Raw genomic sequence first — 57,671 nt, forward strand, 5'->3', positions numbered from 1 at the left:
CAGAACGGATCTTCTGGGTGAACGCCCACGAGGTGAACTGGACTCCATGATCAGCGTGGACGATGCCCCCTGCGGCAGGTTTTCGCGCGCGAAGCGCCATGTCGAGGGCATTCACCACAAGGGTTGAGTCTTGTTTGGAATCGATCGCCCATCCCACGATCTTCCGGCTACACGCGTCAAGCACCGCCGCGCAGAAAACCTTTCCTTCCCGCGTCGGATGCTCCGTGATATCCGTCACCCAGAGCTCGTCCGGCGACAGCCGGTGGAACTTGCGATGCACGAGATCATCAGCAGTAGCCACGCCTTTCAGCCGTTTCACCCGAGTCGGGCCCGGAAGCCCGCACATCGCGCTCTTTGTCATCAGTACTGAGATCAGCCGACTCGAACACGGTATCTCCATCCCGATGGTGAGCTCAGCGTGGATACGCCGGTAGCCATAGGTACCACGCGAAGCCGTGTGAATTTCACGAATCAGACCTGTGAGCCACTGCCTCCGCAATTGCGTGGCGCTCGTGGGACGCTTCCGGTATCTGTAATAGCCCTGCCGAGAGACCCCCATAAGTCGGCAGCAGGTCTCTACGGGTGCCCCGGCATCGACGAGACGGTCGATCACCGGGTGCGCCCTTTTGGGTCAACGCGCTCCTCCTCGGCGAGCCATTTCGACGCCAGTTTCACGATCTTAAGCTCTTGCTCGAGCTGCCTGATCCGGCCTCGTGCTGCTCGCAGCTGCGCGTCTTCGCTGGTAGATCTACCGGGCCTGCGACCATTATCGATATCGTCTTGACGGAGCCAGGAATGAAGAGTGACCTCGTGGATGCCGAGATCCGCAGCGGTTTGCTTGGCCTGTCGGCCCTCGCGGACGAGCGCGATCGCACGTTCACGGAACTCTGGTGGGTAGGGGCGTGGCATGTTGTGAGCCTTTCATGAAGGCCATCGGCTAGCTACCCCGAGTGGAAACCAAACTGTAGGTCAGGTCAGCAACTGGTACAACCGCGTCTGGGTGAAGATGCGTAGCAAGACCGGGCTAGCTACCGGCTACTCCGTGCACGACCTCCGGCACGTCGCCGCGACGTTCGCGATCAGCGCCGGTGCCGACGTGAAGCTCGTGCAGCGCATGCTCGGCCACAAAGATGCGACCGAGACGCTGAACACTTACGCTGCGCTCTGGCCTGACAAGGTGCAGGAAGTTGCGGAGATCGTCGAACGTCGCCCCGCAGTGGCTTTGAACGAGCAACAAGACGGGTCGGGCGCAGCGGCGTAAAAACAGGGGGCGTGCGTCGCCATCTGTACCCAATCTGTACCCAACGCCCTAAAACGAAAATCGGCCTGATCAGAATTAGCTTCTGATCAGGCCTTTTCGTCGGGATGACAGGATTTGAACCTGCGACCCCGTCGTCCCGAACGACGTACGCTACCAAACTGCGCCACATCCCGATCGCGCTTTCACGCAAGCTCTACTTTAGCGAAGTCACCCACCAAAACCGAAATCGACACTTCGCAAAGCGTGTCTCGCTATGCGCTTAGAGTCGCGAGCAGGGCCCCTACGCGGTCTCCACCCCACGCGCCGCGGAGGCTCCACGCCCGGTCAGCCTCAGCAGAACCATCAAGCGTGGGCACGATGATGCGATGTACCTCGAGGGATGCGAACTCGGTGTGGGCCACGCTCGTGGTGCCACGCAGTTCGACCTGCGCCGCCCACAGCTCGGGGACGGCCAGGCCGGGCGATCCGGTGCCCGCCACCCGCATACTCGGTTCGTACTCCAGTTCAGTTCCCTCGTCATTGACCAGGTACTCTCGGCTTCCCGTGCCGCCCTGCACCATCACGGAGGCGAGCACCGCCCGAAAGACCGGGTCTCCGATTGCGTCGCTCGCCCAGCGCGTGCCGAGCACCCCGTGTTCCATCGTGCCGACCAGAAACTCCTCGCCTTGTTCGAGCGGTGCCCCGCGATAGCTGAGCGGAACGTGATAGATCACCTCATCGCCAGCGGTGAAGAGGTGTCCCTCGAACCCGACCTCACCCTCGGGGTCGTCGAACCGGTACGCCCCCACGGGCTCCAGCTGCGACGCATCACCGCTGAACCAGCCCTGGCCAGACAGCCAGGCAGCCAGCAGATCGTACTTGTCCGGCGACAGCGTGGTATCAAAAATGATCGACATGACCCGATCCTACGCAGGCACCCTGAAACGCGAAACCCCCACCGGCCAAAGCCGAGCGGGGGTCGCGATGCTACACACTGCGTAGCGAAAAGGGGTGAACCTTACTTAGCGTTCTTGATGCGCGAGGTGGCGCGTGCACGCGAGTTTGCGTCGAGCTCTACCTTACGAATACGCACGACCTCGGGGGTGACCTCAACGCACTCGTCCTCGCGAGCGAACTCGAGGCACTCCTCAAGCGTGAGCTTGCGGGGCGGCGTCATCGACTCGAAGTTGTCGGCGTTTGCCGAGCGCATGTTCGTGAGCTTCTTTTCCTTGGTGATGTTCACATCCATGTCCTCGGAACGCGAGTTCTCACCGATGACCATGCCCTCGTACACCTCCTCGGTGGGCTGCACGAAGAACGACATGCGCTCCTGCAGGTTGATGATCGAGAACGGCGTGGCAACGCCCGAACGGTCGGCCACGATCGAGCCGTTGTTGCGGGTGTTGATGACGCCGGCCCACTCGCCGTAGCCCTGAGCGATCGCGTTAGCGATGCCGGTGCCGCGGGTTTCGGTCATGAACTCCGAGCGGAAGCCGATGAGACCACGCGACGGAATGGTGAACTCCATGCGTACCCAGCCGGTGCCGTTGTTCACCATGTTCTCCATGCGTCCCTTACGGGCAGCGAGGAGCTGGGTGATCGCACCGAGGTGCTCTTCGGGGGTATCGATGGTGAGGTGCTCGAACGGCTCCTGCTTCTTGCCGTCGACCATCTTCACCACTACCTGGGGCTTGCCCACGGTGAGCTCGAAGCCTTCGCGGCGCATGTTCTCGACGAGGATCGCGAGAGCAAGTTCGCCTCGGCCCTGCACCTCCCACGCGTCGGGACGACCGGTGTCGACAACCTTGAGCGAGACGTTACCGACCAGCTCGCGGTCCAGGCGCTCCTTGATCATGCGAGCGGTCAGCTTGTGACCCTTCACCTTGCCGACGAGCGGCGAGGTGTTCGCACCGATCGTCATCGAGATGGCGGGATCATCGATGTGGATCATCGGCAGCGGGCGAACATCGTTCGCGTCACAGATGGTCTCACCAATGGTGATGTCTTCGATACCGGCGATGGCAACAATGTCACCGGGGCCAGCCTTCTCGGCGGGGTAGCGCGTGAGTGCCTTCGTGAGCATGAGCTCCGAGATACGCACGTTGGCCACGGTGCCGTCTGCCTTGACCCAGGCAACGGTCTCGCCCTTCTTGATCCAGCCGTTGTGAATACGCAGCAGCGCGATACGACCCAGGAAGGGTGACGAGTCCAGGTTGGTGACGTGAGCCTGCAGCGGCGCCTCGTCGTCGAACGTGGGTGCGGGCACGCGCTCCAGAATGGTCTGGAACAGCGGCTCGAGCGTCAGGTTGTCGGGCAGCTCGCCGTCGGCGGGACGGTTGTGCGATGCAGCACCGTCACGACCCGAGAGGTACACGACGGGCACGTTGAGCACGGCGTCGACGTCGAGGTCGGGCACCTCTTCGGACAGGTCCGAAGCGAGACCCAGCAGCAGGTCCTGTGCATCGCTCTCGACGGCTTCGATGCGCGCATCGGGGCGGTCGGTCTTGTTGACCGCGAGGATCACGGGGTGCTTGGCTTCAAGAGCCTTACGCAGCACGAAACGGGTCTGGGGCATGGGGCCCTCAGACGAATCAACGAGCAGTACGACGCCGTCAACCATCGACAGCGCACGCTCGACCTCGCCACCGAAGTCAGCGTGACCCGGGGTATCGATCACGTTGATGGTGATCGGGCCGTTCTTGGCGTGCTCACCCTCGTAGCTGATGGCGGTGTTCTTGGCGAGAATGGTGATTCCCTTTTCGCGCTCAAGATCGTTCGAGTCCATGACGCGATCGCCAACTTCTTCGTGCGCGTCGAACGAGTTGGTCTGAGTCAGCATCGCGTTGACGAGCGTGGTCTTGCCATGATCAACGTGTGCGACAATAGCGACATTGCGGAGGTCTTCGCGAGTGGCGAGAGCCATAGAGGTAGTGTCCTAACGAGACGAACGGAACGTCGACACGGCGGGATGCCATGTGCGTCGCGGGAACCACACCAAAGTGGCTCGCGCAGGCACGAGTAGATGCCGACGAGCAATTCTAACGGATGTCGGGCGTGCCCGGCTGGAAGCGAGCACAGAACCGCATGAAATCAGCCTCTCGAGGTCTGACCACTGGCCTCCTGACGGTACTCGGATTCCTTTCCGCTGTTGGCCCGTTCGCTACCGATCTGTATCTGCCCGCGTTCACCGATATCGCGCGCGACCTGGGAGCCAGCCCCACGGGGGTGCAATTCACCCTCACCGCCTTCATGCTGGGCCTCGGCATCGGCCAGCTCTATCTGGGCCCGCTCTCGGACCGAATGGGCCGTCGCGGCGTGTTGCTCGTGGCACTTGGCGCGTTTACCGCCGCGAGCTGCACGATGGTGTTCTCACCGACGGTCGAAGTTTTCACGGTGCTGCGCCTTATTCAGGGGGTCGCGGGCGCCTCGGGAATCGTGCTGTCGCGAGCGATCATTGCCGACCTCGCGAAGGGCGCCAACGCGATTCGCGCCTTCAGCCTGCTCGCGATGATTGTCGCGATGGCGCCGCTTGTGGCTCCCCTCAGCGGCGGTCTCCTTGCCGAACACTTTGGCTGGCGCGGGGTGCTCGCGACGCTTGCGGGCCTATCGGTGGCCATGTTTGTGCTCGCGCTGCTGTTTGTGCCAGAGTCGCTGGCTCCCGAGCACCGGCAGCTCGGCGGCGCGCGGCGCGCCCTGGCGAACTTCGCCAAGCTCGGGCGCGACAGGCTGTTCGTGCTACTCGCGCTCGCGGTTGCCTGCAATTTCGCCGGTCTGATGGCTTACATCGGCGGCGCCCCCTTTGTCGGGCAGGTGATGCTCGGCATGTCGCCGACAGAATTCTCGCTCGCCTTTGCCTCGGGCGCGGTTGCGATGGTGCTCATGAACTTCCTCAATGCGCGCCTCGCTGGCCGAGTGCCAGCAACGCTGATGCTCTTCATCGGCAGCTGCTCGGCCGCCCTCGCCGGCCTCGCATTCGCAACGCTGGCGGTCACCGGCACGCTCACCGTGCCCGCTTACATCGCGAGCGCGTTTCTGTTGAGCGGCGGCGTCGCACTCACGAGTGCGAACGGCACCGCGCTCGCCCTGGGGCGAGCCGACCACGCCCGCGGCTCCGGATCCGCCCTTCTCGGGGCCTTCCAGTTCTTCTGCGGCGCCATCGCGCCCCCCATTGTGGGGGCGTGGGGCGATCAGACCGCGCTTCCGATGGGGCTCTTGATCATCGTCGGCTCCGTCGCCTCGGGTGCCAGCGCGCTCACGGTGGCCATGCTGCTGCGGCGTCGCGCAAACGACTAGGCGTACGAGCTGCGGGCTGGCACGTTAGAGCCGTTCGAAGATCGTAGCGTTCGCCATGCCGCCGCCCTCGCACATGGTCTGAAGCCCGTAGCGGGCCCCCGTGTCGCGCAGGTGGTGCACGAGCGTGGTCGCGAGCCGGGCGCCCGAAGCACCGAGCGGGTGGCCCAGCGCGATTGCGCCGCCACGGGGATTGACCAGTCCAGGGTCAGCCCCGGTTTCGAGGAGCCATGCGCCGACAACGGAGGCGAACGCCTCGTTCACTTCGAAGGCACCGATATCGTCGAGGCTGAGCCCCGCGCGCTGCAGCACGCGCGCGGTCGCCGCGATGGGGCCGGTGAGCATCAGGATCGGGTCCGAGCCAACCGCGGTCGCGGTGTGCACGCGTGCCACCGGGGTGAGACCGAGGGCCTTCGCCCGCTCCCCCGTCATCATGACGAGCGCCGCCGCGCCGTCTGAGATCTGCGAGGCGTTGCCCGCGGTCACCACGCCATGCTCACGAAATGGCGTCCTTAAGCCCGCGAGGGTCTCGACGCTGCTGCCGGGGCGGATCCCCTGATCCGCCACCACCTCACCGTCATTTGTGGGCACCGACACGATCTCGCGGTCGAACCAGCCAGCCGTCGCTGCAGCAGCCGCGCGGTCATGCGAGGTGGCGGCGATCTCGTCGAGCATCATGCGGCTCAATTTCCACCTGTCGGCGATCAACTCGGCGCTTTCACCCTGCGGCACCAGGTGCGGGTACCGTGCGCGTATGGCGGGGCCGTACGGCCCGTCCCCGCCCGTGGTGTTCGAGAACATGGGCGTGCGGCTCATAACCTCGACGCCGCCCGCGATGACAACGTCGGCCTGCCCCGCGATCAGCATGGCCGCGGCGGAGTGAATCGCCTGTTGCGAGGAGCCGCACTGCCGATCGATCGTGGCGGCCGGCACGTGTTCGGGGAGCCCCGCGGCCAGTACGGCGTTGCGGCCGATGTTGGTCGACTGCTCCCCGACCTGCGTGACGCAGCCCCACATTACGTCGTCGATCAGCGCGGGGTCGATGCCCGCGCGCGCGATCGCGGCGTTCAGTGCGATGGCCGAGAGGTCAACGGGGTGCACTCCGGACAGGGCACCCTTGTCCGGTTTGCCCACCCCGACCGGGGTGCGCACTGCCGACACGATGACGGCGCCGCCGCGCCCCGTTGAGCTCTCGACCATGTGAATCACATACCCTTTCGCACCTTTTGCCACAACGCTCGGCGCTCGGCCTGCTCGACTGGATCCGGAACAGGAAGCGCCGTCAGCAGTTCACGAGTGTACGCGTTCGAGGGCGACCCCAAGACCTGGGCGGTTGTGCCCTGCTCCTGGATGCGCCCCTGTTGCAGCACGATAATGCGGTCAGAAACCGCGTCGATGACCGCAAGGTCATGACTAATGAACAGCGACGCGAAGCCGAGTTCGGCCTGCAGCTCGACAAACAGGGCAAGCACGGTCGCCTGCACCGAAACATCGAGCGCACTCGTCGGCTCGTCAGCAATCAGCAACTTCGGATCGAGCGCGAGCGCCCGCGCGAGCGAGGCGCGCTGACGCTGTCCGCCCGAGAGCTCGTGCGGGTATCGATCTCCGAAACTCGTTGGCAGCTGCACTGCATCGAGCAGTTCGTTGACCCGCGTGCGCGCATCCAGCTGCGACGAGGCACGGCCGTGCACAATCAGCGGCTCAGCGATGCACTCGGCAATCGAGAGCAGCGGGTTGAAGCTTGTCGCGGGGTCTTGAAAGACGAAGCCGATATCGGGGCGCAGGGGCGCAAGATCGCGATTCTTCGCACCGCGCATCTCGTGCCCGAGCACCGTAAAGGAGCCTTCGACGACCTTGGTGAGGCCGACGGCCGCACGTCCGATCGTCGTCTTGCCCGATCCGGATTCCCCCACGAGGCCAACGACCTCGCCCGGGGCAACCGAGAAATCAACGCCGTGCACCACCACTGTGGCGCCCTTGCCGAAGCGCCCGGGGTATCCGATCTGCGCGTTCTCAGCGACGATCAGGTGGCCCGTGGTGTCCCGAGCAGTGTTCGCAGGTACCCCCGCGAGGTCGCGGGCTTGGGTGCGCGATTTGCCACGTCCCACGTGCGGCACAGCCGCGAGCAGGTCCCGGGTGTACTGCTGGCTGGGATGCGCAAACAGCTCGCGCACGGGCGCCTGCTCAACGATGCCGCCGCGATACATCACCACGACGCGATCTGCGAGGTCGGCCACCACCCCCATGTTGTGAGTAATGAGCACGATCGTCGCACCGAACTCGTCACGACATACGCGCAGCAAATCGAGGATCTCGGCCTGCACAGTGACGTCGAGCGCGGTGGTCGGTTCGTCGGCAATGATGAGGCCCGCGTCCATCACGAGCGCCATGGCGATCACGATGCGCTGCTTCTGCCCGCCAGAGAACTGATGCGGGAAGTCGTCGATGCGGGTCTCGGGATCGGGAATGCCCACCTTGCGCATCATGTCGATCGCCTGTGCGCGGGCCTGCTTCTTGTCGATCTTGCCGTGGGCTCGCAGCCCCTCAATGATCTGCCAACCGACGGTGTACACCGGGTTGAGCGCAGTCGAGGGCTCCTGGAACACCATTGCGGCGTCGCGGCCACGCATCGCGCGCAGCTTTGGGCCGCTCGCATGCACCACATCGGTCTCGTCGCCCGTACGCGAACGAATGACGATCGCCCCCGACATCGTGGCGGTTTCGGGGAGCAGCCCCAGCAGCGCATTCGCCGTGACCGACTTACCCGATCCGGATTCGCCGACGATCGCGAGCACCTCGCCCGCGGCCACCTCGATCGAGATGCCCTTCACGGCCTCGACCGGGGCAGCATCCGTCGCGAAGGTGACGCGCAGATCTGAAATATTGGCGACGTGAGTCATTTCTTCACCTTCAATCGCTTGCGCGTGCGCAGACGCGGGTCAGATAGGTCGTTGAGGCTCTCGCCGACGAGGGTGACGCCGAGCACGACGAGCACGATCGCGAGGCCCGGGAACACGCTGGTCCACCAGATCCCGCTGGTCACGTCTGCCACCGCGCGGTTGAGGTCGTACCCCCATTCGGCAGCAGCCGTCGCCTCGATACCGAAGCCCAGAAAGCCCAGGCCAGCGAGGGTGAGCAGCGCCTCAGAGGCGTTGAGCGTGACGATAACTGGCAGCGAGCGCGTCGAGTTGCGCAGCACGTGCTTGACCAGGATGCGCGGGGTCGGCACGCCGATGACGCGGGCCGCCTCCACGAACGGTTCAGCACGCACGCGCACAACTTCAGAACGAATCACGCGGAAGTACTGCGGTACGAACACGACCGTGATCGACAGTGACGTCGCGAGAATGCCACCCATGAGGGTTGACTGGCCCTTGCTGATCACAATCGACATCACGATCGCGAGCAGCAACGACGGGAACGCGTAGATCGCGTCGCACAGCACAACCAGAACGCGGTCAAGCAGCCCACCGAAGTAGCCCGAGATGAGCCCCAGCGCGATGCCGAGGAAGATCGAGAAAGCGATGGCGGCGACGATCACAAACAGCGCCGTTTGCGCGCCCCAAATGACGCGAGATAACACGTCGAAGCCCGAGACGGTCGTGCCGAGCAGGTTGACGGAGTTCGGCGGCTGCTGTGCGCCAAAGCTCACTCCGTCGACGGCCTGTTGTGCCCAGCTGTATGGCGCAATCCACGGCGCCAGGATGGCGAGAAGCACGAATCCGATCGTGATCACGAGGCCCGTGATCAACATGCCCCGCTGCAGCCCCACGCTCTGGCGCAGGTGAGAAATCACCGGCACGGTGTCGCGCCAGTCCTTCTTTCGCGGCACCGAAAGCGCGAGGGTCTGGGTCGAAGGAGTCGGTAGATCTTGATGACTCATGATCAGTACCTCACTCTCGGGTCGATCGCGGCAGCGACAAGGTCAACAATGAAGTTTGTGACCGCGACAACCACGGCGATCATCACGACGATGCCCTGCACCGCCACGAAGTCACGCGCCTTCAGGTACTCGGCCAGCATGAAGCCGAGCCCCTTCCATTCAAAGGTGGTCTCGGTCAGCACCGCGCCCGCCAATAGCAGCGCGATCTGCATTCCCATGACCGTGATGATCGGGATCAGCGCGGGCCGGAATGCGTGCTTCGTGATGAGTCGATACTCGCTCACTCCACGTGACCGGCCGCTTGTCACGAACTGCTGGCCGAGTGTGCCGATCACATTCGTACGAATCAATCGCAGGAAGACGCCCGCGGTGAGCAGCCCCAGCGCGACCGCGGGGAGAATGGCATGCCACAACACGTCGGTTATGGCGGCACTATCGCCCAGTCGGATCGCGTCGAGCAAGTAGATGCCTGTGGGGGTATCAAGCCCGCTCATGGTGAGTTCGGTTTGAGTACTGCCGCGCCCCGAGACCGGAAGCCAGCCCAGCCACACTGAAAATACGAGTTTCAACAGCAGCCCGACAAAGAAGATGGGGGTGGCATAGGCGAGAATCGCCATGATGCGCAGCACCGCGTCCTGCCACTTGTCGCGGCGGTAGGCAGCGATCAGGCCGAGCGGGATACTGACGACGAATGCAACGATGAGTGCATAGAACGCCAGTTCAAGCGTGGCGGAGCCGTACTGCAGCAGAATTTCGGTGACCGGGCGACGATCAGTAATCGTTGTGCCGAAGTCCCCTCGCAGAATTCCGGCGAGATAGTCGAAGTATTGGACGAAGAGCGGGCGGTCAAACCCGGCCTCGTGAACGCGCTCAGCCAGCTGTTCCGGTGGGAGTCGGCCGCCGAGCGCGGCAGTGATGGGGTCACCCGTGAGCCGCATCAAGAAGAATACGACGGTGACCAGAATGAAGACGGTCGGGATGATGAGCACGAGGCGAATGAGAATGTATCGCCAGAGCCCTCCCCCACTCGCCTTTGGCCGCGCAATCGCGACAGGTGCTGGTGCTTCTGCAACCATGAAGAATAACCTCTATCGATACGACGTCGGGCCGGGGCAGGAGCTGCCCCGGCCCGACGCCAGTTCGTGCTACTTGGTGAGTGGCGCGTAACGGAACTTGAACGAGGCGTCGAGCGTGGTGCCGTCGACGTTTGCACCTACAACGGCAACCTGCTTGCCCTGCAGCAGCGGCAGGGTCGAGATGTCCTCGGACTCGATCTGCTGAATCTGCTCGATGATGCCGGTGCGCTTTGCGGCGTCGGTCTCGGTCTGCTCAGCCGTGATCAGTTCGGTCACCTTGGGGTTGTCGTAGTGGTTTACCAGGAAGTTGTCCTTCGCGAAGAAGGGCGACAGGTAGTTGTCTGCGTCAGAGTAGTCGGGGAACCAGCCCAGCTGGTACGCCGGGTAGACGTCCTCAACGCGGTCCTTGTTGTACTGCACCCACTCGGTCTGCTGCAGGTCAACCTTGAACAGGCCGTCGGTCTCGAGCTGCGTCTTGATCATGGCGTACTCGTCACCCGACGACGGGCCGTAGTGGTCGCCGTTGTACTGCAGCTTCAGGTCGATCGGGGTGGCGACCCCGGCAGCCTTCAGCGTTTCCGCAGCCTTGGCGGCGTCGGGGCCACCGTTGCCATCACCGTAGAGATCCTTGAACGGCGAGATCGCACCGGTCATACCATCGGCCACGGGCGAGAACAGGGGCGAGAAGGTGTCCTTGTAAACGTCCTTCGCAAGTGCCGTGCGGTCGATCAGGTTCGCTGCGGCCTGGCGCACAGCCAGTGCCTTAGCGGGGTCAGCGTCGGCGGTGGTGGAGCCATAGGGCATCGTGTCGAAGTTGAAGACGATGTAGCGAATCTCGCCGCCAGGGCCGTCAACGATCTTGACCTTGTCGTTCTTCGACAGGTCCTCCGTGTCGGTGGCCGACAGGCTACGGAAGGCCACGTCGATATCTCCGTTCCCGATTGCAAGCTTGAGGTTCGACGCATCGGCGTAGTACTTAGCGCTCACGCCAGCGTTCTCGGCGGCTCCGAGGTTGCCGTTGTAGCCGGCGAACGGCTTGTACGAAATCAGCTCGTTGAGCTTGTATGTGTCGATCGTGTACTGGCCAGCAAAGGCTTCGCCTGCAACGATATCGTCGTCGCTCGTGATCGCGTCTGCCGCGAATACGTCCTCATCGATGATGGGGCCTGCGGGGCTCGACAGGATCTGAGGCCAAATCTGGTCGTCACCGTTCTTCAGCTTGAACACGACGGTCAGGTCGTCAGGGGCCTCGACGCTGTCAAGGTTGCCCAGCAGTGAAGCGGGACCGTTGGGGTCATTGATCGCGACCATGCGGTCAAACGAGAACTTGACGTCACTCGAGGTGAGTTCGTTGCCGTTGGCAAACGTGAGCCCTTCCTTGAGCTTCACCGTGTACTCGGTGGGCGAGGTAAACTCGGCCGACTCTGCAATGTCAGGCGTCACGTCTGCGGTGCCGTACTTGCTGTTGAGCAAGAACGGGTAAACCTGGTTCATTACGACGAATGAGCCGTTGTCGTACGATCCCGCCGGGTCAAGCGCGGTGATCTTGTCGGTCGTGCCCACAACCAGATTCGAACCGGCATCGCCGCCCGCGTCCCCGCCACTCGTGCTGCTAGTCGCGCAGCCAGTGAACAACAGTGCACCCGCGGCGATAACCGCGGTCGTCATCAGAGTTTTCTTCATTCTCGACTCTTCCTTCATTGCAAGATGCTTGAGCCAGGAAGCTCACATAAGTACTTCGAAACAACTCGAGCCTACTGATCGCGCAGGGTGGTTCTGGACGATTCGCAGCGCCGTGACATTCTTGTGACAAAGACCTGTGCCACTTCCTCCGAAAATGGGAAGAAATGGCACAGGTCTTTGTGGGGTTTCAGCAATCACTTGAGGGGTCTATGGCGTGTCTGCAGCCCCTCGACCGTGCTAACCGATGCCGAGTTCGATCCGCCCGCCCGGGATCGCTTCGAGGAGCTTGCGCGTGTATTCTTCGCTGGGCCGCTCGAACACATCCTCGGTACTCGCCTGCTCCACAATGCGCCCTTGCTGCATCACACACACTCGATCTGCGATGAGTCGAACAACCGCGAGATCATGTGTAATAAACAAGTAGGTGAGCCCAAGCTCGCGCTGCAGCTCGGCGAGCAGATCGAGGATCTGTGCCTGAACAAGCACGTCGAGGGCCGATACTGCCTCGTCGAGGACCAGCACATCAGGTTTCAGGGCCAGTCCGCGCGCAACAGCCACGCGCTGCCGCTGACCGCCTGAGAGCTCATTGGGGTAGCGTGTTGCAAGCTCTCGTGGCAGCGCGACTTGATCGAGCAGCTCAAGCATCCTTGCACGCCGGCTTGCCGCGTCTCCCACGCCGTGGATCTTGAGCGGCTCCATGATCGTGTTGCCAATGTTGTGCAAGGGATCGAGCGATCCATACGGATCTTGGAACACCGGCTGCAGAGTGCGACGCAGGTCAAAGAGCCTGCGGCCCGAGAACGTCCCAATGTCTTCTCCCGCGATCCGGATCGTACCCGCGCTCGGCTTTTCAAGCTGCAGAATCATCTTCGCGATCGTAGACTTGCCCGAACCGGATTCGCCCACGAGCGCAAGCGTCTCGCCCCGGTTCACGGTAAACGTTGCGTCCTGAACAGCGTGGAAGTCCTCCGTGCCAAAGTTGCCCTTGCGCAGCTTGTAGGTCTTGCCCAGCCCTTCCACCTCGATCATGGGTTCGCCGTGTGCAACCTGCTTGCCGGGCTCCTGCGCCAACGCTGCAATATCGAATGTGGACGTCGGTGCTGTCGGCATGCTGGCGTCGTCGCCGATACGGCGAGATGCCAGGCTGGGCGCCGCCGAGACCAGTCGCTTGGTGTACGGGTGCTGCGGCCGCTCGAGAATCTCGCGGCTGGGCCCCGACTCCACAATGTTGCCCTGGTACATCACGATGAGCTTCTCGGCTCGCTCTGCGGCAAGCCCCAAGTCGTGGGTAATGAACACAACCGCGGTGCCAAGCTTGTTCGTGAGTTCTTCCAAGTGATCGAGCACGACGCGTTGTACGGTGACGTCAAGCGCGCTCGTTGGCTCGTCGGCAATGAGCAATTGCGGTTCGGCCGCCAGCCCAATGCCGATCAACGCGCGCTGCTTCATTCCCCCAGAAAACTGGTGCGGGTACTGCTTCATGCGCTGCTCAGCGTTTTGTAGCCCGGCCTGCTCGAGCACCTCGACTGCGCGCTCGCGCACGGCTTTGCGTCCCTTGGCGACGCCGTTGGCTCGCACGGCCTCCTCGACCTGAAACCCGACCGACCATACGGGGTTAAGGTTCGACATCGGGTCCTGCGGGACGAACCCGATCTCCCGGCCTCGAATCGACTCCATCTTGCGCCGTCCGATGCCAACCAGTTCCTGGCCGTTCCACTGCACGGAGCCCTCGGTCGTGCGCCCCGTGCCGGGGAGTAGGTTAATGACCGCGTGCATGGTCGTTGATTTGCCCGATCCGGACTCACCCACGATCGCGACGGTCTCGCCCGGATACACGTCGAAAGAGATTCCGTGCAGAACTTCTTTGGGCTCTTTCTTTGAGCCGAATGCGACGTGCAGGTCACGCACACTCAAAATAGGCTGCATAAATTCACCGTTCTCTGTCGTGCTCATCGACGTGCCCTCGCCTTCGGATCTAGAGCGTCGCGTACAACCTCGCCGAGCAGGATGAATCCCAGCACGGTGACCGTTAGCGCGAGCGACGGGTAAATTAGTGGCATGGGATCTGTGCGCAGCGACAGCTGCGCGGCACTGATGTCGTTACCCCAACTGATGAAGCTGCCCGGGGGCAATCCGACGCCCAGGAACGAGAGCGTGGCCTCTGCCACGATCGCAGATGACAGCGACAGCGTCGTTACCACGATGGCTGGCGCCAGCGCGTTTGGCAGCACGTGGCGTACGAGCGTCGATACCCGTGATAGACCCAGCGACTCGGCCGCCATCACGAAGTCGGCGTTTCTCACTCGCAATATCTCACTGCGCACAATGCGCGCGGTGATCGGCCACGAGAACCCACCGATCGCGAACGCGATCACGAGCGGATTGCGGTAGTCGCTCATCACGCTCATTACGACAACGGCAGCGAGAATGTAGGGAATGGAGAAGAAGATGTCGCCCACGCGCGACAGCACCGTGTCGACCATACCGCCGAAGAAACCCGAAATGGCTCCCACTACTGTGCCGAACACAAACGTGATCGCGACCACGATGAGCCCGACGGTAACCGAGGTTGGTGCACCATAGATGATGCGTGAGTACACGTCGCAGCCCTGCTTGTTAAAGCCCAGCGGGTGATCAGCGCTTGACGCGCCGTTCGAGTTTGTGAGTGCGCATGCGCGCGGGTCGATTTGGGTGAAGAGCGTTGGGAACAGTGAAACAAGCGCCACGAGCAAAATGATGATCGCGGAGACCCAGAACATGGGCCGTACACGCATATCGCGCCATGCGTCGAGCCACAGGTTCGACTTCTTCGCCTTGATCTGTACCGCGTCGACGGCTTTGACCGGTGTCTCATCGATCGGAGCAACAATGTGCGGAATCGGCGGGCGCTTGGCGCCCTGAACGGGGTACTTTGACTCAGACATAGCGGATCCTCGGATCAAGAAGGGCATACAGCATGTCAACCACCAGGTTGACTGCGAGGTAGATGAGCACCATCACCGTAACGAACGACACCACAGTGGAGTTCTCACCCTTCAGGATGGCTTGAAAGAGCACGTTACCCACGCCGGGTACGTTAAAGATGCCCTCGGTGACTGTCGCACCGACCATAAGCGTGCCGAAGTTCGTGGCCGTGTTCGTAATCGTGGGTATCAACGAGTTACGCAGCACGTGCACGGGTACCACACGCCCCCGGCTCAAGCCCTTGGCATAAGCGGTGCGCACAAAGTCCTGATTCAACGTGTCGATCACCGAGCTGCGGGTGAGACGCATGCTCGTCGCATACAAGCTGACACCCAGCACGATGGCCGGCAAGAGCAGATCTTGAATCGGCGCGCCGGCCCCGACGGTCGGGCTAAACCACCCGAGTTTTAGGCCGAGACCATACTGTGCAATAAACGCGACTACGAAGATCGGCACGCTCATGAACAGCAGACCGATGATCAGGTTGACGTTGTCGAACAGTTTGCCCTTGCGCAGGCCCGAGAAGAGGCCGATCACAATGGCGAGTACCAACTCGATTACGATCGCCATTGCCGCGAGTTTGATCGTGACGGGGAACGTACGAGCAAGAATTTCGCTGACCGGCTCCCCCGAGAAGCTCACGCCAAAGTCGCCAACAAAGATGCCCTTCAGATAGAGCAAATACTGGATGAAGAACGGCTGATCAAGATGATACTGCGCGCGCACGCGCTCGAGCACCGCGTCGCTCGGAACCTTGTCACCAAACATGGCGGCGACCGGGTCACCCGGCATGGCAAACACCATGAAATAGATGAGGAAGGTGGTCCCCAGGAGGACTGGGATGACCTGAAGGATGCGGAAGAGGATGTATCTCAGCATTTGCTGTACCTCCACCTATGAATTGCTTGTTGCATTGAAAGCTTCTCTCGCATGAGTTACGCGAATCGCCACCAGCGACGACGGTGTCGCGGGGCAAAAGTTTGTTGGCTCGCCGCTCACATCGATGGCGTGAGGGCGAGGCAAAGGCCCCGAGGCGAGCTCGGGGCCCCTGCGAAGTAACGCTACTTCTTGGTGATCTCGTTGAAGATCGGCACGGAGTTCCAGCCAAAGGCAACGTTGTCGATGCCCTCGCTGAAGCCACCCGTGGTGCCCTGGTACCAGAGCGGGATCGACGGGAGATCGGCGAGCAGGATCTCCTGCGCCTGATCAAGCTTCGCGTTGCGAGCCTCGCGGTCGCTCTCTGCTACTGCCTCATCGAGCAGCTGATCGAACTTGGGGTTCGCGTAGAAGCCGTGGTTCGAGCTTGCACCCGAGTAGTAGAGCGGCTGCATGTAGTTGTACGCACCGGGGTAATCGCCCTGCCAACCCGAGCGGAACGGGCCGCCGACAACATCGTTCTCGCGGTCATCGAGGAACGCGGCGAAGGTCGGGTAGAGCTTGGGAGCCGCAGTGACGCCGAGGTTGTTCTGCCACTGGTTAGCCACCGCCTCGATCCAGACCTGGTGCGGGCCGTCAGAGTTCGTGGCTACCTCGAGGGTGCCTTCGAAGGGGCTCATCGCTTCGGCCTCAGCCCACAGCTTCTTCGCCTCTTCGAGGTTGAAGTCGAGCTTCTCGGAACCTTCGAGGCCCTCGGCGTAGCCGTCAACCACGGGCGAGGTGAAGTCCTCTGCGGGGATGTTGGTGCCTTCGAAAATCACGTCGATGATCTCTTCGCGATCCACGGCCATCGACAGCGCTGCGCGGCGCAGCTTGCCTTCTTCACCCGTGAAGTGATCCAGGTTCTCCGAGATCGTCAGCGTCGTGGTGAGCGCTCCGGCCTGGTTGATCGCGCGTTCACCCAGCTCGTCCTGGAACACCGCAAAAGAGGTGTCAGGAATCTGATCAAGCACATCGAGGTTGTTCGCGAGCAGGTCTGTATATGCCGCGTCAAGCGAGGCATACACCTTAAAGTCGATACCGTCGTTCGCTGCTTCACGGGGGCCTACGTAGGCATCGTTCTTGACGACCTTGATCGACACGTCATGCTTCCACGCGCCTTCGCCATCAAGCTTGTAGAGACCGTTACCGATGGGGTTCTGGCCGTAGGCCTCCATGTCTTCAAATGCGACGGGAGGGAGCGGGTAGAACGCCGAGTAGCCCAGGCGATCCGGGAAGTCGGGTGACGCATCCACGGTAAACGTGTGATCGTCAACGACCTTCAGGCCCTCCATCTCTGCAACCGGGTCAGTCTCGCTGAAACCCTTGATGCTACTGAAGAAGTACTGGTTGCCCATCGCGTTTTCGACGTTGGCGTTGTAGTTCCACGTATCGACGAAGTCCTTCGCCGTCACCGGAGTGCCGTCAGAGAAGACTGCGTCGTCGCGAAGCTTGACCGTCCAGAGTGTTCCGTTGTCAGACTCGATCGACTCGGCAACACCCATCTGGGTGACGCCGTCGGCATCGTAGTACACGAGGCCTTCCCACAGCACGTCAACAACCTTGCCGCCACCGACCTCGGTGGTGTCAGCGGGAATCAGCCCCTTCTGGGGTTCTGTGTTATTCACACTGATAATGCCGGTACCGCTGCTGTCGCCGCCGGCATCTGCGCCGCCGCCTGATGAACAGGCCGTCAGCGTCAGTGCGCTTGCCGCGGCCAGGGCGATGAATCCAAACCCGATCCGTGATCGCTTCACTAGTGTTTCCTCCTTGAACTTATCCCCGGGTCCGTGCCTCTGCTCGTTTCCTTGAGCGATGCCGGTGTCCGGAAAACTTCACTTTACCCGTGTCACCCTATCGACCTCGATGAACGCAAACCTTAAAATCGACCGCCGTAACTGCTTCGTAACTCGATCCTGTCGCTCTCCTCGAGTCCTCTGGGCGTGTCGCGCCAAAAACTGTGGCCTTCCTCCATTGACTGAAGCGCTACAGCGGTACTCTGGTGCCGTGCAACCGATCACAATATCACGTACGCGCCTGCGCTGGGAGCTCGTCATTGTGCTCGCGCTCTCGTTCGGCGCTTCTGGCGTATACGCGATCGTCTCAATCATCGAGCGACTCACCCGCGACCAGCCGCTCTCACAACAGACCGCCACAATCAACCGCCCACTGTCCGAGCAGGCCGTCCTCGATCTCGTCTATCAGCTGCTGAGCTTCACGTTCGGACTCGCCCCGGTCGCGCTGGTAATTTTCCTCGTGTGGCGTGGCACCTCACCGCACCTTGGCGCGCTGGGCCTGGGCACCCCGCTGGGCGGCTACCGCAACCCCAAGCGTCGCTGGTGGCCACGCGAGATCTGGTTGGGTGTCGGGCTCGCCGCACTCATCGGCATCCCGGGAATCGGGTTCTACCTCGTGTCAAAGGGCATCGGCATTAACGCGACCGTGGTGCCCACCGTGCTCGACACTTACTGGTGGACGATCCCCATCCTCGTGTTGCAGGCCCTCAAGGCCGCCTTGGGGGAAGAGCTCATCGTGGTTGCCTACTTCTTCGACCGCATGCGCAAGCTGGGGGTCGGCCCCGTCACCACGGTGATTTCAAGCGCGCTGCTGCGCGGCAGCTACCACCTGTACCAGGGCTTCGGCGGCTTTCTCGGCAACGTGATCATGGGCCTGGTGTTCGGCTGGTTCTACCAGCGCTACGGCCGCGCCCTGCCGCTCATCGTCGCGCACTGGGTACTCGACATCGTCAGCTTTGCGGGATACCCGCTCGCACTGGCCCTCTGGCCGGCACTGTTTGGTGTGGCAAGCTAGCCAGCAGGCCAGAAGACCCGCACCCGCTTACACCGGCTTGATCGTCTCGACCCAGGCCGTGACAAGCCCCCACACGGTGTCGTAGAGTTCGGGGGCCTCAGCACAGCTCTCCGCTGGCTTGCGCACCTGGAACGATCCATCGTCGAGGCGAGTCGCCCCCCAAGCCGTGCGCATCGCAGCACAGCTCTCCGGGAACGAGTCCAACAGTCCTGACGAAAGCTGCAAGTTCACGTTGTCCGGAATCTCAAATCGCGCTGGACCAAACCGCTGCGAGAGCTGCGAGGTCGCATTCCACGGGCCAATCAGCATGACATCGGTGGGACCGACCTCGACCGAGGGCGCCTCGTCCTTGGGCTTCTCCTCGGGCTTCGGTGTCTCAGGGGTCGTCGGGCTCGGCGTATCGGACTCGGGCTCAGGCTGTGGTGTCGTGGGCTCAGTCGTCGTGTTCGTGTTGGCCTCGGGCGCGCTTTCCGTGCCGCGGGCGATGTTTACGACCACAATCGAGACAACAATCGCGATGACCGCGACCGCGCCGACGATGATCCACGGCAGTCGCGAACTCGTCACGTTGCCCCGGCTCGATGCGGGCTGCTGGGCGGTGTGCACGCGCTCGGCCTGCTCGTGCGCCAGACGCTTGCGCGCGGGCACGGGAGCCGTCGCTGCAGTCACTGCGGGAACAAGGTTGGGCTCCTGCCCGCTCTGCCGGCGACGCACGCCGGGGACAGGGGCGTCGGCACGGGGCGTCGGCAGTGGCGCCGTCGGTGTCTCGCTCCCGCGCGCGCTTTCTGCACCGGTGTCGCCGTTGCCGGCGTCATCGGACAGCGGCCCAAACAGTTCCTCGAACGGATCTCTACTCACCCATCCACCCTAACTGTTCGATCTGCCCGCAAACATCTTCAACGGTCAGCAGACAGCCAGAAATCGGTCAATTTCAGCTCTTGATCAGGTGCATTTAGGCCTCGGACCGGCTCAGCCCGCTTCAGCTCCGGGCAAGTTCGCTCCGGATCGCGACCTCGCGGTCGCCAAATTCACGCACGCGTGACAGGTGTCGGTCCATCGCGCCGGAGTCCCGCAGCGCGAGCGTTCCCGGGTCGTTGCGTTCGATCCCGGCACGCCACCGGCCGGCAATCAGGTCCATGCGTGCGTCGACCGCGTCTACGACGTCGAGCGCGCTCACCCCGCCGTATCCCTCCGCCGCGATCTGCAGCCGCCGCACCGAATCCGCAACTGGAGTGGGGCGCAACAGTGGCACCCCTGACCACACGAGAAATGCCAGGTCATCGAGGGGGCGGCCGGGGCCAGCGCGGTCCCAGTCGATCATGCCCGCGAACTCGCCGCCCTGCACCACCCAGTTATACAGCCCGGGGTCGTTGTGGCAGATGATCTCGCCTTCACCGAGGGCCTGCACACCCTGCCGCCAGGCGACAGCTCCCGGGCGAAAGTCGGCGACGGCGTCGTGGAACCTGCGCAGCCACCCCGCAGCGGCGGCGAGCGCCGCATCGCTCGGGGCGGTCGTCTCGGGGTCAAGGGTGTCGCCCGGAAGGTAGTCGAGCACCTCACGGCCTTCGTCGTCGAGGCCGTGCACGCACGGAATTCCATCGAGGCCGCGCGCGTGCAGGTGCGCCAACAGACTGTGCACGGCTGGCGTCCACGGCCCAGTGGGCCGGTGCACGCGGGTTACATCGCCCGTGCGCACTCGCCAAACGCCGCCGGATCCCCCTGCAAGATGTTCGCTTTCCACATACTGACTGTAGAGGATGCGAGGCAGTGCGCGTGGCCGTGCACGCTAGGAGGGGAAGACGCGCGGCCCCCGCGGGACCTCAACCTCGGGTAAACCGTGGACTTCGACGTGCAGGCGCTCCATGTGGGCATCGAGTTCCGCCGCCAGGTCGGCGGCGTCCTTCAGGTCGCTCGTGAGCGAGTCGGGCACCTGGCGCGCGTACTTGTAGTAAATCTTGTGCTCGAGGCTGGCCCAAAAATCCATGGCGATCGTACGAAACTGCACTTCGACGGGCACGTCCACCCGCCCAGTTGAGAGAAACACGGGCACCGAGATGATCGCGTGCAGGCTCTGGTAGCCGTTCGACTTGGGCTCGGCGATGAAGTCTTCCACCTCGAGGACGGTGATGTCGTCTTGCTGGGTGAGCAGGTCGAACAGGCGGTACACGTCACGTCGAAACGCACACGTCACTCGCACGCCAGCGATGTCGTGAATGTTGGCTCGGATGTCTTCAAAGTCAGACCCGATGCCGCGCCGGTCGAGCTTCATCACGAGGCTGTCCACCGACTTCACCCGGCTCGACACGTGCTCGATCGGGTTGTACTCGTGCGTGTGCACGAACTCCTCGCGCAGAATCGACAGCTTCGTCTCGACCTCTTGCATGGCAAACCGGTACTCGAGGAGAAACCGCTGCATGCGGTCACCGAGTGCTTTCAGCGCGCTCGCCGAGATCGTAATCTCGTCTCCGGCTTCGCCATCAAACAAGGGAGCTGGCGCAGTTGCATCCGTAGTGCTCATATCTTGAGCGTAGCCCGCAACGGCGCGAGCTGCCTGGGCAAGATCCGGATCTTGGCTGTGTGTCGGTCACATCTACCGCTCGGATGACAGCAAAAAGGCGCGCAGCACGCCGATGGTTTCGGCGGGCTTTTCAGAGTGCACCCAGTGCCCCGCGCCCTTCATCGTCATGCGCCGGGTCTTGGGAAACAGCGCACGCATAGTCGGTTCATCGGCGTCAGTGACATAGCCAGAAAGCTCTCCCCCAAGCCACAGCACGGGGCCAGTAAAGCTCGCGCCCGCGGTGTCAGGAAACCCCATGACTGTTTCCAGCTCGGCACGCAGCATCGCGAGATTCGGCTCCCACGCGAAAGCGTCGCCGTCTCGCCTGAGATTCTGCAGCAGGAACCCGCGCACGCCATCGTTCGGGATGAGTTCTTTGAGCGCTGCCCCGGCGTCGGCACGCCGCTCAATCACGTTCAGGTCAACGCTTGCGAGCGATCCGAGCAGGTGCTGAAACTCGCCGCGACCGCCGTCGGCCGCGGCTGGAGCGATGTCGATGACGGCGAGCCGGCGCACAAGTTCGGGGTGCCGCAGTGCCAGCAGCATGGCGACTTTTCCGCCCATGGAGTGGCCCACTACGTCGACTGGCCCGGCCGCCGCAAAGTCGTCCCGCAGGTGTGCAGCCACGAGGTCTGCGAGTTCGGGGTATGAGAAATGTTCGGTCCACCCGGATTGGCCGTGATTGGGCAGGTCGATGAGCAGGCTCAGCGCCTCGGGTTCGAGCCCTGCCGCCACGCGTGTGAAGTTCTTGCCGCGCCCAAACAGGCCGTGCAAGAACACGACCCGGTGCGGCGCATCGGCGGGGCCAGTTTCGACGGCGTGGAGGGGGCTGCTCAGTTCGACGGTCACCCCTCCAATGTAGTAGTTTCAGGCGCCATCGTGCTCGGCACGAAACACGTGCACGAGCGCGTTCGCATGCCCGTGGCCCATGCCGAGATCCTTGAGCCCGCGACCTGGGCCATGTGTTTCTCACCCGCGTACGGGCGAAGGATCGCGATCCACTCGTCGATGCTCTTGCCGTACTTCGCCTCGATCGACGGGAAGTACGACTTGGGCCCCGTCACCGGGCCGGTCGCTTCGTCAGCCATCGCACACTCCTTTGTTCGTGCAGCTCGTGTTCGTTTCACGCTAACACGAGCGGAGCACTGCGGGTTGGAGCATGACGGCGCGGAGCCTGGTCGGCTACAGCTCTGAGACTTTGCCCGCCTCGACGTGCCAGCGACGGGTGAGGCTCACCGAGTCGAGCATGCGGCGGTCGTGGGTGACGAGCAGCAGCGCGCCCTCGTAGCCCTCAAGCGCCTGTTCGAGTTGCTCGATCGCTGGCAGGTCGAGGTGGTTCGTGGGCTCGTCCAGCACGAGCACGTTGACCCCGCGCGCCTGCAGCAGCGCGAGGCCCGCCCGCGTGCGCTCCCCCGGCGACAGCTCACCGGCCGCACGATTCACGTGGTCGGCCTTGAGCCCGAACTTGGCGAGCAGCGTGCGCACCTCGCCACTCGAATACTCGGGCACCTCCGCCTCAAAGACGTCCGCGAGCGGGCTCGTCCCTGTGAAGCTGGCGCGAGCCTGGTCGATCTCGCCGATCGCGATGGAGGCTCCCAGGGCCGCGGATCCGGAGCTCAGATCCTGCCGCCCCAGGAGTGCTCGCAGCAGCGTCGATTTGCCGGCACCATTGGGGCCGGTAATGCCGACGCGTTCGCCCGCATTCAGCTGCAGCGAGACAGGGCCGAACGTGAAGTCGCCCTGCTCGATGACGGCCTCATTGAGTGTCGCAACGACGCTGCTCGAGCGCGGGGCCGCCCCGATCGTGAACTCGAGCTTCCACTCCTTGCGGGGCTCCTCGACCTCGTCCAGGCGCTTGATGCGACTCTCCATCTGGCGCACCTTCTGAGCCTGCTTCTCGCTCGACTCTGTCATCGCGCGGCGCTTCATCTTGTCGCTGTCGGGGGCCTTCTTCATCGCGTTGCGCACGCCCTGACTCGACCACTCGCGCTGGGTGCGGGCGCGCGACACCAGGTCGGCCTTGGTCGCCGCGAACTGCTCGTAGTCGTCCCGGCGGTGCTGGCGGGCCACCTCGCGCTCGTGCAGGTAGGCGTCGTAGCCGCCCCCAAACAACGTGCTGCACCCCTGCGCCATATCGAGCTCGAAGACGCTCGTGACGCAGCGCGCCAGAAACTCGCGGTCATGGCTCACGAGCACGACGCCGCCGCGCAGACCACTCACGAACGCCTCGAGCTGCTCGAGACCCGCGAAGTCAAGGTCGTTCGTCGGCTCGTCGAGCAGCACGATGTCAAATCGCGAGAGCTTGAGCGCCGCGAGCCCCACGCGGGCCGCCTGCCCGCCCGAGAGCCCCGTCATCAGCGAGTCCGCGCCAACCTCCGTGAGCCCCAGCTCGTCGAGCGCCGCGGGCACTCGCTCCTCAAGATCGGCGGCCCCACTCGCGAGCCACCGATCGAGGGCCTCGGTGTACACGTCTGCCGGATCCGGATCCCCCGGCTTCTGCGCGCCCGTGTCGCCCAGGGCGATCGCGGCCGCGTCCATGTCCATCGTCGCCTTTGCGCAGCCCGTGCGGCGGGCGATGTATGCGGCAACGGTCTCGCCTTCGACGCGTTCGTGCTCCTGCGGCAGCCAGCCCACGAACGCGTCGGTGGGGGCACGGTGGATCTTGCCGGCCTGCGGCGCGAGGTCGCCGGCCAGAATGCGCAGCAGCGTGGATTTGCCTGCGCCGTTGACACCGACGACCCCGATCACGTCGCCGGAAGCAACGGTGAGGTTGACGTTTTCAAAGAGGGTGCGATGGGCGTAGCCGCCCGAAATCCCCTCGGCCACGAGCGTTGCAGTCATGCCTCAAGCCTAGAGCGTGTGGCCCGGGCTCAAGACATGACTGCTCGGAGCTTTTAGGAAATCGCCGTAGCCTCGAGCGACCCGGGCCCGGGGATGATCTCGCGCAGCAGGTCATCGAGGGTAACGACGCCCAGCAGGCGGTTCTGTTCCACCACGATTGCGATTTGCACGCGGCCCCGACGCATGCGTGCAAGCGCGTCATAGGCCGAGGTTTCAGGACCCACCGAGAGCGCCGGTCGAGAAATTTCGAGGGCCGCCGTGTCGGGGGCAACCGCGAGCGTGTCGCGCACGTGCACGACACGGCATGTGACGTCGTCTCCGACCAAGATGCGCAAGTGACCGGACTTCGCGGCAACATCCCGCACCTCGGCGACGCTGGCCGTCGTTGCCACCGTGGTGAGTTGACGGTCCGTGCGCACGATGTCGCCGACAGTGAGCGAGCTCAGGCTAATCACTTGCGAGATCGGCTCCGAGTACTGCTCGTCGAGCGTGCCCGCTGCGCGTGAGTGCGCCACGAGCTGACCGATCGTATCGGCATCTTGGCCACCGGCCGCAGCCTTCTCGACCGGTTCAACGCCGGAGGCCATCACGAGGCGGTTCGCGATGCGGTTGATCCACAGCAGAAACGGGCGCAGCGGCCACGTCATGGCGCGTGCGGCCGCGCTCGTCGCCTTCGCCGCGGTCTCGGGGTGCGCGATGGCCCACGACTTCGGCGCCATTTCACCGATCACGAGGTGCAAGAACGTGACGATGATGAGGGCAAGCATGAACGCGATGATGTCGGCGAGCACGTAGGGCAGACCCCACTGTTCAAACACCGGCGACAAGGCGTAGTCGATCGCGGGCTTCGTAATCGCGCCGAGTAGAAACGTACACGCGGTGATGCCAAGCTGGGCGAACGCGAGCATGACTGTGAGCTCGTTCATGCTGCGCAGCGCGGAGCGCGCCGAGGCGCTGTGCTCGGCTTCGGCTTCGAGGCGGTGGCGACGGGCCGCGAGCAGCGCGAACTCCACGATGACGAAGAACGCGCTCGCTAGGATCAGCGCGGTCGTGATGATGGCGACCATCCACCAGCTCATCGGTTCGTCTCCTTGGTAAGTGCGGTTTCGGCGTCCGTGTCTGTACTTGTGCCTGGATCGGCCTCGGGTTCGGGAGCGTCGAGGTCGATTTCGTGCAGCCGTACGATGATTTCTGAGGGCACTTGGCGCGCGACCGCGGTTGCCTCAATGTCGAGCCAGCGCTCCAGGTGCAGGCCCTGCAGCGCCTCTGCGGCGCGTTCGGGCAGGTTCACTCGTACCGTGGCACCCACTGGTACGAGGTCGCCGTACCTGCTGATCATGAGCCCGGCGATCGTCTCGGAGTCTTCCCTGGGCAGGTCATGCCCCAGGAGGCGTTCGATCTCGTCAAGGTGCATATCGCCGGGAAGGCGCCACCCCGCGTCCCCCAGGTCGGCGGCCTCTGCAATCTCGGCGTCGTGTTCGTCCGAGAGCTCGCCGATGATCTCCTCGGTGAGGTCCTCAACGGTCAGGATGCCATCAAAGCTGCCGTACTCGTCGACGACGCAGGCCAGCTCATTGCGGGTCTGCCGCATGCGTTCGAACGCAACTGGGAGCTGCATCGTTGTGGGAAGCACGACGGCCGCGCGCATGGCGCCGGATACCGGCGCATCATCCGCATACTCGCCTCGCAGCAGGTCGATCAGTTCGACCACGCCCACCGGGGTGTCGCGGTCATCGACGACCGGGTATCGGGTGTGACCGGTCGACATGAGAGCCAGCGCCTCACCCACCGTGGTCTCGGGGTTGACATAGTCAACTCGTGATCTCGGAACCATCGCGTGCTCGACGTCCCGGTCGGGGAAGTCGAGGATGCGGTCGATAATGATCGACAGATCTGCCGGCAGGTCACCGCTCTCACGCGACGCCTCGACGATCGCGCCGAGATCGTGCGCGGTCGCACTGGCGTCGACGTCATCGAGTGGCTCGATGCGCAGCAGCTTCAATAGTGCGTTGGCGGCTAGATCAAAGATCCGGATCAGCCAGCCAAAGATCGCGAGGTAGATGCGCGTGGGCGTCGCGAGTGCGCGGGCAAGCGGCTCGGGGCTCGCGATCGCTAGGTTCTTCGGATACAGTTCACCGAAAATCATCGTGACGATCGTGGCGAGCAGCAGCGCGCCCGTCGTGCCGATCAGCACAGAGGCGGTCGTGCTCAGCCCGGCGCCACCCAGTAGCGTGCCGATGGATTCACCGATGAGTGGCTCCGCCACGTATCCGATGAGCAGACCCGTCACGGTGATGCCCAGCTGCGCGCCCGACAACATGAACGACGTGCGCTTCGTGATGTCGAGCACGCGCTGAGCCTGCGCGTCACCGCGCTCTGCCTGTACCGCCATCTTCGTGCGGTCGACCGACATGTACGCAAACTCCTGCGCGACAAAGAAGCCACAGGCCGCGATGATCGCGAGCGTTACGAGAATGCCAAGAAGCAGTGTGAGTACTGCGACTAGCAAGTATGTTCACCCCCTCGAACAATGAGGGGGTGCGAAGATCGACCCTCCTGGTCAGAGCAGGGGCTTTTGTGGCTCACGGGGTTCTCTCTCGTGGGTCAGTTACAGGTGTCTGATCTAAAGTATCGGCGGTTGTCGAGAAGCCGATGTGAATTCTGTCGCATCGCTACAGCTTCTTGACGATGCTCGACTTCAGCTGAATCTTGCCGACTCCGGGAATCTTGGCGTCGATGTCGTGCCCGTCGCCGCGGTCGGCCGTCAGACGAATGCCGCGCACCTTCGTGCCGGCCTTCACGGCTCCCCCACCGCCGCCCGAGATCTTGACCGTCTTAACGACGGTGACGTCATCACCGTCAGCGAGTGGGTTGCCCACGGCGTCACGGATGACGTCGTCTTGAGCTGCGTCGGCATCGGTGTCATCCGAGGAGGCCGCAGCCCACTCGTGGCCGCACATGGGGCAGGTCAGCAGCGCACCCGATTCGTAGGTGTACTCAGCCTGGCACTCGGGGCAGGGAGGAAATTCCGCTTCGACTGATTCGGTCACAACACTCACGGTCCTTGATTCGGTGGGGGCTGCCCGAAGGCAGGCATTGCTTCATTCACCATACCGATGATCGTGAGCGCACGAGCGCCAGCCGGACTAGTAGTACCTCCTGATCCGTACCCAATTTCCGCAGGGTTGAGTCGATCCGAGGCGCACCCCGCAGCACGGCGGCTGCGGCCGAGACTCCCAATCTCGCTGGGCTGACTCGTAGGCGTTCATGTAGATTTCACAATCACAGCAGCAGGCCCCCATTGAGGCCAGTCGGACTTCGAGGGAGGTCGCACGGGGTGCGGTGAGGTCACGAAATGCTCGCGAGAAGCGGTGACTCCCGTCACAACCAAACGTGTTCAGTTGACGTAAGACGTAGCAAGCGAGGCATTCACCTGCATTGGGCTGGACCATTGCCGAAACAGTATCTTGAACAATCTGTTCGGCGACGTCGGCGATAGATGTTGTGTTCATGCCGGTATGGTCACACGAGCCACCGACATCGCCGGATCGAGCCCCGCTCGTATGCACCGGGGGGCTCCAGGTCCCTGGGACTCAGCACTCCGCGCGCATGGACCAGTGTGGCGGGCCCTCGGCGGGCGTGGAGTGATGCACGACCTGAAATTGCATCCGCTCATACAGCGCCACGTTGCGCGCGTCCGAGGTCTCGAGGGTCACCGCAGTGGCCCCGGCCTCACCAGCCAGCTGGAGACCCCGCGCGATCAGAGCCGCGCCCACCCCGCGGCCGCGATGTACCCGACAAACGCCAATGGTTTCGAGACGCCACGCGTCACCGCTCGCGTCGTCGGGTTCGTTCGTCTCGCCCTGAGCGAGCCGCGGGAGGCGGTCGCCGTGCAGCGCGATGATGCGCTGCATCACCGCCGCATCGGGATCCGGCGCGTTTGGCGGCAGCAAGGCGATGACGCCCGCAAGATCCTCGGTCACCAGGACGACGCCGTGCGCGTGTGCGTGGCGCAGATAGAGCTCCTGCAGCTCGCGCAGGCGAGCTGAGTAGTCGTGCTCAGGGATCACCCAGCGCGTCCAGGCGTAATCGGCAAACGCCTCGGCCAGGGTGTCCGCGGCGCTGGCGAGGTCGTCGTGCCGGGCCCGGCGGATTGCTGCGGACTCCTGAACTGCCTGGTGCGTCGTCATCGCACCAGCCTATGGCGATCCACGGCTCGACGAAGGCCATGCCCTGTGCTGTACTGAATCATGGCATGGCTCAAGCAGTACCGCGCAACGGGGGCCGACCCCCTGTTCGGCCGCCCCACGCGAGCACATCACGGCGTCGCGATGGAGGGCTATTTCTGGCGCATCACTGACCCCGACACGGGACGCGTCATCATTGCACTCTGCGGTGCAAACGTGGGGCCCCAGGGCCCCTGGGCCACGATCGGGCTGGCCGCATGGCCCGCTGGGTTCCTGCGCGCTGAAGCGCGAGACGGAGCTTGGACTGATCCGGATCGGCTTGGCGTGCGAGGCGGCACCGGCGCTGGCACACACACAGCCGCGTTCGCAGCAGATGCGCAGCGTCTTCGCGTCAACCTGGGCGACGACGCCCGCCTCGAAGCCGAGTTCCACGGCTTACGCCCCTGGCCGCACCGCATGCTGGGCAGTTCGAGCGTCTTCCACATGGTGCCGGGCCTGAATCAGTATTGGCATCCGTGGCTGCTGGGTGGCAAGGCTTCCGGATCGGCCGTGCTGGGCGACACGGTTTGGGAATTTCGTGACGCCGACGTGTATGCCGAAAAGAATTGGGGCCGCGAGGGATTTCCCGAGTCCTGGTGGTGGGGGCAAGCGCAGGGATTTGAGGAGCCCGGCGCGTGTGTGGCCTTCGCTGGCGGAATCGTCACCGCTGGGCCAATGCGGCTGGAGGTCACGGCGCTCGTCGTGCAATTGCCCGATGGCAAGGTCGTGCGATTGGGAAATCCGGTGGTGAGCCCCGTGCGGACTCATACTTCGGACGAACGCTGGTCGCTGTCGGGGCGCGGCTATGGGTGGCGCATCGAGGTCGAGGCGTCGGCACCCATGGATCAGGCGTTTGTGTTGCCCGTGCCGTTACCGAGCGAACACCGCAATGTGGCCGGCGATCTGGAGCATCTCGCCGGTGACCTCACCGTGCGCGTGCATCGGTTCGGGCGGCACGTGTGGACCGGTCACACCTCGCTCGCTGCCCTCGAACATGGGGGTCTTGACCGGGCCCGAGCCGAGCTGCGTCGTCGCGGGCTCGACGAGGGGTTATCGTCGGCGCCGCCGGTCAAAGAGGACTAGCAGGCGGAACGCACGCTCCCAGGCGAGGGCCGAGATTGTTCAACGCGAACGCCTGCGACCTTTGTTGCGCTCAAGGACACGACCGCAGACATAACTAAGGCCACGGAATGTAGTGAGAATGACCGTTCCACGAGCCGTGCTCTGACAGTGGCCTGAATCGCAACGTCGTAAACTCGTGGTGAAAATCTCGACGTTCGCGCTCGGTCATCGCTTCAGTATGACGACGAGCAGATGCTCCATCGTCATTGCCAAAGACCATGCCTGTCATCGCTCGAGTACTGGTCCAGATCGAAAACGTCGACACCGTCCTTGGCAAACGGATGGCCGCCATGGCCAGCGTTGCCTCCGGATGGTCACGAATCTGGCATTCGACTGGGCGACCCCACCGTATGAATCGAGGCAGTTCGAACAGGCGCATTCGAGCCAATGTCACCGCGACCACAGGTTCCTCCTGTCGCATTCGCTCCCCCACGTTGGGCAATTGGGAGAATTCACGCACTTCTCCCCAGCGGCGCAGAAACTCGAGCCTGACATGCCAGCCTGCACTCAATTTGCGACCGAACGGGTGCTCGGCGAGAAAATCAACAAGCGCTGATTCGTCTTCCCACTCTGCGAAGACGGCAATCCGCCGCAATTGCATCCGGTGAGGGGGAAACGATCGCCGCTCCCAACTCCATCCCGGCGAGCACTTCAATGTGGCGAAGCCCGGGATACTTCGGAGACCGCAGGAGCCCACCTATTGCCATACGCAGAGGCATGTGAGCCAAATGGAATGAGTAGAAAGTCATCTATGGTTGCTCTCACTCATTGTCTTCATCTCCTGATTTTCGTAGCGGCGCTACGCATGCGTCAATTGAACAGGAGCCACCTCGCACACGGTAGTCGCGCAAGATCAGCCCTTCCCGAAAGCTATCAAACCAGTACGGCCCGGGTTCCGGGCACCTCCAAGATGCTGAATGCGCGCGAACGAGGCTCCGGCGTATCATCGGGCTATGAGTGACACCGACCCGGTCACTACCATTACCGGGCGCCACGGGGTGCTGATCGAGAACGATCTCGCTCGTCGTCACAATCATTGTCGTGATGTTGATCCACTAAGTGAACGGGGCTCGGCATGGCATCTCACGAGACGAACGGCGTGACACTCGGGGTCGAGTACTTCGGCGACGAGACCGCGCCGCCGGTTATGTGCGTAGGAGGAACGACCATGCTCTCCTGGCCAGACGCGCTCTGCGAGCACCTCGCGCGCGGCGGTCGGCACGTCGTTCGTTATGATCTGCGCGATTCCGGCGAGTCGACCACCGGCGACCCTATGAAGCCGACGTGCACGCTGCGCGACCTGGCATCCGATGCCGCAGCTCTTGCTCGAGAATTCAGCAGCCGCAGCGTTCATCTAGAGGGAATTGGAGTCGGAGGGATGGTGGCTCAAGTTGCCGCGCTTGATCACCCTGAGGTGTTCTCGGCGCTCACCCTGATCGGAACGCGCCCCGTCGCACCGGGCCCGGTCGACGACGACGACCTACCCGACCACGATGAAGCGACGATGGGCCGCCTGTTCTCGCGGACGGCCCCCGCCTGGGCCGATCGTGACGCCGTCACGGAGTACATGGCTGCCGGTGCGAGCATTCTCGGCAACGATCCCAGCGCGGCGAGAGCGGTCACCGCACGCACCTGGGACCGCACCCCAAGCGCATCGCCCGCTATCCACATGGCTAATCAGTTAGGGACTATGTTCTCCAGACTCGATTGCGAGCCGCGCTGGCGGGAGCGCCTCAGCTCACTCGCGATGCCCACGCTGGTCGTACATGGTCGTCGAGACCCGTTCTTTCCACTCGGCAACGGTGAGGCACTTGCCCGGCAGATCCCTGGCGCACGGCTCCTTGTACTCGATGACGCCTCAACAGCAATTCCCGACTCGGCTGCCGGCGACGTCGCGGACGCCATGTTGGAGCTGTGAAATCGGAAGTTCCCGTTAGGCACCGCTGAACTCGGTATCGACTCGGGTCACAATGTCTCAGCGAGCACCTATTTCTCGTTGCAGGAGAGCCAGACCCACAAGCAAAACACCCCTCCACCAAATCGTGAAGGGGTGCTGCAATCGATCAACGTCCTAGACGTTAAACCGCCACTCGCAGACGTCGCCGTCCTGCATGATGTATTCCTTGCCTTCCATGCGGGCCTTGCCCTTGGCACGAGCCTCAGCCACCGATCCGGTCTCGACCAGGTCTTCGAACGAGATGATCTCGCCCTTAATGAAGCCCTTTTCGAAGTCGGTGTGGATCGCGCCGGCGGCCTGCGGGGCGGTTGCACCCTTCGGGATCGTCCAGGCGCGAGCCTCCTTGGGGCCTGCGGTGAGGTACGTCTGCAGGCCAAGCGTGTCGAAGCCCACGCGCGCGAGCTGGCTGATGCCGCTCTCTTCCTGACCGATCGATGCGAGCATCTCGGCGGCGTCTTCCTCATCAAGCTCGATGAGCTCGCTTTCGATCTTGGCGTCCAGGAAGATCGCCTTTGCGGGCGCTACGAGGGCAGCAAGCTCCTCGAGGCGCGCGGAATCCTGGAGCACATCCTCGTCGACGTTGAAGACGTAGAGGAACGGCTTAGCAGTCAGCAGGCCGAGCTCGCTGATCTCCGTGAGGTCGATGTCGGTCTGCGACAGCAGCTTGCCCTCATCGAGCGCGGCGCGTGCAGCCTTCGCGGTCGCGACGACCGACGCATCGATCTTGCGGTTCTTGAGCTCCTTCTCAAAGCGCACGAGGGCCTTGTCGAGGGTCTGCATGTCGGCGATGATCAGCTCGGTGTTGATCGTCTCCATGTCGCTCGCGGGGTTCACGTCACCGTCGACGTGAATGACGTCGGGGTCTGAGAAGCCGCGCACGACCTGAGCGATGGCGTCGGCCTCGCGAATGTTGGCGAGGAACTGGTTGCCGAGCCCCTCACCCTCGCTCGCGCCGCGCACGATGCCGGCGATGTCGACGAAGCTGACGGGTGCGGGCAGCAGGCGCTCCGAACCGAAGATCTCAGCGAGCTTGTTGAGCCGGGGGTCAGGTAGGTTGACGACGCCAACGTTCGGCTCGATCGTGGCGAACGGATAGTTCGCTGCGAGCGCGTCGTTGTGCGTAAGAGCATTGAACAGGGTCGACTTGCCAACGTTGGGCAGTCCCACGATTCCGATAGTTAGAGCCACGAGGGATCATTCTACCTTCCCACGCCCGAGAGCGGGCGCCGGAAGGCATTTGGGCCGTTTGAGCCGTCAGATCGCAGCCCGGGCGCGCTGATCCGGATCATCCCGCTGGTGGCCAGATCCCAATCACGAAGCAGAGCACCACGATCGTGACGAGTTCATGCGCACAGTTCATAACGGTGAGCGCAGGCGGGCGCCCTTCAAACGCGTCGTGCGTGATGAACCGGGCGGCAGTGAGTCCTGCCCAGAGCAACACTCCGGTGAGCAGCGCCGCGACAAGAAACGAACCTCCGTAGAAGGCGTAGGCGATCCAAATCGCGCCAGCGAGCACCCACGATGTGATGAAGCTCACGACGAGCGTCACGAGGATTGGGCCGACGGCAGACGCACCGCTTCCCGGTGACACTTTCGCGAGGCGCATCCATGCGTTGCCGAACACCTTTGGCGTATACCAAATTGCGCCGACAATCATTGTTGATAGCGTCGCCACGGCGACCGCCCAATAGTTAATCTCGGGAATCATGAGTACGCTCCTTCGCGTCTGGATCCAACGCCGGTACAAATGCGGATGTAGTTAGTGTTACACCGAACCACCGACGTGGGTAGATCTCATCTCCTGGACATTTCGGTATCCCTTGGAGCTGGGTGTCGGTTCTGTATGGCACGCTGGAGCTGTGCCCGTAGACTTCACCGCCATCGATTTCGAGACCGCCAATGGACACGCTTCTTCAGCGTGCTCGGTAGGGCTGGTGCGGGTGCGCGACGGGCAGGTGGTCGAGCGCGCTGACTGGCTCATCAAGCCGCCCGCCTCGCACGCCGAGTTTCAGCACTTCAACATCAAGATCCACGGCATCACCCCCGCGATGGTCGAGCACGCCCGCGAGTGGGCTGAACAATTGGACGACCTGCGCGACTTCCTGGGCGACGATGTCGCAGTGGCCCACAATGCCAGCTTCGACATGGGTGTGATCCGTTCGGCCTGTGCCGAGACCATCACGCCCATCCCCAAGCTGCGCTATCTCTGCAGCGTGCAGGTCTCGCGCAAGACGTACGATATTCCGTCGCACCGCCTCCCTTTGGCCGCCGCGGCCGCCGGATACGGCGAGTTCGCACACCACAATGCGAGCGCCGACGCCGAGGCCTGCGCCGCAATCGTGATCGACGCGGCCAGACGCCACGGTGCCGCGAACATCGCTGAACTCGTGAAGGCCACGGGCGTCAAGCTCCACGCGCTCAAGGCGATCCCGCTCAAGCTGTAGCCTCGCTGCGCTGCCTAGATCCGGTACATTCAAGCGCCGGATCAGGGAGTTTTCATACTCGCGGCCATCGTCTCGAAGCGTTGCCACCGGCCCCTGCCACCGACCGTTGTCGGTGGTCGCCGATAGCGTTGACGCGACATCAATTCGAAAGGCCGGGACTCCTATGAATGCCCTCGTCATCACCCTGCTCGCGGTCAACGCGCTGCTCCTGATTGCCCTGCTGGTGATCGTTATCGTGCGCACGAAACATGGAGCAGCTGGCACGTTTGCGGGCCCCAGTTCGCTTGGCCCCGAGCTACGCCAGGAGTTTGGTGGGCTTCGAGGAGAACTCGGCCAGGCCATGGCGACCGGGCAGCAGCAGCTGGATGCCCGGTTGCATGCCGTCGCCACGTCACAGGCCGAGGAGCTCGCGCGCGACCGTGAAGCCCGCGCCAACGCGAGCTTCGAGCAACGCGAACTCATTGAGCGCTCACTCGCCGGGCTAAACGACCGGATGCATGCATCGTCACAGGCGACCATGCAGGCGCAGATGGAGTTCATGCGCTCCATCGAGGCCCGCTTCGAGAAGATGCAGCTCGGCCAGCGCGAGGAACTCGACAAGCTGCGCCTCACACTGGGCGGGGAGCTCGAGAAGCTCCGTCAGGGCAACGAAGCCAAGCTCGAGAAAATGCGGGAGACCGTCGACGAAAAGCTGCAGGGCACGCTCGAGAAGCGCCTGGGCGAGTCGTTCAAGCTGGTGAGCGACCGGCTCGAGCAGGTGCAGAAGGGTCTCGGCGAGATGCAGACGCTTGCCTCAGACGTGGGCGGGCTCAAGCGCGTGCTCACAAACGTGAAGAGCCGCGGCAGCTGGGGAGAGGTGCAGCTTGCACGTCAGCTCGAAGACATGCTTACCCCAGAGCAGTATCAGGAAAACGTGGCCGTGCGCCCCGACTCAGCCGAGCGCGTCGAGTTCGCGGTCAAGCTGCCGGGCCGCGACGACAACAACGTGCCCGTGTGGCTGCCGATCGACTCGAAGTTTCCGCAGGAGGACTACGAGCGACTCTTGGACTCGCAGGAGACCGGCGATAAGGAAGCGATCGAGGCCGCGGGACGCACCGTCGAGAAGGTCATTCTGGCCCAGGCGAAGCTGATCCACGACAAGTACATCCACCCGCCGTTCTCCACCGACTTCGCCATCATGTACCTGCCGACAGAGGGGCTCTTCGCCGAGGCCATCCGTCGACCCGGCCTCGCCAGCAAGCTCCAGCTCGACTATCAGGTCACGATCGCCGGCCCCACAGTACTCATGTCGCTCCTCAACAGTCTCCAGCTCGGGTTTCGCACGCTCGCAATCGAGCAGCGAAGCTCTGAAGTGTGGAAGGTGCTGGGCGCGGCCAAGGCCGAGTTCCAGAAGTATGGTCAGGTCTGGGACAAGCTCGAGAAGCAGCTGGCCACCGCCCAAAACACGGTGCAGCAGGCGGGCGTGCGCACCCGCGCCGTCGAGCGTTCGTTGCGCCAGGTGGAGACACTCGAGGTCGCGATACTTGAGGACGCGCCTTCCGAGGTAGAGGTGTCGGAACCGTCACTCGGCCAGTCGTCGCTCGGGTTCGATGAGCTGTTCGAGGCCAAGAACGCATAGCCGCATCCGAGGTATTCGCTTCGACCCCCAGAAACACTTCACCCCCGGTGCTCGATCGAGCACCGGGGGTGAAGTGTTGGTACGGCTAGTGCCGCGGGGCATACGCCGAAATTAGTTCCAGCGCGTGGGATCCATGTCGCTGATGACGTGGCGGATGGTGCCCGAGTGGGCACGCATGACGATGCTCTCGGCGCGCACGAACGGGCCGCGGCGCTGCACGCCGTCGACGAAGTCGGCCGAGGTGATGCCAGTGGCCACGAAGTAGCAGTTGTCGCTGGCAACGAGGTCGTTGGCCTCGAGCACGCGGTCGAGGTCGTGGCCGGCGGCGAGGGCGCGCTCGCGCTCCTCGTCGTCCTTGGGCCACAGGCGTCCCTGGATCACACCGCCGAGTGCCTTCACAGCACACGCGGTGATGATGCCCTCGGGCGTGCCACCGATGCCAACGCACATGTCGATGCGTGAATCCCAGCGAGCCGCGTTGACGCCACCAGCGACGTCGCCGTCCATGATGAGGCGAGTACCGGCGCCAGCCGCACGAATGTCAGTGATGAGCTGCTCGTGGCGGGGGCGGTCGAGTACGGCAACGCGAATGTCAGACACGTCAACGTTCTTGGCGCGAGCCAGCGCACGAATGTTCTCGCCGATGGGGCGGTTGATGTCGACAACGCCAACGCCCTCGGGGCCACACACGAGCTTGTCCATGTAGAACACGGCCGAGGGGTCGTACATGCTGCCGCGATCGGCCACTGCGATCACCGAGAGCGCGCCGGGGCGTCCCTCGGCAGCGAGGCGCGTGCCGTCGATCGGGTCAACCGCGACGTCGCACTCCGCGCCCTCGCCGTTGCCAACCTGCTCGCCGTTGTAGAGCCAGGGAGCGTCGTCCTTCTCGCCCTCACCGATCACGACGGTGCCGTTCATGTTGACGGTGGAGAGGAAGCGACGCATAGCGTCGACTGCCGCGCCGTCGGCCGCATTCTTGTCGCCGCGTCCGATCCAAGGCGTCGCCCGCATTGCTGCCGCCTCAGTCGCTCGCACCAATTCCATTGCGAGGTTACGGTCGGGCTGCCAATCGCCAAGAGATCGTGGTTCAGTCATGGGCTCAAGTCTACCGCGTAGACTGTTGTGCAAACGCGGTCCAGCGCCGAACCGTGCTAAATGGAATCTGTGGCGTAGTCGACACACCCTCACAACCCAAGGAGCCCTTCAATGGCCGTTGCAACCCCGGAACAGTACGCAGCAATGCTCGACACCGCAAAAGCCGGAGCCTTCGCGTTCCCCGCGGTGAACGTGTCCAGCTCGCAGACCCTTAACGCTGCCCTGCAGGGTTTCGCTGAGGCCGGGTCCGACGGCATCATTCAGGTGAGCTTCGGCGGCGCCGATTACTTCGCTGGTCACACTGTCAAGAACCGCATCGGTGGTGCACTGGCGTTCGCCAAGTATGCCGAAGAGGTCGCCAAGGCCTACGACGTGACCGTCGCCCTGCACACCGATCACTGCCCCAAGGAGCACCTGGACGGCTTTGTTCTGCCGCTGCTCGCCGCCAGCGAGGATCGCGTGAAGAACGGCGACGGCCTGCCCTACTTCCAGTCGCACATGTGGGACGGCTCCGCTGTGCCCCTCGCCGAGAACCTGGAGATCGCGAAGGGACTGCTGCCCCGCATGGCTGCGGCCGGCATCATCCTCGAGGTCGAGATCGGCGTCGTCGGTGGTGAAGAAGACGGCATCGTGAACGAGATCAACGACAGCCTCTACACGACCCTCGAAGACGGCATCGCCACGGTCGAGGCGCTCGGCCTCGGCGAGCAGGGTCGCTACCTTACCGCCCTCACCTTCGGCAACGTGCACGGCGTGTACAAGCCCGGTGGAGTGAAGCTGCGCCCCGAGCTGCTCGCAGAGATTCAGGCAGGCCTCGCCGCAAAGTACGGCACCGCAGCGAAGCCCCTCGACCTGGTATTCCACGGCGGCTCGGGCTCGTCGGCAGAGGAGATCGCCGAGGCCGTGCGTAACGGTGTCATCAAGATGAACATCGACACTGACACCCAGTACGCGTTCTCGCGTCCCGTCGTCGACTTTGTCATGAAGCACTACGACGGCATGCTCAAGATCGACGGCGAGGTCGGCAACAAGAAGCAGTACGACCCCCGCGCCTACGGCAGGGTCGCAGAGTCCGGTATGGCCGCTCGCATCGCCCTCGCCGCTGAGCAGCTCGGCTCGGCCGGCAAGTCAGTGAGCGCGTAGTGACGGACGGCCCGGCCACCCCGCAGGAGCCTGCTGCGTCACCGCAGCCGACTCCTGAGCAGCCCGCGACACCCGCCCCGGCAGAGCGCCCGCGTCCCGCGTTTGGGGAGCTCGCGCCCGAGGGCTGGGAGTGGAAGCCTGAGGTCGCCAACGCAGCCTCGGGCACCAGCTCAACTTCCCCGGCCCACGGCGGATCCGGCGCAGCAGCGGCCCCCGCGGCGAGCCCCACGCTCCCCGGTGTGCCTCATAATCTCGGCGCTGGCCTGCCCAAGCGCGGCGGCGCGAAGTCCGCTACGGGCGCACGCGCAGGCAAGAGTTCCGGATCCGGAACCGCTGGCGCAGCTGGCACCGGTGCAGCCGGCACCGGCCCCCAGCAACCCAGCACGCCAGGTTCCCCCTATCGCGCAGATGCGCCGGCCGCCGCGCCGCGCGCGGCCGCGCAGGTGCCGGGCGCCCCGAGGCCCCGCATGGTTGATCGTGTGTTCACGATCGGGCTGCTGGTGCTGGGTGGGCTCTCGACGCTCAGTATGGTGCAGTCGCTGTTCGCGCTCGAATCGCAGATTCGATTGACCGCGACGATGATCGGTCTCGATCACGCCACACTCGCATCGTGGGTCGGGCCGCTCGGCACGATCGGCGGGATCGTGGTGCTTGCGCTGTTTGCGGTGACGCTGATCTTCTCGATCCAGCGCATGCGCGCGGGCAAGCTGGCGTTCTGGGTGCCGCTCACCGCAGGCGTCATTGCGGTGCTGATCGTGGCGATTCTTCCCGCGATCGCGATGCTCGCGGGTGCACCCGAGATCATGCAGCAGTTTGAGACCGATCCCAATGGGTCGCTCGACAAGATGCTTGAGTACATGCGCACGATGCAGCCGTAATCACGGCGCTCGTTGGCGGCCTGGGCTTCTCGATTTCGAGGAGCCCAGGCCGCTGTGGTTTGCGGGTGCTCGCATCTGTGCGTGCGCGCCGCCGCTGCGATGTCGGTGGCTCAAGATAGCCTGTGCCCATGGATTCAACGACGAACTCCTCTCCAGCACGCCTCCCGCGTAGCGTGATTGCGCGCTATGCCGCGGGCTCCCTCGGCACGGGCGGGTTTGCGACGCTGCCCGGCCTCGTGCTCGTGTACTACATGACCGACTCCCTCGGCATTGCCGCCCTCGTGGCGGGCGGCATCATCACGCTCGCCAAGGTGTGGGACGTGCTCATTGACCCGGTGATTGGTGCGCTGAGCGACCGCGCGCTTGCACGCTCCGGATCACGGCGCGGCCCCATGCTCGTGGGCGCCATTGGCCTCCCCGTCGCATTCGCCCTCACCTTTGCGGTGCCACCCGGACTCTCACCCCCGCTGGCGGCGGGCTGGGTGCTCGTCGCATTTGTCGCCGCGGCCACCTGCTTCAGCCTGTTTCAGGTGCCCTACATTGCGCTGCCCGCCGAGCTCACCGATGGCTACAACGAACGCACTCGACTGCTCACCTGGCGCGTCGTCGTGCTGACCTTTGCGATCCTGCTATTTGGGGCGGGCGGGCCAGAGCTCCGCGGGCTGTTCCCCGACAACGCCTTCGCCGGCTATCTCACGATGGGCGTTGTTGCGGCGGTCGTACTCGGGGTGGGGCTCTCGATCGCGTCCACTGTGGCTCCACGGGGCGGCGGGTTCGGTGAGGCGGTCCCTGGTGCCACCAACGCAAGCAGAGTCTTCACGCTGTCGCATTACCGCGACGGGCTTGCGGCACTGCGCGAAAGTCAGCCCTTTCGGGCGCTCCTACTGACGTTTGTGCTGCAGGGGCTCGCGACCGGCATGATGCTGGCGAGCGCTCAGTTCGTCGCTCGCTGGATTCTCGGAGATGAGGGCGCCGTCACCCCGCTGTTCGCGGCGCTCATTGCACCTGCACTGTTTGTCGCCCCACTCTGGGGCAAGCTTGCCGAGCGCGTCGGCAAGGAGCGCGCGTTTCGCCTCGCCAGCACGCTGTTTCTCGTGGCGGCCATCGTGTTGACCGCCATGATCTGGGTACCCGGGTGGTGGATCCTCGCCCCGGTAGCGCTCGCCGGCGCAGCCTACGCAGGCATGCAGTCCCTCCCGATGGCGATGCTGCCCGACGTCATCGGCCACGATGCTGACGCGCGCGAGGGCCGCGACGGTCGCAGCGGTCAGGCAGGCCGGGCCGGGGTGTTCGGCGGAGTGTGGACGGCGGGTGAGACCGCGGGAATGGCGCTGGGCGCGACGATCCTCACGGTGATGTTGGCGGCGTCGGGCTACATCGAGTCTGTCGCCGGCGCATCGGTGTCGCAGCCGGCGAGCGCCGTTGTGAGCATTGCGCTCTCGTTCAGTGTCGTCCCCGCGCTGCTCATGGTGGTGAGTCTCGCGGCCCTCACCCGGTACCGACTGCGGGAGTCCGACATCACCTCGGCGGCATCACCTACGGCGGGAGAGCTCTCGTGACGCCTAATGGCCCGACCGCGTTGGGCTCCCGCAGCGAAGAGATCCTCGCGGAGCTTTGGCGCCTTCGCGAGCGGGACGCCCCTACGCACGGTGGCCGCCTTCTGTCGTATGTGTACGACTCCGGTCGCGCAGAGCTCGATGCGCTCGCGGGCGCTGCCGCCGAGCTCGCACGCCCGGTGAACGGGCTAGATCCCACCGCGTTCCCCTCTATCGCGGCAATGGAGGGCGACCTCGTCCGGTTCATGCGGCGAGCGCTCGGCGGTGCCCTTCGTCGCCCGTTCGATGGCGGCCCCGTTGTCGGCAGCGTCACCAGCGGTGGAACCGAGAGCTGTCTGCTGGCGGTGAAGACGGCCCGAGACCTGTGGCGTGCGCGACAGCAGACTGACGATCCTGTGCGGCGACCCATGCCTCGCATCGTTGCCCCCGAAACCGTGCACGCGGCATTTCGCAAGGCCGCCCTGGCCTTTGGCCTCGAGTTCGATGGCGTCCCGTGCCAGCCGGACGGCTCGGTCGCGGCCGCCGACATCGTCTCCCGGTTGGGAAGCGATGTCGCGCTCGTGGTCGTCTCAGCCCCCGCGTATCCGAGCGGCTTCCTTGACCCGGTCGGCGAGGTCGCGGCGGCGGCGAAGGCCCGGGGCATATCGTGCCACGTTGACGCCTGCTTTGGCGGGCTCGTGCTGCCGTGGTGGCCCGGACTCCCTCTGTGGGACTTTCGGGTTCCCGGCGTCACGAGCATGTCCGCCGATCTGCACAAGTTTGGGTATGCCCCGAAGGGGGTATCGGTGCTGCTGCATCGTGGCAGAGTGCGACACCGCGCGCAGTTCTTTGCAACGACGCGTTGGCCGGGGTATCCGGTGGTCAATCCCACGCTCTTGGGGTCGCGGTCGGCCTCGCCGCTTGCGGCCGCGTGGGCGATCACTCGCAGGCTCGGCGACGACGGGTTCGCTGATCTCACGCAATCGTGTGTGCGCAGCGTTTCGGCCATCGTCGCGGCAGTGCAGGGTTCACGCGAGGCCTGGTCAGCGCGGCCCGGAATTCCTGGCCTCGCCATTTGGGGCTCCCCGACCGGGCCCGCCGTAGCGCTCGTCGCCGATGAGTCGGTGCCGCCGAGCGAGCAAGTCGACCCGCATCACCTGGCCGACGAAATGGCACGCCTTGGCTACCGGTTGCAGCACCAGCCCGGGTTCACCCAGGCGAACGGAGTGCGGCTGCCCCACAGTGTGCACCTCACGATAACCCCGGTGACCGAGGGCACACTGGCTGGCCTCATCACAGCCATGCGCACCGCGGCAGATGCGGTGCGCGGCAAGCCAGCGGCGAACCCGTGGCTCGAGCTGGGGGCGCTCAAACTTCTGGGTTACGGGAGCGCGGCCGTGCGTTCCCGGGTCCCCGGTCCCCGCGTGGCCTGGCTCATCCTCCGGGTCGCGGGCGCGGGAGGCTCCTCGTTGCCGGGCAACATGGCACCGCTCATGGCGCTCGTGGAGCTGCTTCCCGCGCCGGTCGCCGAGGCGCTGCTCACCGAGTTGATCGCGCGCGTCAGCGAACCGTAGTGAGGCGCCGGAACAGCTCCCGAAATATCACTCACTCCGGAGAAATCCAAGACGATTCGTCCTGTCTTGTTGGATTCTCCGGAGTGAGTGAACGCGCGTTAGCGGACGCGGCCGCCGAGAGCTCGCGCGTCGGTGTTGCCCGACGCGTCCTGGCGCAGCTCCTTGGGCAGTGAGAACACGAGGTCTTCCTCAGCGGTCATGACCGCCTGGATGTTCTCGTAGCCCGCGTCAACGAGATCGTCGAGCAGCTCCTGCACCAGCACCTCGGGGGCCGAAGCACCGCTCGAAACGCCAATCGTCTCTACGCCGTCGAGCCACTCCTGCTTAACCTCATTCGCGTAGTCGACCAGGTATGCCGCCTTGGCGCCATACTCGAGCGCGACCTCCACGAGGCGCACCGAGTTTGAGGAGTTACGCGAACCGATGACAAGCACGAGATCGGCCTTCGGCGCGATCTCCTTGATGACGCCCTGGCGGTTCTGCGTCGCGTAGCAAATGTCCTCGCTCGGCGGATCCTGCAGGTTCGGGAACTTCGCGCGCAGCCGGCGCACGGTCTCCATCGTCTCGTCAACCGAAAGCGTGGTCTGCGAGAGCCACACGAGGTTGTCGGGGTCCTTCACCTCAAGCGTGTCGACGTCGGCGGGTGAGTTGACGATGGTGACGTGATCCGGAGCCTCGCCAGCCGTGCCCTCGACCTCTTCATGCCCCTCGTGGCCGATCAGCAGAATTTCCATGTCCTGGCGTGCGAAACGCACCGCCTCGCGGTGCACCTTGGTGACCAGCGGGCACGTCGCGTCGATTGCGTGCAGGCCGCGATCGTCGGCCTCGCTCACGACGGCCGGCGACACACCGTGCGCCGAGAACACGACGTTGGCGCCCTCAGGCACCTCGTCGACCTCCTCGACAAAGATTGCGCCCATCTCTTCGAGTGTGCGCACTACATGCACGTTGTGCACGATCTGCTTACGCACGTACACGGGCGCGCCGTAGCGCTCGAGCGCCTTCTCTACCGCGACGACGGCGCGGTCGACTCCGGCGCAGTAGCCACGCGGCGCGGCGAGCAGCACGCGCTTCTCGCCTGACACCGGAACATTCTTAAGTCGACCTTCCTGGCGGCGCACACGCGGCATCGCCAGGCTCACAACGGGCGCACCAAGGGTGCGCGGGTTCGGGGTCTGAGCAGTCACGGTCATGGCCTCGAGTCTACGCGTCGGGTCTGTGCATCGGGTCAGAGCGTCGGGGATGAACGTGGGTGCTGGCGAGCCTCGACGTCGGTGGCTAAAGCTAGGCTTACGCACATGGCTGAGGCAGCAAACTCCCCCGCGACCCGCGACACCCCGTGGCCCGTCGCCCTCATGAGCGAGAAGATCGCCGCGTGGGTCGATCGCTTGGGCCAGGTGTGGGTGGAGGGCGAGATCACCCAGTGGCAGGTGCGCGGTGGCCACGTGTACGGCAAGCTCAAGGATCTCGGCCAGGACGCCACCGTCAGCTTCACCGTCTGGCGTTCGGTCGCGCAGCGCCTCTCGAGCGAGTTTTCGCAAGGCGACCGTGTGATTGCCCTCGTGAAACCCAACTTCTGGGTCAAGGGCGGGTCGCTCACCGTGCAGGTGTTTGACCTGTCGCACGTCGGGCTCGGCGAGCTCCTCGAGCGCCTCGAGCGGCTGCGCAAGCAGCTCCAGGCCGAGGGACTATTCGCGCTGGAACGTAAGCGCCCCCTGCCGTTTCTCCCGGGACTCATTGGCCTCGTCACAGGCCGCGACTCTGACGCCGAAAAGGATGTGGTGCGCAATGCGACACTGCGCTGGCCCGGCGTCCAGTTCAAGATCCACTACGCCGCGGTGCAAGGCGACCGCGCCGCCGCCGAGGTGACCGCGGGTATCGAGGCGCTGGACCGCGACCCCGAGGTCGATGTCATCATCGTCGCCCGCGGTGGCGGCGACTTTCAAAATCTGTTGCCCTTCAGCGATGAGCGCGTCGTGCGGGCCGCGGCGACAGCGACCACCCCGATCGTCAGCGCGATCGGCCACGAGGCCGACCGCCCGCTGCTCGACGAGGTGGCCGACCTGCGTGCGTCCACCCCCACCGACGCCGCGAAGCGCGTCGTGCCCGATGTCGGCGAGGAGCTCGCGGGGCTCGATCAGGCTCGCGCCCGCATGAGCGCCCGGCTCGGGCAGTTCATTGCGCACGAGACCGACCGGATCATGCAGCTTCGTGCCCGCCCCGTGCTCGCCCAGCCCGAGCGCGGCATCGATGAGCGCGCCGACGAGCTCGTGCGCTGGGCGGCTCGCGGGGCCGAGCTGGCTGATCGCGCCGTATCCGAGCGGGCGCAGACGCTCGGCGAGATCCGGGCCCGCCTGAGGGCGCTCTCCCCGCAGGCCACGCTCGAGCGCGGCTACGCGATCGCGCAGGTTGTTGATGCGTCGGGCGTTCCGGGCGACGTCGTGCGTGGGCCCGCTGACGCCCCGGCGCAGACCCCGCTGCGTCTCACCGTCGCGGACGGCCACGTCGACGCGGTCGCACGTTAGCCCCTACCGGAGGCTGTCAGGGGTGAGCGGTATGCTGGGGTACATGGCAGAGACTGTGACCCCGGATCAGGCGTCCCTGAGCTACGAAGCGGCCCGAGACGAACTTATCCAGGTCGTTGGGCGGCTCGAACAGGGTGGCATTTCGCTCGAGGAGTCCCTCGCTTTGTGGGAGCGCGGCGAGGCCCTTGCTGCACGCTGCGAAGAGTGGCTGCTCGGTGCGCGCCAGCGCCTCGAGACCGCACGACGCGGGGCACAGCAAGATGCCGCCGATTCGACGACGGGGCTTGACTCCTAAGTTATGGCTAAGAAGACCAAAGCGCCCGTAATTGTGGCCGAGCTTGGCCGGCCCGAAACTGCCGCCGAGACGGCGCACCGCAAGGCCACCGACTCGTATCTGTACAAGAAGCGCAAAACCGTCAACAACCTGGTGTTCTCACTCATCGTGTGCCTCGGGTTGGTTTTGGTGATGGCGCTCGCGGTACCGCGAGGCACCGACGTCTACTCAGACCTCTCAGTCGACGTCGCCCAGCTCGCCGAGGCCGCTGCCCCGAGCGCGGGCCGCACGTTGGCCGCCCCCGTCGTCCCCGAAGGGTGGAAGGCGAAGCAGGCCGAGCTGCGGCGCAACGGTGATGTCACCTCGTGGCAGATCAACTACACGACCGCCGACGAAGCTTTTGCCGCAGTGGCGCAGGGATTCACCGCCGACGGCGCACCCGTCGATGAGGTGTGGATCGCCCGCAATCTCGAACAGCAGAACGCCACCGGAACCGAAGAACTCGGCGGGGTAACCTGGACCGTTTATGACCACCAGAACCGCAGCCCCGACTCGAGCAACATGCGCTTTGGGCTCGAGGGAGAAATCAACGGCGACACGATTCTCGTGTACGGCACCGACTCCCCCGGCAATCTGCGCGTGCTCGCCTCAGAGGTTGCACGTTCACTGAACACTGAGGACGGCACGAAGTGACCAAGACCCGGTTGACCCCGCAGCAGGCATGGGATGCGCTGGCCGCTGGCAACGAGCGTTTCATGAACGACACGCTCCGGCACAGTAATCAGGACACCGATCGCCGCCACGAACTCGCCGGAGGCCAGGCCCCCGACGCGGCATTCCTCGGGTGTGCTGACTCGCGCGTCGCAGCAGAGATGCTGTTTGACTGTGGCTTGGGCGACCTCTTTGTCGCCCGCAACATCGGCCAGGTCGCCAACATGAACATGGTGGCGACGCTCGAATACGGCGTCGCAGTGCTGGGTGCCGCCGTCATCGTTGTGCTCGCGCACGACTCCTGCGGCGCCGTCGCCGCGGCGATCGACCAGACGAGCGCGCACCCAACAGAGGTCACTCCGGCGATCCGCGATGAACTCGCGCTGATTCAGCCCGCGGTGCAGCAGGTGTGGTTCAAGACCCGCCGCGAGTCCCCCTATGTCGATCCGGATCAGATTGATGCCAACGCAGTGGGCCGCCGTCACCTCGTGACCACGATCAATCAGCTGCTGCGCTCGTCACGAGTGCTCAGCGAGGCCGTGGCGTCTGGCGAGCTCGGAATTGTCGGTTGCCAGTATCAGCTCGATAATGGTCGAGTGGCTCCCGTCACCTCGGTGGGCATGCTCGACATCGCGCTCGCCGAATTCGACTAGCCGCTTCAGATTTTCTAGACCGCTTCATCCACTCAGCACAAGCTTTATCCCCTCAAACAAAGGAAGACATGAGCGACATCGAGTACCGCATCGAGCACGACACTATGGGCGAGGTGCGTGTTCCCAAGAACGCGCTGTACGCAGCACAGACGCAGCGTGCCGTTGAGAACTTCCCGATCTCGGGCTCGGGCCTGGAGCCCGCCCAGATCGTGGCACTCGCACGTATCAAGCGCGCAGCAGCAATTGCCAACGCTGAGCTGAACATTCTTGACCAGGACATCGCTGACGCGATCGTCGCGGGCGCCGACGAGATCATCGCTGGCAACCACCACGACATGTTCCCCGTTGACACGTACCAGACCGGCTCGGGCACGTCGTCGAACATGAACATGAACGAGGTGCTGGCCGCGCTCGCGACCAAGCACCGCGGTGCTCCCGTGCACCCGAACGACCACGTCAATGCTTCGCAGTCGTCGAACGACGTGTTCCCCACCTCGGTGCACATCGCTGTCACGGGCGCGCTCATCGAGCAGCTCAAGCCCTCGCTCGCGCACCTCGCTGAGGCGCTCGAGGAGAAGGCAGAGCTGTGGAAGGACGCCGTAAAGTCGGGCCGCACCCACCTCATGGATGCCACCCCCGTCACCATGGGCCAGGTCTTCGGTGGCTACGCCGCTCAGATCCGCTACGGCATCGAGCGCATCGACGCTGCCCTTCCCCGAGTGGCTGAGGTTCCCCAGGGCGGCACCGCCGTGGGCACCGGAATCAACACCCCCCTCGGCTTCCCCGAGAAGGTCATCGCCGAGATCGCAGCATCGAGCGGCCTGCCCATCACCGAGGCACGCAACCACTTCGAGGCACAGGCCAACCGCGACGGTCTCGTCGAGGCATCGGGCGCGCTGCGCACCATCGCCGTGTCGCTGACCAAAGTCGCCGAGGACGTGCGCTGGATGGGTTCGGGCCCCAACACGGGCTTCGCTGAACTGCACATCCCCGACCTGCAGCCCGGCTCGTCGATCATGCCCGGCAAGGTGAACCCCGTGGTTCCCGAGGCGACCCTCATGGTGTGCGCGCGCATTATCGGCAACGACGCGACCATCGCCTGGGGCGGCGCTCGCGGCAACTTCGAGCTCAACGTGATGATTCCCGTCATGGGCACCGCGCTGCTCGAGTCGATTCGTCTGCTGTCGAACGTGTCGCGCGTCTTCGCCGATAAGACGATCAAGGGCCTCGAGGCCAACATTGAGCGCATGGCGACACTGGCGGGTATGAGCCCCTCGACCGTCACCCCGCTCAACCGCCTCATCGGCTACGAGGCTGCGTCGAAGATTGCCAAGCACTCGGTTGCCAAGGGCATCACCGTGCGCGAGGCGACCATCGATCTCGGCTACGTCGAGCGCGGCGAGCTGACCGAGGCTGACCTCGACAAGGCTCTCGACCTGCTTTCGATGACCCACCCGGGCGTCGCGAAGTAACTCGCGTTTCCACGCACGAGGCGGGCTGGATCTCTCCGGAGGTTTAGCCCGCCTCGTGCGTTTTTGGGATGGCTGCCGTCACGGACTCCATGCGCAGAAAGTTGGGTTCTCCGTTGCTGCCATTACGCGTACGTAGTCTAAGATTTTCTCATGCGTAAGTTTCTTACGAGTGTTATTGTGGCGCTCGCACTTGTCACCGGTGGCATCGTTACCGCCGCCCCCGCTCAGGCCGCGCCAATGTACTCAGCCACTGTGGGCTTCAGCTCTGAAAACACGGTGTACCTCTGGGTGCTCCCTGAACTCGCTAGCGCCTCTGCCTTCCAACTCGTCACAGATCCTTTGCATGGCACAGCATCCCTCACCCCACAGGGCACGCTGAATTTCATTGTGCCTCCTGCGGAGCCACACGAAACTCTCGGCGTCATTGATACTTTTCGCATACGAGCTGTGGATCCAACCGGCACCCCGTTTGAATTCGATGTCACGTTTCGGATTAGGCATCATTCGACTTTGAAGTGCGCAAGTTCTGTGATCACCGCACCGGTCGGTACTCCAATTGATTTGACTTGCCAGGTGGCCTCTCAGAGTAAAGACCTCAGCGGACGCGTCCACTATTCCTATAGCCTCCCTGACTGGAGCCAAGTGCAGCTCGGTAGCGCAAATGTCAGCATGCAGGGAACGGCAGACATCACGACAGTGACCCTCCCGCAGGGGACCTACCAGATTTATGCACGGTATTCGGGAAACAACGACAGCGCCGATAGCTCCGTCGGATTCGAACCAATTACTATCACCCAGCTGCCAGTTCAAGCGCAAACCACGACGTCGCTTGTGACTTCCACCGCTGGCGACATCACAGACCTCACCGTGACTGTAGAGCCGAGCGCTGCGGCTGGCACCGTCACCTTTGCCGATGCCGACAAAGAACTGGGTCGGTAGCCATTTCTGATGGGGTCGCTGTCCTTCGCGGGCAGAAGTTCGCAGTGGGCAGCCACCTACTGACCGCAGCTTACTCGGGTGACAGCACCCATAAAAGCTCAACGTCAAGCGCTAGAACTCTCACGGTCGATCCAATCACAACGCAGACGTCACTCGTTGCGTCTTCGACCAATTCCACGTTCGGTGATTCAACAACTTTCACCACAACCGTCAGTCCTACGTCGGCAACCGGCTCCGTCGTCTTCATGCAAGGCAGCGACGTGTTGGGCACGGCCACGCTCGGCAGCGGGACGGCTACTTTCCCCGCGGCAAAGCTGCCCGCAGGCAACCACTCTGTAACGGCCAAATACACGGGAGACGCGCAACACGCACTGTCCACGTCGCCCGGCGTAGCCGTTCAGGTGGCCAAGGCCGCGTCCACCACCGGTCTCTCCGTCTTTATGTCTGGCCAGGGCAACAGCAGCAACACATACCTGCAAGCCAAGGTGTTGCCCTTAGGTGCGACAGGTCACGTAACTTTCAAGAATCATGGATCCGTTATTGGTACTGCCAATGTCTCAAACGGCTATGCAACGTTTACCGCAAAAGGGCTTCCCGCGGGGAAGCATCTATTCAGCGCTGAGTACGCTGGCGACGATAATCATCGGGCCTCAAGTGCTCCCACGTCTTCTTACTCTCTTGCCCCGCTGAGCACGACGACGACAATAAGCCCACCCGCTAGTACCCCCACGTTTGGCGATTCAATCGACATTACAGCGACGGTCGCCCCAATCGATGCAATCGGGCACGTGACGTTTACGCGAGGCGGCATCACACTCGGCACCGCCCCCATCACCGACGGCACCGCCATCCTCAGTGGTCAACGGTTCACGGCGGGGAGCCACGGTGTCTTCGCCACCTATTCGGGTGATGACTACTATGCTGGCTCGGCATCCATGGGCGTGCCGTTTGTGGTCGCCCAGGCAGCCACAGAAACATCGGTCGGAGTTTCACAGTCCACGACCACGCCCGAGGATGCCATCGACATTGCAGCTTCTGTGACCGCAACCAATAGTTCGGGTGATCCCGTTGAGGTACATGGCACCGTCGAGTTCTTTGCCGATGGTGCTTCTCTGGGTTCCGCACCCCTCGTGGGAGGTGCCGCTTCCCTCACCAATCAACGGTTCGCACTTGGTGACTACGACATCACGGCTCGCTACAGCGGATCAACGGACCACACCTATTCGACTTCACAAGTGACCGTGCTCACCGTCGCCAAGTTACCGACCGCGCTGTCACTCAAAACCTCCGCGTCGTCAGTCACGGCGGGCAGTCCCCTCGAGCTGACAGCCACGGTCGCTGCCGACGGCGCAACCAACGTCACCGGCAGCGTCGACTTCACCGCCGCCGGCAGCTCGATCGGCACAGGCAAGGTCACCAACGGCGTCGCGACGCTTGAGGTGTCCTCGCTCCCCGTGGGTACCTCGACAATCACTGCGAACTATTCGGGTGACGGTAGATACCTGAATTCCAGTTCGCAGGCTGAGTCCGTTGAGGTAACCCCGATCGTCTCAGAGTTTGCGCTCACAACAACTCCAGAGGCTCCGCGCGCCGACGACCCCATCACCATCACCGCACGGGCCACCGCGGGCACGCCGACGGGCACGATTTCGTTCCAAGTTGAGGGCGATTCGCTCGCTGACGTTTCGTCCAATCCCGACCTTCTCACGCAGCACCGATTTACCGGCAATTTCTTGGCGGGTTCTCCCGTCAAGGCGGACGCGATCACGCAGACCCAGCCGCTCGTCGATGGCTCCGCGACAATCCAGGTGCCACCGCTTCCCGCGGGCAAGTATTCGGTGTCGGCAAGCTACGGCGGCGATGCCCAGCATGCGCCCGTCACCCTCAGCACCAACACGCTGACGGTCGCCGAGGCGTCAGCGCCGCCCACCCCGCCAACGAAGCCTGAGACTCCAAAGCCCAGCACCTCGGCGAAACAGTCCGGTTTGGCGGCGACCGGTGCGGAATCCCCGATGCTCGGTGCGGTGGCCGCGCTGACCCTGATTGCCGCCGGACTGATCTTGTTCACGCGCCGCCGAAAGGCCGCCAAGTGCTAAGCGGCGTCGCGGCCTGACCTGAGGCAGCCTGAAGCTGACGCGGACTCTGGCATCACGAGCACCGGTCGCCCCACCGAAATTTGCCCGGGCGGCCGGCGCTCGCCTGCTACGCGTACTTCGTGCGCGCCAGCACCCGCGTCAGCAGCAGCCCGACGGTACACTGCACGGCGATGAGCACGGTGACGCCGATGAGCACCTCGGTCCAGGATCCGGAGACCTGCCGCATCGCCCCGGCCCCCAGTGGCCCTAGCGTCGCGACCGTGTAGCCGACGGACTGCGCGAGGCCTGAGACGCGCGAGGTCTCGCGCGCGCTGGCCCCCATGCCCGCGATGAGCGCGAGCACCAGCGGAAACACGCACATCCCCAGTCCCAGCAGGGCAGCCCAAAGTTCAGGCGCAAACGTGGGGGCGAGCAGGAATCCCAATATGCCCGACCCGCTCGCGACCGCGACCAGCACAAACCCAAACCGCAGCCAGGCCGCACTGCGCACGAAACTCACGACCACGATCGTGCCGGGAATGCCCACCGCCATCGCGATGCCAAGGAGTAGCCCAGCGCGCGCTGCGGGGATGCCCGCGTCGATCGCGATCGCTGGCACGTAGCCCATCACGACGTAGCTCACGAGCGACTGCATCGCGAAGTACGCGGCGAGCAGCCAGGTTCCTGCGGGTAGCGGCGGCTTGGGCCCCGCGGGCTTCGGTGCCGCGGGTGCGTGTGGGCTGAGGGCCTGCTGATCCGGATCATTGCCCGCCGCCGCAGCGGGCTGCGTGGGGGCGGCGGGCGCAGTGGGCGAGACGAACGTCCACACGACCAGCCCGACAGCGGCCGGCAGGGCCCAAACCGCGAGCCCCAGGTTGGGTGACCCCAACCAGTCGGCCACTGGGACGGCAACTGCGGCCCCCGCCGCAGAGCCGAGCGACATCGACATCGAATAGGCCGTGGTGACCGGCCCGATCCGGCCGGGGAAGCGCGAGCGGACCACCGCGGGCAGCAGAATGTTGACGATCGCGAGGCCCCCGGTCGCGATGACGGTGCCCGCCACAATGGCGACCGGATCGGCGATCACGCGCAGTGCGAGGCCGGTCGTGAGCGCCAGCATGCCCCACCGGATCGTGCGCTCAATGCCCAGACGCGCTGCGAGCCTGGGCGTGCCGATACCTGCGACCGCGAAGATCGCAGTCGGGATCGACGGGACGAGCACTGCAGCAGCCGGGGTGAGCGCGCCCATTTCTTGCAGCGGCACGAGGAGCGCTGCGGCCGTGGTCACCGCGATGCGCAGGTTCAGCGCGACGAGGATGAGCGCGACCAACACATACACGGTGCCACCGGCCAGGCGACTACTTCTCGTTCCCACAACGTCCTCACACTCGGTTGCCGCTCGCTGGCGATTGGCTAACTCAGACCCAGAGACCAGGTAATCGGCAAAAGTCCAGTATGACCTAGCCGCTCGGGAGCTTGCGGTTCGTAGACCCGAGCGCGGGGACTATTGGCGACCGTTACCCCAGTACGAAACTCCCGAAACGGTACGAAGATCTCGCAATTTTCGTAATGGCCGGGAGGTTTCGTACTGGGTCAGCGAATCCTCGGCACTGGCACGTGGAAGCTCTGCAGCAGCCGTCGCAGTCTTTCGGGCGTCCCCGCTTCGCGTGTACCCCAGTGCACCATACGGTAGTTCGTGCTTCCGCTCACCCAGTTGTCGCGCTTTTTCTCGCGCACGACCATTTCAGCGGCGCTTCGCCCGCCCCTGAGCGCAGGGTTCGTATATTTGAGGTCGCCATCGCTCTCCCCGTACACCCGAAGGCCCAGCAGTTCGAAGTCCATGAAGAGGTAGCTTCCAGAGGACGACGCCACGGGCACCTGCAGGTCGAGCTCAAACCCGAGCCTCAGCAACTGCAACCTGCTGACACTCTCAAGTACCGACTCGGCCCGAGGGTCGGCAAGCTCAACAATGCGGCGCACTCGGTCGAGCCCGCGCAGGTGCCGGGGCATGGCACCCAGGAGCTCGGCCATCTCGTGTTCCCAATTCTGCGACGCGTTGGAGTCCACAATCCGGCCACGGCGGGCCTTCCGCGCCAGCACGGCATCGGCGCACCCGAGCGCTGTCTCGGTGTCGGCGATGCGGGCGATGTCGAACACTGTGCGCTCGTGGTTCGTGCAGAAGTACCCGGCGACTGATCCCGTGTGGTGCGCGGGGATCTCGAGATCATGACGCAGCACTGCAGCGTTTGATTTCCCACCCCTCCCCGAGACCACATGCACGCGCCCTAGTCGAAACCCCCAAAGCGGCAGCCCCAGCAAGGCCGCCGCAGAATAGTGGGAGAACAGGGGCGGAGTAACCGCATTGTGGTGAGCGGCAAGCACGGCCGCCAAGTGCCGCCGCTCGGGGAGCCACGAGCGCCAAGCAACCCCGTCGGCATACCAGCCGTGGGCTACGCGCACGTATTCGCCCGCCGCCACCGCCCGCTCAAGGGCCCGGGGCGACAACCCCGCGTCAAGGATCGCACTCGCGCGCAGCAGCGCACGCTCCACTTCTTGGATGTGATCCGGAATGTACATGCCTCGAGTGTGACCCGCGCCGCACATGATTTGGGCGGCTCCGCCCATTCTGTGGATAACTCACGCATGGCGTGCCTGTTCAGGCTGAGTGCAGCACAGAGCAGCCTGCGCCAGTACGAAACCCCCGAAACAGTACGAAGATCTCGCAATTTTCGTACTGGCCGGGAGGTTACGTACTGGCGGAAACGTGCGCGCACCGCGCTAGTCGAGGAGCTGCGTCACCAGCGCCGCGATGTCGCTGCGCTCCGATCGGGTCAGCGTCACATGCCCGAAGAGTCGATGCCCCTTCAACTTCTCGATGACCGCGGCGATACCGTCGTAGCGACCCACCCGCAGGTTGTCGCGCTGCGCCACATCGTGGGTCAACACCACCCGGGAGTTCTGGCCGATGCGCGACAGCATCGTCAGCAGCACGCCCCGTTCCAGCGACTGCGCCTCATCCACGATTACGAACGCATCGTGCAGCGAACGCCCACGAATGTGGGTGAGCGGCAGCACCTCCACGAGCCCGCGCGCCATCACCTCGTCAAGCACATTCTCGGAAACGATCGAGCCCAGCGTGTCGAACACCGCCTGCGCCCACGGGTTCATCTTTTCGTCGCGGTCGCCCGGCAGGTAGCCGAGGTCTTGGCCGCCCACCGCGTAGAGCGGCCGAAACACCATCACTTTCTTGTGCTGGCGCCGTTCAAGTACGGCTTCAAGCCCTGCGGCGAGCGCGAGCGCCGACTTGCCGGTGCCGGCGTTGCCGCCGAGTGACACTATCCCGACCCCGGTGTCGAGCAGCAGATCGATCGCGAGCCGCTGCTCAGCGCTCCGCCCCGACACCCCGAACACCTCGAGATCGCCGCGAACGAGGTGCAGCGACCCGTCGCCGTCGACGCGGCCGAGCGCCGAGCCGCGGGGCGAGTGCAAAACAAGCCCCGTACCAAAGGGGAGGCCGCGGGCGGCGTCGACGTCGTCCACCCGCTCTGCCTCCCACAGCAGCCGCATCTCTTCCTCGTCGAGGTTGAGCTGCACAGTGCCCGTGTACGCATCGTCGTGGGCGAGTTCGGCCCGGTACTCCTCGGCCCCGAGCCCGAGGGCGGCCGCCTTCAACCGCATCGGCAGGTCCTTCGACACGACCGTCACGTTGGCTCCCTCGGCGGCAAGGTTGTGCGCGACCGCGAGGATGCGGGTGTCGTTGTCGCCCAGCCGCATCCCGCTCGGCAGCGTCTCGAGACTCGAGTGGTTGAGCTCGACGCGCAGCGTGCCGCCAGCATCGCCCACGGGCACGGGGAAGTCGAGCCGTAGGTGCTTCGCCCGCAGCTCGTCGAGGCTGCGCAACGCCCGCCGCGCGAAGTACCCAAGTTCGAGGTCCTGCCGCTTCTGCTCGAGCTCAACAAGCACTACGACGGGAAGCACGACTGAGTGTTCGGCGAAGCGAAACAGTGCCTGCGGATCGCTGAGCAGCACCGAGGTATCGAGGACGTATGTGCGTTCGGTGGTGTGAGCCTCGCAGGTGCTCTCAATGTCTGGTGCGCTCGACAGGTCGGGTGTGTGCCCCGCGGCAGGGCCGCTGCCGATACCGCCGCCGTCGATACTGCTGCCACCGAGTTTGTGTGCCATCATCGTGATCTCCTACAGGAATTCCCGTGGGGCGAGGCTGCCGCAGTGCCGAGGCTTTTGGCCTCCTCGATCGGGCGGTGCCCGATAACTTCACCGTACGCCCTGATGCGGCTCGGGCGGTAGTGCCGCGCGCGGCCCTACCTGAACGGTTGAGGGCTGGCGCGTGAACCCCTGATGGCCGCACATTTAGGGCACCCATTTCGCGACCATCAGGCATCCTGAGAACACCGCGCTCAACACGGGGCTCCAGTCGGGTACTCTTGAGTGTTGCGACATCGGTGCCGGGGGGCGTCTCACGCCTTGCCGCGGCAAGACATCATAAGGAGCCCTCTTGCGCACGATCGACTGGGTTGACGGAGCCATCGAGCTGATCGACCAGACCCTACTGCCCCACACTGTTGAGCTGCTGCGGGTCACCGAGCTGCCCTCTCTCATTGACGACATTCAGCGCCTCGCGGTGCGTGGAGCCCCCGCACTCGGCGTTGCCGGCGCGTTTGGCGTTGCGCTCATCGCGCAGAGCGTCGCCGCCGAAAACGGCGACGAGGAGTTCGACACCGCCGAGGTGCGCCGCCAGGCTGCACTGCTGCGTGAGGCACGCCCCACCGCGGTAAACCTCTCGTGGGGTGTCGATCGCGTGCTCACCAAGCTTGAGGGCGGCCCCGAGGCTGTGCTGGCCGAGGCCATCGCAATCCGGGACGAAGATATTACGGCCTGCGTGTCGATGGGTCTCTATGGCGCCGATCTCACGCGCGAGCTGACCGGCAAGGATCGCGTGCGCGTCATGACGATCTGCAACACGGGCAGCCTCGCGACCGTCGAGCGCGGCACCGCGCTCGGTGTCATCCAGACGCTGCTCGAGCAGGGCTCGCTCGAAGAGGCCTTCCCGCTCGAGACGCGCCCGCTGCTGCAGGGCGCGCGCCTCACCGCCTGGGAACTGACGCGCATGGAGGCTCCCTTCCGCCTCCTCATCGACTCGGCTGGCCCCTTCCTGCTCTCGCGCGGGATCGCTGACGCCGTCTTCATCGGCGCCGACCGCATCGCGGCCAACGGCGACTCCGCCAACAAGATCGGCTCGTTCTCGCTCGCCCTCGCGGCGAAGCACGCGGGCGTGCCCTTCATCGTTGTCGCACCCGAGTCGACGGTCGACATGTCGACCGCGACCGGCATGGACATCGAGATCGAGGACCGCGGTTCGGCCGAGGTCGTCGGCTTCGGCGGCGTCACCACCGCGCCCGAGGGCACGACGGCCGTCAACCCGGCGTTCGATGTCACCCCGCACGAACTCATCACGGCGATCGTTACCGAGCGCCGGATCATCCTGCCGGGCAAGGGCGAATCTCTCTCGACGGTTCCCCTCGGCGCGCTGCGCTCATAAGCTTCACTTCATTCCCCTTTGTATTTCCCGAAAGGAATATCCATGTTCTTTACCAAGAGCCGCACGCGTGCGGCGCTCGTCGCAGGTGCCGCAGCTGGTGCCCTGCTCCTGACGTCTTGCTCCGGCGGAGGCGCTGGCGACGAGGGTGCGAGCAACGCTGCGGGCCCCCAGTTCATCTACATCACGAGCGACCCGATCGGCCAGAACGAGTTTCTGAAGTCGGGCAAGATCGGTATCGACTCGGTTGCAGAGCAGTTCGAGGGCACGTCCAAGACGTACGAGTCGAAGGACGACGCAACGCGTCGCACCAACCTCGAGTCGGCGATCTCGCAGGCGCCCGAGGTCATCGTGATGCTCGGTTTCCAGTTTGCTGACATGGCAAACGAGCTCGCTGAAGCTAACCCCCAGCAGAAGTTCCTGCTGATCGACACCGAGGTCGAGGGTGCTCCCGAGAACCTGTACCAGGCAACCTTCCGCGAGCAGGAGCCCTCGTACCTCCTCGGCTACGAGGCCGGGCTGCTGACCGAGGCGAACAAGGTTGGCTCGATCATCTCGCTCGATATTCCGCTGCTCAGCAAGTACACCGCTGGCTTCGCCGAGGGTGCCAAGGCTTCCAACGACAAGGTTGAGGTCATTGCCCCGCAGGTCATCGGTGGCGAGAACGCATTCGCTGACACCGCGCGCGCCAAGGAGCAGGCAATTGCCTACTCGGGCACCGGCGTTGACGAGGTCTTCGCTGTGGGTGCTGCCGCAAACGGTGGCATCATGGAGGCTGCAGCCGAGAAGGGTTTCTCGGCGTACGGCGTTGACACGAACCAGTGTGGCATGGCTCCCGGTTTCGTCGTTGACGGCAGCATCAAGTCGGTCAACCGTGTCGTTGAGACCGTTGTCGGCGAGATCATGGACGGAGTGACCTCGAAGGACGCAACCACCTCGTTCGGCCTCAAGGAAGAGGGCATGACGATCGTCAGCCTCGACGAGGGTGCAGCTGACTCGCAGTGCACCGTCATGGACAGCCCCGACGTTGTCGAGAAGGTTACCCAGATGCGCGACGATATCGTTGCTGGCAAGGTAGCGGTTACCGACCCGCTGGCATAACCTGCTGACTGTGGGGCGCGCTCACTTGAGCGCGCCCCACAGTTGCACCACACTCACACCTCACCGAAGGAGCGCGGATGACCGCCGAAATTTCGATGCGCGGCATCACTAAACGTTTCCCCGGCGTACTCGCCGACGACAACGTCGACTTCGAGGTCGAGACCGGCGAGATTCACGCCCTCATGGGTGAGAACGGCGCTGGCAAGTCGATCCTGATGTCGCAGCTCGCTGGCGTGTATCAGCCCGACGAGGGCGAGATCTATATTCGTGGCGAGAAGGTCCACTTCAGCTCGCCGCAGGGCGCCATCGATGCCGGTATCGGCATGGTGTTCCAGTCCTTCAAGCTTTTCCCGTCGCTCACGATCGCCGAAAACGTGGTGTTTCGCAACGAGCCGACGAAGTACGGTCTAATCGACCGTAAGGCAGCCAACGAGCGCGTGCGCGAGATTGCGGACCGTTACGGCCTCTCGCTCGACCCCACTGCGCGCGTGAGCTCGGTTCCCGTTGGTGTGCTG

At 64.1% G+C, this 57,671-nt stretch carries 51 protein-coding genes, 1 tRNA gene and 1 pseudogene (1 of these 53 running past the window's edge); 21 read left to right on the plus strand and 32 right to left on the minus strand.

Annotated elements, in window-relative coordinates:
* A pseudogene (locus C795_RS0101220) lies at positions 1 to 909 on the minus strand (IS3 family transposase); the annotation flags it as partial.
* A gap of 97 nt (positions 910 to 1,006) precedes the next feature.
* Between C795_RS0101220 and C795_RS14770 the strand changes: the two are divergent.
* Positions 1,007 to 1,261 carry a tyrosine-type recombinase/integrase gene (locus C795_RS14770; protein WP_051053717.1) on the plus strand — a complete coding sequence of 85 codons (255 nt, stop codon included), beginning with the start codon at positions 1,007 to 1,009 and terminating at the stop codon, positions 1,259 to 1,261.
* A gap of 99 nt (positions 1,262 to 1,360) precedes the next feature.
* Here C795_RS14770 and C795_RS0101235 read toward each other — a convergent pair.
* From C795_RS0101235 to typA, 3 genes are all read right to left on the minus strand, one after another.
* Positions 1,361 to 1,434: transfer RNA gene (locus C795_RS0101235), tRNA-Pro, on the minus strand.
* 78 nt (positions 1,435 to 1,512) lie between these two features.
* Positions 1,513 to 2,157 carry a maltokinase N-terminal cap-like domain-containing protein gene (locus tag C795_RS0101240; RefSeq protein WP_017791941.1) on the minus strand — a complete coding sequence of 215 codons (645 nt, stop codon included), beginning with the start codon at positions 2,155 to 2,157 and terminating at the stop codon, positions 1,513 to 1,515.
* Positions 2,158 to 2,258: 101 nt separating this feature from the next.
* Positions 2,259 to 4,163, minus strand: coding sequence for a translational GTPase TypA (typA, locus tag C795_RS0101245; protein ID WP_017791942.1), 1,905 nt, complete (start codon positions 4,161 to 4,163; stop codon positions 2,259 to 2,261).
* A gap of 161 nt (positions 4,164 to 4,324) precedes the next feature.
* Here typA and C795_RS0101250 point away from each other — a divergent pair, with 161 nt between their 5' ends.
* Positions 4,325 to 5,533 (plus strand): multidrug effflux MFS transporter, encoded by a 1,209-nt coding sequence (locus C795_RS0101250; protein ID WP_033348803.1) that lies wholly within the window; start codon positions 4,325 to 4,327, stop codon positions 5,531 to 5,533.
* Positions 5,534 to 5,557: 24 nt separating this feature from the next.
* Here C795_RS0101250 and C795_RS0101255 read toward each other — a convergent pair whose 3' ends face one another.
* The 9 genes from C795_RS0101255 to C795_RS0101295 form a co-directional block, all read right to left on the minus strand.
* The gene (locus C795_RS0101255; RefSeq protein WP_026139350.1) at positions 5,558 to 6,730 is read right to left on the minus strand and encodes a thiolase family protein; all 1,173 of its coding nucleotides are present in this window, start codon (positions 6,728 to 6,730) and stop codon (positions 5,558 to 5,560) included.
* Positions 6,731 to 6,735: 5 nt separating this feature from the next.
* Positions 6,736 to 8,430 carry a dipeptide ABC transporter ATP-binding protein gene (locus tag C795_RS0101260; RefSeq protein ID WP_017791945.1) on the minus strand — a complete coding sequence of 565 codons (1,695 nt, stop codon included), beginning with the start codon at positions 8,428 to 8,430 and terminating at the stop codon, positions 6,736 to 6,738.
* On the minus strand, positions 8,427 to 9,413 hold the full coding sequence (locus tag C795_RS0101265; protein WP_017791946.1) for an ABC transporter permease: 987 nt from the start codon (positions 9,411 to 9,413) through the stop codon (positions 8,427 to 8,429). The genes C795_RS0101260 and C795_RS0101265 overlap by 4 nt, the downstream gene beginning before the upstream one ends.
* Before the next feature lie 2 nt (positions 9,414 to 9,415).
* Positions 9,416 to 10,489 carry an ABC transporter permease gene (locus C795_RS0101270; protein ID WP_017791947.1) on the minus strand — a complete coding sequence of 358 codons (1,074 nt, stop codon included), beginning with the start codon at positions 10,487 to 10,489 and terminating at the stop codon, positions 9,416 to 9,418.
* Positions 10,490 to 10,558: 69 nt separating this feature from the next.
* A complete protein-coding gene (locus C795_RS0101275) occupies positions 10,559 to 12,172 on the minus strand; it encodes an ABC transporter substrate-binding protein (RefSeq protein ID WP_017791948.1) in 1,614 nt (537 codons plus the stop codon).
* Between the two features lie 237 nt (positions 12,173 to 12,409).
* A complete protein-coding gene (locus C795_RS0101280) occupies positions 12,410 to 14,125 on the minus strand; it encodes a dipeptide ABC transporter ATP-binding protein (RefSeq protein WP_017791949.1) in 1,716 nt (571 codons plus the stop codon).
* The gene (locus C795_RS0101285) at positions 14,122 to 15,096 is read right to left on the minus strand and encodes an ABC transporter permease (protein ID WP_017791950.1); all 975 of its coding nucleotides are present in this window, start codon (positions 15,094 to 15,096) and stop codon (positions 14,122 to 14,124) included. The genes C795_RS0101280 and C795_RS0101285 overlap by 4 nt, the downstream gene beginning before the upstream one ends.
* Positions 15,089 to 16,015 carry an ABC transporter permease gene (locus tag C795_RS0101290; RefSeq protein ID WP_017791951.1) on the minus strand — a complete coding sequence of 309 codons (927 nt, stop codon included), beginning with the start codon at positions 16,013 to 16,015 and terminating at the stop codon, positions 15,089 to 15,091. The genes C795_RS0101285 and C795_RS0101290 overlap by 8 nt, the downstream gene beginning before the upstream one ends.
* Positions 16,016 to 16,197: 182 nt before the next feature.
* On the minus strand, positions 16,198 to 17,808 hold the full coding sequence (locus C795_RS0101295) for a peptide ABC transporter substrate-binding protein (protein WP_017791952.1): 1,611 nt from the start codon (positions 17,806 to 17,808) through the stop codon (positions 16,198 to 16,200).
* Positions 17,809 to 18,058: 250 nt separating this feature from the next.
* On the opposite strand from C795_RS0101295, the gene C795_RS0101300 reads away from it, so the two are divergent.
* Positions 18,059 to 18,862, plus strand: coding sequence for a CPBP family intramembrane glutamic endopeptidase (locus C795_RS0101300; RefSeq protein WP_017791953.1), 804 nt, complete (start codon positions 18,059 to 18,061; stop codon positions 18,860 to 18,862).
* 27 nt (positions 18,863 to 18,889) lie between these two features.
* Here the strand turns inward: C795_RS0101300 and C795_RS0101305 are convergent, their stop codons facing one another.
* The 11 genes from C795_RS0101305 to C795_RS0101350 form a co-directional block, all read right to left on the minus strand.
* A complete protein-coding gene (locus C795_RS0101305) occupies positions 18,890 to 19,720 on the minus strand; it encodes a hypothetical protein (protein WP_017791954.1) in 831 nt (276 codons plus the stop codon).
* A gap of 121 nt (positions 19,721 to 19,841) precedes the next feature.
* A complete protein-coding gene (locus C795_RS14775; protein ID WP_033348790.1) occupies positions 19,842 to 20,603 on the minus strand; it encodes a phosphotransferase in 762 nt (253 codons plus the stop codon).
* Between the two features lie 45 nt (positions 20,604 to 20,648).
* Complete coding sequence (locus C795_RS0101315) at positions 20,649 to 21,380, minus strand: GTP pyrophosphokinase (RefSeq protein ID WP_051053719.1); 732 nt, start codon at positions 21,378 to 21,380, stop codon at positions 20,649 to 20,651.
* A gap of 72 nt (positions 21,381 to 21,452) precedes the next feature.
* Positions 21,453 to 22,268 carry an alpha/beta fold hydrolase gene (locus C795_RS0101320; protein ID WP_017791957.1) on the minus strand — a complete coding sequence of 272 codons (816 nt, stop codon included), beginning with the start codon at positions 22,266 to 22,268 and terminating at the stop codon, positions 21,453 to 21,455.
* Complete coding sequence (locus tag C795_RS16235) at positions 22,265 to 22,507, minus strand: DUF4287 domain-containing protein (protein ID WP_269569927.1); 243 nt, start codon at positions 22,505 to 22,507, stop codon at positions 22,265 to 22,267. Before C795_RS16235 ends, C795_RS0101320 begins: the two co-directional genes overlap by 4 nt.
* A 94-nt stretch (positions 22,508 to 22,601) precedes the next feature.
* The gene (locus tag C795_RS0101330; protein WP_017791958.1) at positions 22,602 to 24,260 is read right to left on the minus strand and encodes an ABC-F family ATP-binding cassette domain-containing protein; all 1,659 of its coding nucleotides are present in this window, start codon (positions 24,258 to 24,260) and stop codon (positions 22,602 to 22,604) included.
* A 53-nt stretch (positions 24,261 to 24,313) separates the two neighbouring features.
* Complete coding sequence (locus C795_RS0101335; protein WP_017791959.1) at positions 24,314 to 25,339, minus strand: hemolysin family protein; 1,026 nt, start codon at positions 25,337 to 25,339, stop codon at positions 24,314 to 24,316.
* Positions 25,336 to 26,769: a hemolysin family protein gene (locus C795_RS0101340; protein ID WP_017791960.1), complete on the minus strand. Its 1,434-nt coding sequence runs from the start codon at positions 26,767 to 26,769 to the stop codon at positions 25,336 to 25,338. Before C795_RS0101340 ends, C795_RS0101335 begins: the two co-directional genes overlap by 4 nt.
* A gap of 163 nt (positions 26,770 to 26,932) precedes the next feature.
* Positions 26,933 to 27,310 carry a zinc ribbon domain-containing protein YjdM gene (locus C795_RS0101345; protein ID WP_017791961.1) on the minus strand — a complete coding sequence of 126 codons (378 nt, stop codon included), beginning with the start codon at positions 27,308 to 27,310 and terminating at the stop codon, positions 26,933 to 26,935.
* A 96-nt stretch (positions 27,311 to 27,406) separates the two neighbouring features.
* Positions 27,407 to 27,772 (minus strand): DUF2695 domain-containing protein, encoded by a 366-nt coding sequence (locus C795_RS17780; protein ID WP_157486903.1) that lies wholly within the window; start codon positions 27,770 to 27,772, stop codon positions 27,407 to 27,409.
* An 81-nt stretch (positions 27,773 to 27,853) separates the two neighbouring features.
* Positions 27,854 to 28,450, minus strand: a complete 597-nt coding sequence (locus tag C795_RS0101350) for a GNAT family N-acetyltransferase (protein ID WP_017791962.1) — start codon at positions 28,448 to 28,450, stop codon at positions 27,854 to 27,856.
* A gap of 60 nt (positions 28,451 to 28,510) precedes the next feature.
* On the opposite strand from C795_RS0101350, the gene C795_RS0101355 reads away from it, so the two are divergent.
* Positions 28,511 to 29,569, plus strand: a complete 1,059-nt coding sequence (locus C795_RS0101355; RefSeq protein ID WP_017791963.1) for a tocopherol cyclase family protein — start codon at positions 28,511 to 28,513, stop codon at positions 29,567 to 29,569.
* 94 nt (positions 29,570 to 29,663) lie between these two features.
* Here C795_RS0101355 and C795_RS16765 read toward each other — a convergent pair whose 3' ends face one another.
* Positions 29,664 to 30,209 (minus strand): hypothetical protein, encoded by a 546-nt coding sequence (locus C795_RS16765; protein ID WP_232225401.1) that lies wholly within the window; start codon positions 30,207 to 30,209, stop codon positions 29,664 to 29,666.
* A 474-nt stretch (positions 30,210 to 30,683) separates the two neighbouring features.
* On the opposite strand from C795_RS16765, the gene C795_RS0101365 reads away from it, so the two are divergent.
* Positions 30,684 to 31,526, plus strand: a complete 843-nt coding sequence (locus C795_RS0101365) for an alpha/beta fold hydrolase (protein WP_017791965.1) — start codon at positions 30,684 to 30,686, stop codon at positions 31,524 to 31,526.
* A gap of 153 nt (positions 31,527 to 31,679) precedes the next feature.
* Here the strand turns inward: C795_RS0101365 and ychF are convergent, their stop codons facing one another.
* Both ychF and C795_RS0101375 read right to left on the minus strand, forming a co-directional pair.
* Complete coding sequence (gene ychF / locus C795_RS0101370; RefSeq protein ID WP_026139354.1) at positions 31,680 to 32,753, minus strand: redox-regulated ATPase YchF; 1,074 nt, start codon at positions 32,751 to 32,753, stop codon at positions 31,680 to 31,682.
* Between the two features lie 97 nt (positions 32,754 to 32,850).
* Complete coding sequence (locus C795_RS0101375; protein WP_017791967.1) at positions 32,851 to 33,273, minus strand: DUF1761 domain-containing protein; 423 nt, start codon at positions 33,271 to 33,273, stop codon at positions 32,851 to 32,853.
* 151 nt (positions 33,274 to 33,424) lie between these two features.
* On the opposite strand from C795_RS0101375, the gene C795_RS0101380 reads away from it, so the two are divergent.
* Positions 33,425 to 34,009: a 3'-5' exonuclease gene (locus C795_RS0101380; protein WP_017791968.1), complete on the plus strand. Its 585-nt coding sequence runs from the start codon at positions 33,425 to 33,427 to the stop codon at positions 34,007 to 34,009.
* A gap of 163 nt (positions 34,010 to 34,172) precedes the next feature.
* Positions 34,173 to 35,627, plus strand: a complete 1,455-nt coding sequence (locus C795_RS0101385; protein ID WP_017791969.1) for a DNA recombination protein RmuC — start codon at positions 34,173 to 34,175, stop codon at positions 35,625 to 35,627.
* A 111-nt stretch (positions 35,628 to 35,738) separates the two neighbouring features.
* On the opposite strand, the gene glpX is transcribed toward C795_RS0101385, so the two are convergent.
* Positions 35,739 to 36,722 carry a class II fructose-bisphosphatase gene (gene glpX, locus C795_RS0101390; RefSeq protein WP_026139355.1) on the minus strand — a complete coding sequence of 328 codons (984 nt, stop codon included), beginning with the start codon at positions 36,720 to 36,722 and terminating at the stop codon, positions 35,739 to 35,741.
* A gap of 111 nt (positions 36,723 to 36,833) precedes the next feature.
* Here glpX and fbaA point away from each other — a divergent pair, with 111 nt between their 5' ends.
* The 4 genes from fbaA (at position 36,834) to C795_RS0101410 (ending at position 41,852) form a co-directional block, all read left to right on the plus strand.
* The gene (gene fbaA / locus C795_RS0101395) at positions 36,834 to 37,865 is read left to right on the plus strand and encodes a class II fructose-bisphosphate aldolase (RefSeq protein WP_017791971.1); all 1,032 of its coding nucleotides are present in this window, start codon (positions 36,834 to 36,836) and stop codon (positions 37,863 to 37,865) included.
* The gene (locus C795_RS0101400) at positions 37,865 to 38,743 is read left to right on the plus strand and encodes a DUF6264 family protein (protein WP_026139356.1); all 879 of its coding nucleotides are present in this window, start codon (positions 37,865 to 37,867) and stop codon (positions 38,741 to 38,743) included. The genes fbaA and C795_RS0101400 overlap by 1 nt, the downstream gene beginning before the upstream one ends.
* Before the next feature lie 128 nt (positions 38,744 to 38,871).
* A complete protein-coding gene (locus tag C795_RS14785; RefSeq protein ID WP_033348794.1) occupies positions 38,872 to 40,302 on the plus strand; it encodes an MFS transporter in 1,431 nt (476 codons plus the stop codon).
* Entirely contained in the window at positions 40,299 to 41,852 is a 1,554-nt protein-coding gene (locus C795_RS0101410; protein ID WP_017791973.1) for a pyridoxal phosphate-dependent decarboxylase family protein, read from the plus strand. The genes C795_RS14785 and C795_RS0101410 overlap by 4 nt, the downstream gene beginning before the upstream one ends.
* 98 nt (positions 41,853 to 41,950) lie before the next feature.
* Here the strand turns inward: C795_RS0101410 and C795_RS0101415 are convergent, their stop codons facing one another.
* Positions 41,951 to 43,045 (minus strand): 4-hydroxy-3-methylbut-2-enyl diphosphate reductase, encoded by a 1,095-nt coding sequence (locus C795_RS0101415; protein WP_017791974.1) that lies wholly within the window; start codon positions 43,043 to 43,045, stop codon positions 41,951 to 41,953.
* 81 nt (positions 43,046 to 43,126) lie between these two features.
* Between C795_RS0101415 and xseA the strand changes: the two genes are divergently transcribed.
* The 7 genes from xseA to C795_RS16775 all read left to right on the plus strand — a co-directional run bounded on the left by xseA (position 43,127) and on the right by C795_RS16775 (position 50,522).
* Complete coding sequence (gene xseA / locus C795_RS0101420; RefSeq protein ID WP_026139359.1) at positions 43,127 to 44,377, plus strand: exodeoxyribonuclease VII large subunit; 1,251 nt, start codon at positions 43,127 to 43,129, stop codon at positions 44,375 to 44,377.
* Positions 44,378 to 44,420: 43 nt separating this feature from the next.
* On the plus strand, positions 44,421 to 44,672 hold the full coding sequence (locus C795_RS0101425; protein WP_033348809.1) for an exodeoxyribonuclease VII small subunit: 252 nt from the start codon (positions 44,421 to 44,423) through the stop codon (positions 44,670 to 44,672).
* Positions 44,673 to 44,675: 3 nt separating this feature from the next.
* Positions 44,676 to 45,344, plus strand: a complete 669-nt coding sequence (locus tag C795_RS0101430; protein WP_017791977.1) for a DUF4245 domain-containing protein — start codon at positions 44,676 to 44,678, stop codon at positions 45,342 to 45,344.
* Positions 45,341 to 46,015: a carbonic anhydrase gene (locus C795_RS0101435; RefSeq protein WP_017791978.1), complete on the plus strand. Its 675-nt coding sequence runs from the start codon at positions 45,341 to 45,343 to the stop codon at positions 46,013 to 46,015. The genes C795_RS0101430 and C795_RS0101435 overlap by 4 nt, the downstream gene beginning before the upstream one ends.
* A 68-nt stretch (positions 46,016 to 46,083) precedes the next feature.
* Complete coding sequence (locus C795_RS0101440) at positions 46,084 to 47,487, plus strand: class II fumarate hydratase (protein ID WP_017791979.1); 1,404 nt, start codon at positions 46,084 to 46,086, stop codon at positions 47,485 to 47,487.
* A gap of 150 nt (positions 47,488 to 47,637) precedes the next feature.
* Positions 47,638 to 48,426 carry an Ig-like domain repeat protein gene (locus tag C795_RS16770; protein ID WP_083879092.1) on the plus strand — a complete coding sequence of 263 codons (789 nt, stop codon included), beginning with the start codon at positions 47,638 to 47,640 and terminating at the stop codon, positions 48,424 to 48,426.
* 44 nt (positions 48,427 to 48,470) lie between these two features.
* Positions 48,471 to 50,522 carry an Ig-like domain-containing protein gene (locus C795_RS16775; protein WP_083879093.1) on the plus strand — a complete coding sequence of 684 codons (2,052 nt, stop codon included), beginning with the start codon at positions 48,471 to 48,473 and terminating at the stop codon, positions 50,520 to 50,522.
* 106 nt (positions 50,523 to 50,628) lie between these two features.
* On the opposite strand, the gene C795_RS14790 is transcribed toward C795_RS16775, so the two are convergent.
* The 3 genes from C795_RS14790 to C795_RS0101465 form a co-directional block, all read right to left on the minus strand.
* Positions 50,629 to 51,876, minus strand: a complete 1,248-nt coding sequence (locus C795_RS14790; RefSeq protein ID WP_157486904.1) for an MFS transporter — start codon at positions 51,874 to 51,876, stop codon at positions 50,629 to 50,631.
* 218 nt (positions 51,877 to 52,094) lie between these two features.
* Positions 52,095 to 53,078, minus strand: a complete 984-nt coding sequence (locus C795_RS0101460; protein WP_157486905.1) for a type IV toxin-antitoxin system AbiEi family antitoxin domain-containing protein — start codon at positions 53,076 to 53,078, stop codon at positions 52,095 to 52,097.
* Positions 53,079 to 53,279: 201 nt separating this feature from the next.
* The gene (locus C795_RS0101465; protein ID WP_017791982.1) at positions 53,280 to 54,686 is read right to left on the minus strand and encodes a PhoH family protein; all 1,407 of its coding nucleotides are present in this window, start codon (positions 54,684 to 54,686) and stop codon (positions 53,280 to 53,282) included.
* 328 nt (positions 54,687 to 55,014) lie between these two features.
* Between C795_RS0101465 and mtnA the strand changes: the two genes are divergently transcribed.
* The 3 genes from mtnA to C795_RS0101480 all read left to right on the plus strand — a co-directional run.
* Positions 55,015 to 56,058, plus strand: a complete 1,044-nt coding sequence (mtnA, locus tag C795_RS0101470) for an S-methyl-5-thioribose-1-phosphate isomerase (RefSeq protein ID WP_017791983.1) — start codon at positions 55,015 to 55,017, stop codon at positions 56,056 to 56,058.
* 42 nt (positions 56,059 to 56,100) lie between these two features.
* Positions 56,101 to 57,156, plus strand: coding sequence for a BMP family ABC transporter substrate-binding protein (locus C795_RS0101475; RefSeq protein WP_017791984.1), 1,056 nt, complete (start codon positions 56,101 to 56,103; stop codon positions 57,154 to 57,156).
* Positions 57,157 to 57,233: 77 nt separating this feature from the next.
* Positions 57,234 to 57,671 carry the 5' portion of an ABC transporter ATP-binding protein gene (locus C795_RS0101480; RefSeq protein WP_017791985.1) on the plus strand. The gene runs 1,119 nt beyond the window's last position, so only the first 438 of its 1,557 coding nucleotides appear in the window; its start codon is at positions 57,234 to 57,236; its stop codon lies off the right edge, out of view.

This window comes from Leucobacter salsicius M1-8 (assembly GCF_000350525.1).
In the GTDB taxonomy this organism is placed as follows: domain Bacteria; phylum Actinomycetota; class Actinomycetes; order Actinomycetales; family Microbacteriaceae; genus Leucobacter; species Leucobacter salsicius.

What these genes read in the sequence shown, in the direction of transcription:
- C795_RS14770 (WP_051053717.1), top strand. Translation starts at nt 1,007, where the DNA reads ATGCGTAGCAAGACCGGGCTAGCTACCGGCTACTCCGTGCACGACCTC.
- C795_RS0101240 (WP_017791941.1), bottom strand. Translation starts at nt 2,157, where the DNA reads ATGTCGATCATTTTTGATACCACGCTGTCGCCGGACAAGTACGATCTG.
- typA (WP_017791942.1), bottom strand. Translation starts at nt 4,163, where the DNA reads ATGGCTCTCGCCACTCGCGAAGACCTCCGCAATGTCGCTATTGTCGCA.
- C795_RS0101250 (WP_033348803.1), top strand. Translation starts at nt 4,325, where the DNA reads ATGAAATCAGCCTCTCGAGGTCTGACCACTGGCCTCCTGACGGTACTC.
- C795_RS0101255 (WP_026139350.1), bottom strand. Translation starts at nt 6,730, where the DNA reads ATGGTCGAGAGCTCAACGGGGCGCGGCGGCGCCGTCATCGTGTCGGCA.
- C795_RS0101260 (WP_017791945.1), bottom strand. Translation starts at nt 8,430, where the DNA reads ATGACTCACGTCGCCAATATTTCAGATCTGCGCGTCACCTTCGCGACG.
- C795_RS0101265 (WP_017791946.1), bottom strand. Translation starts at nt 9,413, where the DNA reads ATGAGTCATCAAGATCTACCGACTCCTTCGACCCAGACCCTCGCGCTT.
- C795_RS0101270 (WP_017791947.1), bottom strand. Translation starts at nt 10,489, where the DNA reads ATGGTTGCAGAAGCACCAGCACCTGTCGCGATTGCGCGGCCAAAGGCG.
- C795_RS0101275 (WP_017791948.1), bottom strand. Translation starts at nt 12,172, where the DNA reads ATGAAGAAAACTCTGATGACGACCGCGGTTATCGCCGCGGGTGCACTG.
- C795_RS0101280 (WP_017791949.1), bottom strand. Translation starts at nt 14,125, where the DNA reads ATGAGCACGACAGAGAACGGTGAATTTATGCAGCCTATTTTGAGTGTG.
- C795_RS0101285 (WP_017791950.1), bottom strand. Translation starts at nt 15,096, where the DNA reads ATGTCTGAGTCAAAGTACCCCGTTCAGGGCGCCAAGCGCCCGCCGATT.
- C795_RS0101290 (WP_017791951.1), bottom strand. Translation starts at nt 16,015, where the DNA reads ATGCTGAGATACATCCTCTTCCGCATCCTTCAGGTCATCCCAGTCCTC.
- C795_RS0101315 (WP_051053719.1), bottom strand. Translation starts at nt 21,380, where the DNA reads ATGAGCACTACGGATGCAACTGCGCCAGCTCCCTTGTTTGATGGCGAA.
- C795_RS16235 (WP_269569927.1), bottom strand. Translation starts at nt 22,507, where the DNA reads ATGGCTGACGAAGCGACCGGCCCGGTGACGGGGCCCAAGTCGTACTTC.
- C795_RS0101330 (WP_017791958.1), bottom strand. Translation starts at nt 24,260, where the DNA reads ATGACTGCAACGCTCGTGGCCGAGGGGATTTCGGGCGGCTACGCCCAT.
- C795_RS0101335 (WP_017791959.1), bottom strand. Translation starts at nt 25,339, where the DNA reads ATGAGCTGGTGGATGGTCGCCATCATCACGACCGCGCTGATCCTAGCG.
- C795_RS17780 (WP_157486903.1), bottom strand. Translation starts at nt 27,772, where the DNA reads ATGAACACAACATCTATCGCCGACGTCGCCGAACAGATTGTTCAAGAT.
- C795_RS0101350 (WP_017791962.1), bottom strand. Translation starts at nt 28,450, where the DNA reads ATGACGACGCACCAGGCAGTTCAGGAGTCCGCAGCAATCCGCCGGGCC.
- C795_RS0101355 (WP_017791963.1), top strand. Translation starts at nt 28,511, where the DNA reads ATGGCATGGCTCAAGCAGTACCGCGCAACGGGGGCCGACCCCCTGTTC.
- C795_RS16765 (WP_232225401.1), bottom strand. Translation starts at nt 30,209, where the DNA reads ATGCAATTGCGGCGGATTGCCGTCTTCGCAGAGTGGGAAGACGAATCA.
- C795_RS0101365 (WP_017791965.1), top strand. Translation starts at nt 30,684, where the DNA reads ATGGCATCTCACGAGACGAACGGCGTGACACTCGGGGTCGAGTACTTC.
- C795_RS0101375 (WP_017791967.1), bottom strand. Translation starts at nt 33,273, where the DNA reads ATGATTCCCGAGATTAACTATTGGGCGGTCGCCGTGGCGACGCTATCA.
- C795_RS0101385 (WP_017791969.1), top strand. Translation starts at nt 34,173, where the DNA reads ATGAATGCCCTCGTCATCACCCTGCTCGCGGTCAACGCGCTGCTCCTG.
- glpX (WP_026139355.1), bottom strand. Translation starts at nt 36,722, where the DNA reads ATGACTGAACCACGATCTCTTGGCGATTGGCAGCCCGACCGTAACCTC.
- fbaA (WP_017791971.1), top strand. Translation starts at nt 36,834, where the DNA reads ATGGCCGTTGCAACCCCGGAACAGTACGCAGCAATGCTCGACACCGCA.
- C795_RS14785 (WP_033348794.1), top strand. Translation starts at nt 38,872, where the DNA reads ATGGATTCAACGACGAACTCCTCTCCAGCACGCCTCCCGCGTAGCGTG.
- C795_RS0101415 (WP_017791974.1), bottom strand. Translation starts at nt 43,045, where the DNA reads ATGACCGTGACTGCTCAGACCCCGAACCCGCGCACCCTTGGTGCGCCC.
- C795_RS0101425 (WP_033348809.1), top strand. Translation starts at nt 44,421, where the DNA reads ATGGCAGAGACTGTGACCCCGGATCAGGCGTCCCTGAGCTACGAAGCG.
- C795_RS0101430 (WP_017791977.1), top strand. Translation starts at nt 44,676, where the DNA reads ATGGCTAAGAAGACCAAAGCGCCCGTAATTGTGGCCGAGCTTGGCCGG.
- C795_RS0101440 (WP_017791979.1), top strand. Translation starts at nt 46,084, where the DNA reads ATGAGCGACATCGAGTACCGCATCGAGCACGACACTATGGGCGAGGTG.
- C795_RS16770 (WP_083879092.1), top strand. Translation starts at nt 47,638, where the DNA reads ATGCGTAAGTTTCTTACGAGTGTTATTGTGGCGCTCGCACTTGTCACC.
- C795_RS0101460 (WP_157486905.1), bottom strand. Translation starts at nt 53,078, where the DNA reads ATGTACATTCCGGATCACATCCAAGAAGTGGAGCGTGCGCTGCTGCGC.
- C795_RS0101465 (WP_017791982.1), bottom strand. Translation starts at nt 54,686, where the DNA reads ATGATGGCACACAAACTCGGTGGCAGCAGTATCGACGGCGGCGGTATC.
- C795_RS0101475 (WP_017791984.1), top strand. Translation starts at nt 56,101, where the DNA reads ATGTTCTTTACCAAGAGCCGCACGCGTGCGGCGCTCGTCGCAGGTGCC.